This window comes from Nocardia sp. A7, from assembly GCF_046549215.1.
Classification (GTDB): Bacteria; Actinomycetota; Actinomycetes; order Mycobacteriales; family Mycobacteriaceae; genus Nocardia.
In genome coordinates, this window is the sequence record NZ_JAJPWE010000004.1 from 512,918 (window position 1) to 570,588 (window position 57,671).

The 57,671-nt window shown below is 63.0% G+C and carries 50 protein-coding genes, 2 pseudogenes and 1 other annotated feature (2 of these 53 running past the window's edge); of the genes and pseudogenes, 18 read left to right on the forward strand and 34 right to left on the reverse strand.

Translation table 11 applies throughout. From position 1 onward, the window contains the following. The 3 genes in view from ACLJPD_RS24335 to ACLJPD_RS24345 are tightly spaced (each overlapping or abutting the next) and all read right to left on the reverse strand, a layout consistent with a single transcriptional unit that may run on beyond the window. On the reverse strand, positions 1 to 592 hold the 5' end (the start) of the coding sequence (locus tag ACLJPD_RS24335; RefSeq protein ID WP_410875092.1) for a hypothetical protein. 1,454 nt of this gene lie to the left of the window's left edge; 592 of the gene's 2,046 nt are visible here — the first part of the coding sequence; its start codon is at positions 590 to 592; its stop codon lies off the left edge, out of view. Beyond that, on the reverse strand, positions 579 to 1,208 hold the full coding sequence (locus ACLJPD_RS24340) for a hypothetical protein (protein ID WP_410875093.1): 630 nt from the start codon (positions 1,206 to 1,208) through the stop codon (positions 579 to 581). The genes ACLJPD_RS24335 and ACLJPD_RS24340 overlap by 14 nt, the downstream gene beginning before the upstream one ends. Beyond that, positions 1,205 to 2,215 carry a hypothetical protein gene (locus ACLJPD_RS24345; protein WP_410875094.1) on the reverse strand — a complete coding sequence of 337 codons (1,011 nt, stop codon included), beginning with the start codon at positions 2,213 to 2,215 and terminating at the stop codon, positions 1,205 to 1,207. The genes ACLJPD_RS24340 and ACLJPD_RS24345 overlap by 4 nt, the downstream gene beginning before the upstream one ends. A 406-nt stretch (positions 2,216 to 2,621) precedes the next feature. Between ACLJPD_RS24345 and ACLJPD_RS24350 the strand changes: the two genes are divergently transcribed. The 3 genes and pseudogenes from ACLJPD_RS24350 to ACLJPD_RS24360 all read left to right on the forward strand — a co-directional run bounded on the left by ACLJPD_RS24350 (position 2,622) and on the right by ACLJPD_RS24360 (position 4,628). After that, positions 2,622 to 3,239, forward strand: coding sequence for a hypothetical protein (locus ACLJPD_RS24350; RefSeq protein ID WP_410875095.1), 618 nt, complete (start codon positions 2,622 to 2,624; stop codon positions 3,237 to 3,239). A gap of 229 nt (positions 3,240 to 3,468) precedes the next feature. Continuing rightward, a pseudogene (locus ACLJPD_RS24355) lies at positions 3,469 to 3,639 on the forward strand (transposase); the annotation flags it as partial. Then, positions 3,585 to 4,628, forward strand: coding sequence for an IS3 family transposase (locus tag ACLJPD_RS24360; protein WP_410875096.1), 1,044 nt, complete (start codon positions 3,585 to 3,587; stop codon positions 4,626 to 4,628). The pseudogene ACLJPD_RS24355 and the gene ACLJPD_RS24360, both read left to right, overlap by 55 nt. 1,616 nt (positions 4,629 to 6,244) lie before the next feature. Here ACLJPD_RS24360 and ACLJPD_RS24365 read toward each other — a convergent pair. From ACLJPD_RS24365 to cas7u, 6 genes are all read right to left on the reverse strand, one after another. Beyond that, the gene (locus ACLJPD_RS24365; protein ID WP_410875097.1) at positions 6,245 to 7,261 is read right to left on the reverse strand and encodes an HNH endonuclease; all 1,017 of its coding nucleotides are present in this window, start codon (positions 7,259 to 7,261) and stop codon (positions 6,245 to 6,247) included. A 310-nt stretch (positions 7,262 to 7,571) separates the two neighbouring features. Next, entirely contained in the window at positions 7,572 to 8,093 is a 522-nt protein-coding gene (locus tag ACLJPD_RS24370) for a hypothetical protein (RefSeq protein ID WP_410875098.1), read from the reverse strand. A gap of 7,029 nt (positions 8,094 to 15,122) precedes the next feature. Next, the gene (locus ACLJPD_RS24375; protein WP_410875099.1) at positions 15,123 to 16,157 is read right to left on the reverse strand and encodes a hypothetical protein; all 1,035 of its coding nucleotides are present in this window, start codon (positions 16,155 to 16,157) and stop codon (positions 15,123 to 15,125) included. Beyond that, the gene (gene cas3u, locus ACLJPD_RS24380) at positions 16,157 to 18,967 is read right to left on the reverse strand and encodes a type I-U CRISPR-associated helicase/endonuclease Cas3 (protein ID WP_410875100.1); all 2,811 of its coding nucleotides are present in this window, start codon (positions 18,965 to 18,967) and stop codon (positions 16,157 to 16,159) included. The genes ACLJPD_RS24375 and cas3u overlap by 1 nt, the downstream gene beginning before the upstream one ends. Continuing rightward, the gene (gene csb2, locus ACLJPD_RS24385; RefSeq protein WP_410875101.1) at positions 18,960 to 20,510 is read right to left on the reverse strand and encodes a type I-U CRISPR-associated protein Csb2; all 1,551 of its coding nucleotides are present in this window, start codon (positions 20,508 to 20,510) and stop codon (positions 18,960 to 18,962) included. The genes cas3u and csb2 overlap by 8 nt, the downstream gene beginning before the upstream one ends. Continuing rightward, on the reverse strand, positions 20,507 to 21,697 hold the full coding sequence (gene cas7u / locus ACLJPD_RS24390) for a type I-U CRISPR-associated RAMP protein Csb1/Cas7u (protein WP_410875102.1): 1,191 nt from the start codon (positions 21,695 to 21,697) through the stop codon (positions 20,507 to 20,509). Before cas7u ends, csb2 begins: the two co-directional genes overlap by 4 nt. Positions 21,698 to 22,265: 568 nt before the next feature. Between cas7u and rmuC the strand changes: the two genes are divergently transcribed. Further along, a complete protein-coding gene (rmuC, locus tag ACLJPD_RS24395; RefSeq protein WP_410875432.1) occupies positions 22,266 to 22,667 on the forward strand; it encodes a DNA recombination protein RmuC in 402 nt (133 codons plus the stop codon). A 429-nt stretch (positions 22,668 to 23,096) separates the two neighbouring features. Here rmuC and ACLJPD_RS24400 read toward each other — a convergent pair whose 3' ends face one another. Then, the gene (locus ACLJPD_RS24400; RefSeq protein WP_410875103.1) at positions 23,097 to 24,221 is read right to left on the reverse strand and encodes an LPO_1073/Vpar_1526 family protein; all 1,125 of its coding nucleotides are present in this window, start codon (positions 24,219 to 24,221) and stop codon (positions 23,097 to 23,099) included. Next, positions 24,218 to 24,508 carry a hypothetical protein gene (locus tag ACLJPD_RS24405; protein WP_410875104.1) on the reverse strand — a complete coding sequence of 97 codons (291 nt, stop codon included), beginning with the start codon at positions 24,506 to 24,508 and terminating at the stop codon, positions 24,218 to 24,220. Before ACLJPD_RS24405 ends, ACLJPD_RS24400 begins: the two co-directional genes overlap by 4 nt. A 137-nt stretch (positions 24,509 to 24,645) precedes the next feature. Here ACLJPD_RS24405 and ACLJPD_RS24410 point away from each other — a divergent pair, with 137 nt between their 5' ends. Further along, on the forward strand, positions 24,646 to 24,951 hold the full coding sequence (locus ACLJPD_RS24410; protein WP_410875105.1) for a hypothetical protein: 306 nt from the start codon (positions 24,646 to 24,648) through the stop codon (positions 24,949 to 24,951). A gap of 220 nt (positions 24,952 to 25,171) precedes the next feature. Here ACLJPD_RS24410 and ACLJPD_RS24415 read toward each other — a convergent pair whose 3' ends face one another. Then, complete coding sequence (locus ACLJPD_RS24415; protein WP_410875106.1) at positions 25,172 to 25,675, reverse strand: hypothetical protein; 504 nt, start codon at positions 25,673 to 25,675, stop codon at positions 25,172 to 25,174. A 14-nt stretch (positions 25,676 to 25,689) separates the two neighbouring features. On the opposite strand from ACLJPD_RS24415, the gene ACLJPD_RS24420 reads away from it, so the two are divergent. Together ACLJPD_RS24420 and ACLJPD_RS24425 are read left to right on the forward strand one after the other, a co-directional pair. Further along, a complete protein-coding gene (locus tag ACLJPD_RS24420) occupies positions 25,690 to 26,061 on the forward strand; it encodes a hypothetical protein (RefSeq protein ID WP_410875107.1) in 372 nt (123 codons plus the stop codon). Between the two features lie 18 nt (positions 26,062 to 26,079). Continuing rightward, a protein-coding gene (locus tag ACLJPD_RS24425) for an IS3 family transposase (protein WP_410875108.1) occupies positions 26,080 to 27,323 on the forward strand; the annotation gives its coding sequence in 2 pieces (ribosomal slippage) (positions 26,080 to 26,374 and positions 26,374 to 27,323; 1,245 coding nt in all). After that, positions 26,367 to 26,495: a sequence feature (AL1L pseudoknot), on the forward strand. It overlaps the preceding gene by 129 nt. Here ACLJPD_RS24425 and ACLJPD_RS24430 read toward each other — a convergent pair. Continuing rightward, entirely contained in the window at positions 27,290 to 31,153 is a 3,864-nt protein-coding gene (locus ACLJPD_RS24430) for an NACHT domain-containing protein (protein ID WP_410875109.1), read from the reverse strand. The two genes, ACLJPD_RS24425 and ACLJPD_RS24430, sit on opposite strands and share 34 nt — an antisense overlap. Before the next feature lie 143 nt (positions 31,154 to 31,296). Here ACLJPD_RS24430 and ACLJPD_RS24435 point away from each other — a divergent pair. From ACLJPD_RS24435 to ACLJPD_RS24445, 3 genes and pseudogenes are all read left to right on the forward strand, one after another. Continuing rightward, a pseudogene (locus ACLJPD_RS24435) lies at positions 31,297 to 32,015 on the forward strand (IS3 family transposase); the annotation flags it as partial. Between the two features lie 84 nt (positions 32,016 to 32,099). Next, entirely contained in the window at positions 32,100 to 33,809 is a 1,710-nt protein-coding gene (locus ACLJPD_RS24440; protein ID WP_410875110.1) for a DUF262 domain-containing protein, read from the forward strand. Continuing rightward, on the forward strand, positions 33,806 to 36,049 hold the full coding sequence (locus tag ACLJPD_RS24445; protein WP_410875111.1) for a DUF262 domain-containing protein: 2,244 nt from the start codon (positions 33,806 to 33,808) through the stop codon (positions 36,047 to 36,049). The genes ACLJPD_RS24440 and ACLJPD_RS24445 overlap by 4 nt, the downstream gene beginning before the upstream one ends. Before the next feature lie 488 nt (positions 36,050 to 36,537). On the opposite strand, the gene ACLJPD_RS24450 is transcribed toward ACLJPD_RS24445, so the two are convergent. Beyond that, the gene (locus ACLJPD_RS24450) at positions 36,538 to 37,005 is read right to left on the reverse strand and encodes a hypothetical protein (RefSeq protein ID WP_410875112.1); all 468 of its coding nucleotides are present in this window, start codon (positions 37,003 to 37,005) and stop codon (positions 36,538 to 36,540) included. Between the two features lie 846 nt (positions 37,006 to 37,851). Here ACLJPD_RS24450 and ACLJPD_RS24455 point away from each other — a divergent pair. From ACLJPD_RS24455 to ACLJPD_RS24465, 3 genes are all read left to right on the forward strand, one after another. Further along, positions 37,852 to 38,739 carry an exodeoxyribonuclease III gene (locus ACLJPD_RS24455; protein WP_410875113.1) on the forward strand — a complete coding sequence of 296 codons (888 nt, stop codon included), beginning with the start codon at positions 37,852 to 37,854 and terminating at the stop codon, positions 38,737 to 38,739. 175 nt (positions 38,740 to 38,914) lie between these two features. Continuing rightward, positions 38,915 to 39,352, forward strand: a complete 438-nt coding sequence (locus ACLJPD_RS24460) for a hypothetical protein (RefSeq protein WP_410875114.1) — start codon at positions 38,915 to 38,917, stop codon at positions 39,350 to 39,352. Between the two features lie 509 nt (positions 39,353 to 39,861). Next, on the forward strand, positions 39,862 to 40,278 hold the full coding sequence (locus ACLJPD_RS24465; protein ID WP_410875115.1) for a hypothetical protein: 417 nt from the start codon (positions 39,862 to 39,864) through the stop codon (positions 40,276 to 40,278). Between the two features lie 62 nt (positions 40,279 to 40,340). Here the strand turns inward: ACLJPD_RS24465 and ACLJPD_RS24470 are convergent, their stop codons facing one another. Further along, entirely contained in the window at positions 40,341 to 40,823 is a 483-nt protein-coding gene (locus ACLJPD_RS24470) for an NUDIX domain-containing protein (RefSeq protein ID WP_410875116.1), read from the reverse strand. 45 nt (positions 40,824 to 40,868) lie between these two features. On the opposite strand from ACLJPD_RS24470, the gene ACLJPD_RS24475 reads away from it, so the two are divergent. After that, positions 40,869 to 41,051, forward strand: coding sequence for a hypothetical protein (locus ACLJPD_RS24475; protein WP_410875117.1), 183 nt, complete (start codon positions 40,869 to 40,871; stop codon positions 41,049 to 41,051). A 96-nt stretch (positions 41,052 to 41,147) separates the two neighbouring features. Then, positions 41,148 to 42,656, forward strand: a complete 1,509-nt coding sequence (locus ACLJPD_RS24480; RefSeq protein ID WP_410875118.1) for a carboxylesterase/lipase family protein — start codon at positions 41,148 to 41,150, stop codon at positions 42,654 to 42,656. Positions 42,657 to 42,803: 147 nt separating this feature from the next. On the opposite strand, the gene ACLJPD_RS24485 is transcribed toward ACLJPD_RS24480, so the two are convergent. Together ACLJPD_RS24485 and ACLJPD_RS24490 are read right to left on the reverse strand one after the other, a co-directional pair. Further along, the gene (locus ACLJPD_RS24485; RefSeq protein ID WP_410875119.1) at positions 42,804 to 43,427 is read right to left on the reverse strand and encodes a hypothetical protein; all 624 of its coding nucleotides are present in this window, start codon (positions 43,425 to 43,427) and stop codon (positions 42,804 to 42,806) included. 171 nt (positions 43,428 to 43,598) lie between these two features. Continuing rightward, a complete protein-coding gene (locus tag ACLJPD_RS24490) occupies positions 43,599 to 43,724 on the reverse strand; it encodes a hypothetical protein (RefSeq protein ID WP_410875120.1) in 126 nt (41 codons plus the stop codon). A gap of 124 nt (positions 43,725 to 43,848) precedes the next feature. Between ACLJPD_RS24490 and ACLJPD_RS24495 the strand changes: the two genes are divergently transcribed. Next, positions 43,849 to 44,775 carry a DnaB-like helicase C-terminal domain-containing protein gene (locus ACLJPD_RS24495; RefSeq protein ID WP_410875121.1) on the forward strand — a complete coding sequence of 309 codons (927 nt, stop codon included), beginning with the start codon at positions 43,849 to 43,851 and terminating at the stop codon, positions 44,773 to 44,775. Positions 44,776 to 44,812: 37 nt separating this feature from the next. Here the strand turns inward: ACLJPD_RS24495 and ACLJPD_RS24500 are convergent, their stop codons facing one another. The 17 genes from ACLJPD_RS24500 to ACLJPD_RS24580 all read right to left on the reverse strand — a co-directional run bounded on the left by ACLJPD_RS24500 (position 44,813) and on the right by ACLJPD_RS24580 (position 56,079). Continuing rightward, complete coding sequence (locus ACLJPD_RS24500) at positions 44,813 to 46,045, reverse strand: competence protein CoiA family protein (RefSeq protein WP_410875122.1); 1,233 nt, start codon at positions 46,043 to 46,045, stop codon at positions 44,813 to 44,815. A 349-nt stretch (positions 46,046 to 46,394) separates the two neighbouring features. Next, a complete protein-coding gene (locus ACLJPD_RS24505) occupies positions 46,395 to 47,342 on the reverse strand; it encodes a GIY-YIG nuclease family protein (protein ID WP_410875123.1) in 948 nt (315 codons plus the stop codon). A gap of 154 nt (positions 47,343 to 47,496) precedes the next feature. Beyond that, complete coding sequence (locus ACLJPD_RS24510; RefSeq protein WP_410875124.1) at positions 47,497 to 47,781, reverse strand: hypothetical protein; 285 nt, start codon at positions 47,779 to 47,781, stop codon at positions 47,497 to 47,499. Continuing rightward, positions 47,778 to 48,239 (reverse strand): hypothetical protein, encoded by a 462-nt coding sequence (locus tag ACLJPD_RS24515; protein WP_410875125.1) that lies wholly within the window; start codon positions 48,237 to 48,239, stop codon positions 47,778 to 47,780. The genes ACLJPD_RS24510 and ACLJPD_RS24515 overlap by 4 nt, the downstream gene beginning before the upstream one ends. A 39-nt stretch (positions 48,240 to 48,278) precedes the next feature. Further along, positions 48,279 to 48,506, reverse strand: coding sequence for a hypothetical protein (locus ACLJPD_RS24520; RefSeq protein ID WP_410875126.1), 228 nt, complete (start codon positions 48,504 to 48,506; stop codon positions 48,279 to 48,281). A 666-nt stretch (positions 48,507 to 49,172) separates the two neighbouring features. Then, the gene (locus ACLJPD_RS24525; protein WP_410875127.1) at positions 49,173 to 49,634 is read right to left on the reverse strand and encodes a hypothetical protein; all 462 of its coding nucleotides are present in this window, start codon (positions 49,632 to 49,634) and stop codon (positions 49,173 to 49,175) included. Continuing rightward, positions 49,631 to 50,128, reverse strand: coding sequence for a hypothetical protein (locus ACLJPD_RS24530; protein WP_410875128.1), 498 nt, complete (start codon positions 50,126 to 50,128; stop codon positions 49,631 to 49,633). Before ACLJPD_RS24530 ends, ACLJPD_RS24525 begins: the two co-directional genes overlap by 4 nt. Further along, a complete protein-coding gene (locus ACLJPD_RS24535) occupies positions 50,128 to 50,385 on the reverse strand; it encodes a hypothetical protein (RefSeq protein ID WP_410875129.1) in 258 nt (85 codons plus the stop codon). The genes ACLJPD_RS24530 and ACLJPD_RS24535 overlap by 1 nt, the downstream gene beginning before the upstream one ends. Beyond that, complete coding sequence (locus ACLJPD_RS24540) at positions 50,382 to 51,002, reverse strand: hypothetical protein (protein ID WP_410875130.1); 621 nt, start codon at positions 51,000 to 51,002, stop codon at positions 50,382 to 50,384. Before ACLJPD_RS24540 ends, ACLJPD_RS24535 begins: the two co-directional genes overlap by 4 nt. Next, entirely contained in the window at positions 50,999 to 51,196 is a 198-nt protein-coding gene (locus ACLJPD_RS24545) for a hypothetical protein (protein WP_410875131.1), read from the reverse strand. The genes ACLJPD_RS24540 and ACLJPD_RS24545 overlap by 4 nt, the downstream gene beginning before the upstream one ends. Positions 51,197 to 51,245: 49 nt before the next feature. Beyond that, a complete protein-coding gene (locus tag ACLJPD_RS24550; protein ID WP_410875132.1) occupies positions 51,246 to 51,434 on the reverse strand; it encodes a hypothetical protein in 189 nt (62 codons plus the stop codon). 190 nt (positions 51,435 to 51,624) lie between these two features. Further along, positions 51,625 to 52,488, reverse strand: a complete 864-nt coding sequence (locus tag ACLJPD_RS24555) for a phosphotransferase enzyme family protein (protein ID WP_410875133.1) — start codon at positions 52,486 to 52,488, stop codon at positions 51,625 to 51,627. A 19-nt stretch (positions 52,489 to 52,507) separates the two neighbouring features. Beyond that, positions 52,508 to 53,887, reverse strand: coding sequence for a UDP-N-acetylmuramoyl-tripeptide--D-alanyl-D-alanine ligase (locus tag ACLJPD_RS24560; RefSeq protein WP_410875134.1), 1,380 nt, complete (start codon positions 53,885 to 53,887; stop codon positions 52,508 to 52,510). Positions 53,888 to 54,008: 121 nt separating this feature from the next. Beyond that, positions 54,009 to 54,818 (reverse strand): SAM-dependent methyltransferase, encoded by an 810-nt coding sequence (locus tag ACLJPD_RS24565; protein WP_410875135.1) that lies wholly within the window; start codon positions 54,816 to 54,818, stop codon positions 54,009 to 54,011. A 396-nt stretch (positions 54,819 to 55,214) separates the two neighbouring features. Further along, positions 55,215 to 55,691 (reverse strand): DNA-directed RNA polymerase subunit beta, encoded by a 477-nt coding sequence (locus ACLJPD_RS24570; RefSeq protein ID WP_410875136.1) that lies wholly within the window; start codon positions 55,689 to 55,691, stop codon positions 55,215 to 55,217. After that, positions 55,688 to 55,855 (reverse strand): hypothetical protein, encoded by a 168-nt coding sequence (locus tag ACLJPD_RS24575; RefSeq protein ID WP_410875137.1) that lies wholly within the window; start codon positions 55,853 to 55,855, stop codon positions 55,688 to 55,690. The genes ACLJPD_RS24570 and ACLJPD_RS24575 overlap by 4 nt, the downstream gene beginning before the upstream one ends. Then, positions 55,852 to 56,079: a helix-turn-helix domain-containing protein gene (locus ACLJPD_RS24580; protein ID WP_410875138.1), complete on the reverse strand. Its 228-nt coding sequence runs from the start codon at positions 56,077 to 56,079 to the stop codon at positions 55,852 to 55,854. Before ACLJPD_RS24580 ends, ACLJPD_RS24575 begins: the two co-directional genes overlap by 4 nt. A 373-nt stretch (positions 56,080 to 56,452) precedes the next feature. On the opposite strand from ACLJPD_RS24580, the gene ACLJPD_RS24585 reads away from it, so the two are divergent. Then, complete coding sequence (locus ACLJPD_RS24585) at positions 56,453 to 57,562, forward strand: hypothetical protein (protein ID WP_410875139.1); 1,110 nt, start codon at positions 56,453 to 56,455, stop codon at positions 57,560 to 57,562. A 23-nt stretch (positions 57,563 to 57,585) separates the two neighbouring features. Then, positions 57,586 to 57,671 carry the 5' end (the start) of an inositol monophosphatase family protein gene (locus ACLJPD_RS24590; protein ID WP_410875140.1) on the forward strand. Its footprint extends 841 nt past the window's final position, so the window shows 86 of its 927 coding nt (coding positions 1–86); it begins with the start codon at positions 57,586 to 57,588; its stop codon lies off the right edge, out of view.

The window sequence follows — 57,671 nt, forward strand, 5'->3', positions numbered from 1 at the left end:
TCTGGCGCACAACGAAGTTCGAGTGCTCGAAAAGTAGGTTCTTGCTGTCCAACCGCTCGTTCGGCAGCCACATGACGCGAAACAAGTCACGGATGCTAAGCATCTGGGTGGTCGACTCTGATTTCTTTGGGGACGTCGGAAGTTCAATGTTGTCCAAACCACATGCTGCCAAGATAAATTGGGACAACCCGCGCGGATCCGAGGTGGGTTCGATTGGTAGACGCTGTTCGGACGAATTGTGGAGGCGATCGAATGGAGCTTGCCAGACCGACACAAATTTCGCCGCAGGGCCAGTGGCAGCTCGCTCGATGGTTGCCGGAGTGCCCGCGAGGTTCGCTTCCAAGAGTGCCGAGCGCACAGCTACGAGCACTTCGGGATGTTGCGGATGTTCGTTGTCCCCCAAGCAGTACCGGACAAAATCTATGACGGATGTCTTTCCCGTCTGACTCGGTCCCGCAATGACCGACAGCGGACGCCACGAGTCGCGGTCATCGTTTCGAAAGTCGACGTGATAGGAGCGGCTAGTCGCAGCGAGGCCACCGAGCCGCAGTTCGGCCAGCCGGATACCTCGATTTGGATCACTGGCGGCCATGGCTTCTTCCTCGATTCTGTGCTGTACGCGGTGTGGCCTCTGCGACGTCATCGAAAAGATCGATCAACAACCACGACCTGCCCAACCAGCCTTCTGCGTGCAGGGTCAACTGCCGGTCTGACAGTCGTTTCAATCGACGCAGCACCACTCCCGCAGCCTCTCGATACGCTTCCGCATAGATAGAAGTCAGTCCGGCGGCCAAATCGCTACCCGATTCGGTCAGTCGGTAACCCTGCGAATCGATGCGAACCAGCCCATACGCAACTAGTCGGGCGAGGTCGTGCTGGAGTCTTCGACGCCGGCTGACAAATCGTTGACCTGTCGACACGTATGACAGCTGACGGTCACTAAATCCGGCTAACCGCAAAGCGAGTCGGTCAGAAGCGTCACGATCGTCCTCGCCTGCAGTTACAACAAACGGATTCGCTGAGAAGAAGTCGTAGAACCCCAGTCGATCAATAGTACTGACAGGTGCCCGTTCGGCCTGGGCCGTCTCAAGTAGCAATGTCAGTTGTGCAAGGCGGAACACCTGCGAGTCTTCGGGCCCGCCAGGTACCGCCGCGGACAGCCGATGCGAGCCATCCTGAAGATACATATCTCGCGTGGGTTTGGTCACGATCCGCCTCCGTCCACCGTCCCGGCCAAGAGTTCGCTGGCGACCTCACTCGCGGCTCGTCCTCGGTGAGACCCTGCGATGTCTCGCCAATGCCGCACCCATCCGGCGCGCGAGTCTTCCACGAGACGATGCACAATGCCCTTTCGATGCGCTGGCCTGAGCCGGAGCTCCTCCGGATCGTCGCATCCTGCTGCGGCCAGCAGCACGTCTTCAACTAGCCGGGGCAGGCGGCCATTTGCGTCGGCATCGGAAATACGGGCGTTGTACTCTGTCTCCCATAACGCATGTACCTCAAGGTGTAGCTCTCTTAATGCAGCAATACCAGCTAGGTTGCCTCCTGATGCCAAGTCCCGAGCCAATGCCTCAGCTGCAAAGAACAACCCTCGTGCTGCATCCGTTTCAAGCATGCCAGCTTCCTCTAGCTGACGGACGAAAAGCGCGTCGTTGAATCCGCTGACGTCATCGGGCGTCAAAACTGAGAGGGATGCAGGTGACGTCACTCCATCGACAAAGTACCGCTTGTAGAGGATTTCAGCGTCAGGTTGCATGAGCTGCCGACGTAGTTCTAATCCATTCCACAAGGTAATTTTCACCTTGTTTTCACGGCGCTGGCGAGCCACCCAACCGTCCCACCATTTTTGTTCGGCGGGCGAAAGAATGCAAGGGACGCAAAGTGTCCAGGCGTCTAGGTCGAACCCTTCAGCCCTGGCTTTCTGATTCACCTGCTTAAATGAATCTCGAACTTGCTGGCGTTGATCTTCACCGGTCCAGGAGAGAAAGAACTTCGACTGCCAGACCACGACCGACTGGTCAAGGCGACCGACGTAGGTATCGATGCCCCAGTCTCCTCCGCCGGGCCCACTCACTTCGTTGGCCGCTAGGTAACGAAGCGCGATCAGGTCGGTCACTAGGGTCTGGAAGACCACACGAGCACCTGCCACCGTTCCGGCATTGAACTCAAGTCGACGGAACAACACGTCTGACGTCGGAATCACAGACACCACCACCCCACGTGCATGGCGTAACCATATTCGACGAGGGCGGGATTCGGGCGACTTCTGATGCAGCGCGGCCGGGACGCCCACAGGCGCTTCATCCAACATCAACCGGTTGCAGCACCGCCGGTTTCGCCTGATTTCTGTCCGGTAGCAGCCCATGTTCTCTAGAGAACATGGGCTGCTCAGTCAGATTGTGCGGATCTCGTCCGACGCCAGGCAGCGGGCTTGAAATCCACCTGACCGATGTTCCTGAACGCTCCGACGGATGGCCCCAGCACTGGACGGGCTTCTGCGCCCCGCTGTGCTCGATGCGCCACTCCCGAGGCCTGGTAATGCACATCTGCTGCACCCGACGATCTGTCGGCAGGTGCTACCCGCGCTCTTCCGATTCCACCGACCAGAACGGAACCCAACCATGAGCACCACGCAATCACCCGTCATCACACCGGTCGGTCGGTTACGTCGGCCACCGTTGGACCGTCAAGCCGGTGTGGTCACGACTGTCACCGCGGTGTTGGCCGGAGAACAACAGGTCATGCTCGATGTCGTTGGGGCCGGTGATAGTGAGGCGCGGATCGTGGTCCGCTGGGGTCGAGTAGCGATGACTTTCACTGCGGCCGAGCAGGTTCAGCGGATGTTGGGGTTGTTCGGGTTGGCGCGTCAGGCGATGGTTGGTGTGGTCGAGCGGGTGCGGATGCCGGTGGTGGAGGAGCCGATCTCCGATGTCGCGGTCTTGGCCGCGATCACCTGGACGCACACACCGATCGGGGCTGCGTCGGTGGAGCGGATGTACCACGAGGGGATGCGGCGCACGATCAGCTTCGTCGCGTTGACCATTGGGCCGGTGACGTTCCACATCCTCGATCGTTCTGGTCTCGATAGTGCGATCAAGGCGCTCGTGCGCGCGCATCAGCTATCGGTGACCGTGTACGCAGACGGCCATCGCTTTGCCGACGACCCCAATACCGCGGCGTGGGAACGCAACAATCGGCGAAACCTGAAACCCCTCGGGAACGGCTGGTCGCACCAATGACGGCTCTATCCGACCGCCGATCGAGTCAGCGCTAGCTGGATTCCAGTGCGGTCGATGGCCGACGAGCGCCCGCGGTTGCACAGACCAGGGTCCATGCTCGAAGGGAACCGATGACGGACGCCGATACACCTTGACCTGCCCCACCCTTCGGGTTCCACTTTGACCTGCCCCACCCTTCGGGTTCCACTTCCGGTGGCTAACTGACAGCCTGTACGAAAGGCTGAACACCGTGCCCCGTCCCTATCCTGCCGAGTTCCGTGCCCGCGCGATCGCTCTGGTCCGTGCAGGCAAGCAAGCCAAGCAGACCGCCGTCGAGCTAGGCATTCATCCAGTGACGCTGTCGAAATGGGTCCGCCAAGACGAGATCGATTGCGGCGTGCGTCCAGGCACGTCCTCGACCGAGTCCGTGCAACTGCGGACCGCGCGACGGCGGATCGCCGAACTCGAAAGCGAGTTGGCGATCATCCGCCAGGCCGCGAAGTTCCTCGGCGAGGACAAGCCGCTCCCAAAAGGATCTACCCGGTAGTCGACGCTCTCGTCGTTGCCGGGGCACCCGTGGACCGATGCTGCCGAATTCTGGGAATCACTCGCCAGAACTACTACAAGCACAAACGGACCCCGACCACGCCCACCCAGCTGCGGCGCCAGTGGCTGACCGGGCTGATCCGCGAAGTCCACGTGGCATCACGCGGCACCTACGGATACCGCAGGATCCACGCCGAACTCACCCTCGCCATGAACGTGACCGTCTGCACGCGAACGGTGTCGGTCCTCATGACGTTGGCCGGCATCTACGGGCTGCCCGGACCAGCGCGGGTCAAGCGCCTTCGCGGTGTCGTAACAGCCCACGATCTGGTCAACCGCAAGTTCCACCGACTGGCGCCAAATGAGTTGTGGGTCACCGACATAACGCAACACAGAACGCGAGAAGGGTGGGTCTACTGCGCTGCCGTTCTCGACGCATTCAGCCGTCGGATCGTGGGTTGGTCGATCGATTCCAAGCAGGACGCGACCTTGGTCGTGAACGCCTTGGACATGGCCATCCGCAACCGACGTCCCGACACAGGCGGAATCGTGCATGCCGACCACGGGACCCAGCTCACCTCATGGGTTTTCGGGGAGAAAATCCGTTCCGCGGGGCTGCTGCCTTCGTTCGGCACCGTCGGAGATCGGCTCGATAACGCGATGATGGAAAGCTTCTGGGGCTCCATGCAGATCGAGCTGCTCAACCGAAAGAAGTGGAAGACCCGGATCGAGCTCGCCAACGCGATCTTCGACTACATCGAGATCTTCCACAACCGCCAACGCCGCCACTCCGCGCTCGGGTATTCCACGCCGATCGAGTACGAACTATCCTTCGGCAACGACCCCATCCGCGCTGTCAGTTAGCCACCGCGACTGGAACCTAACTGGTGGGGCAGGTCAGGTTGTCACCTAGCCCTGCAGCAGCCCCTACTTCTTATCTGCCGCCAACACGGGCATGGATCGGGTTCCGAGCGTCTCTGAGCGTGACAAGGCTTGATAGGTCATGAAGTCGGCACAGCGTTTCCGCAGGTTCCCGACTCTTCCCAGGATTTCCCTGTTTCCGCAGGTAGATGACTATCTGGTGGCCCCGAAGCTACCCACCGCTTCCCGGAATCTCCTGTGCAAACCCGTCTGAAAATCGTAGAAAAATCGTAGAAACACCGGCGATGGAAGCTGGTAGCCCGTTGGCCGGGATGGGAGATTGTTGATCGTCGGCACAGTTGAGATTCTGCCTTGACGCCCCGACATTGTCGTTGGCTGGATCGTCAGGGTCCCGAGCCACGACGGTCTAGGCTAATAACGTGAGTACATGAGTAACTCCATGTACTCACGCGGGGCTAGCGTGCGACGGATGTCGTTGTCAACGTTGGCAGCGTCGGGCGTTGTTGGTTCAGTAAGCCGCTGAACAGTGGATACGCCGGAGATATGGCTGGGTTGCCGTTGTGACATCGGTTACTTGCGTTGAGGCGTGTGAGTGGCGTTGGTTGACGTCAGCCATTAAATGACGGGTTTGATGACAAGCCACGACGGTTAGCCAGCAAACCATGCCGCACCTGAGTAATTGGGTGGTGTGCGGTTTCCAAGCGTCCTAGATTGCCCGGCGGAGCCGCAGGCTCAATGCGACAGAACCCCACGATGCGATCGAGATCACGTCGCAGATCCGCGCTTTCGGCGAGGCCAATCGAAGATGGGAACGCAGATGACCTGGGAATATGTTCGGGCTGATTGGTGGTCGAAGCCGACTTCGCCCTAGGTTGAGGGAGCGGGTGTTCATTGTCGGAGGCTGCTTGAACCCCAAACCCGCTGATCGGGAGTGAGCCATTCTCCGTGTTCCCGAGGGTGCCTGCACGTGCCTTCTGTCAGCGTTTTTTCCGTAGCGGCGCTGCCCGGACGTTCCTGATCGTTCTTCAGGATTCCCGGATTAAGCGCCAGCATATCCGCCTGCATAGAGAGAAAAACTACCTCTCGATGATGTGATACGTATCACTCCCCGAGAGGCGGGCAACCCTATGGCAACCATGAGTGCTGCTCCAGCTCCTCCATCCGACGACGGGCGCGCTAGGGTGACGCTGATGTGCAACGTCGGGGCGCGTGTCTCAATCGGCCGATCGCGACTGGTGGTCGGCACGATGAAGAGGGGGTATCGCCGTCGACACGGTGCATTCAAACCACGATCGTTTACCCTGCGCCGCGCCGACCTAATCCACGCCCCATCGACATCGACTAGGGTGCGCGTCCAGCCGCGCCAACCGAGGCGCTGGCCCCTCGTTGATTTGCAAATGCAACGCCATTGGGGACCAGGCGACGTCCTCAAGCTGCGGGCCACTGCACAGACCCGTCAGTTCCCCCGTCTGGTCGGCCCGAACTCGACGACGTGGGCACAGTTGGATAGCTCGGGCTGAGCTAACTATTGCTGAGGTGGCGTTTTGGATTTCCTATTGATCCGGTTCGTTCACTCAAACATAGATGGCGCTGTAGTCTTAGCCGTCGTCCGTCCCGAATGTCGCCCTGAACCAGCTGCCCGTTTGGTCGAAACCCTCGATCTCGTAGTTATCGTATGAGATCGAAATTGTGCAGTCGCTGGATTCAAGTTCTCGGTCCTTCGCGGGGTTCCACCACACAGCGAAAAGCACCGTGCCGTCGCAACGAGCATCTACGTCAGCACGCTGTATGTGACTCTCATCCACGCTCGTAGCCTTGATCGGAGCCGACACGTCTATTTCATAGTTGCCACGGAAACGGAATTCGAACAGCGTTCCTTGCCTGTCCAGGACGACCGAGTCGATCCCAACGTCGATCCTTCCTCGCAGATCGCTGCGTTGCGGTGCATCGATCTCCATGTACTCGTGCAGGGTTTCCATCATCTGCTCAACAAGTTGGTCTTCGAGGTCCCGCATCGGGTCATCCAGCACTAAATCCAGCCTTGCGCCAGCCACATCTTCGAGCACCTGAATGGCCCGTCTTGCGACGTTGTCGAGCAATATGTGAACACGGCAGCAGATCTCCCGGTACTCGAACGCTAGCTCCCTATGGATCACGTAGCCTTCGGCCGCCGCTGGATCCATGAGAGCCAGCTTCTGTATGAGTGATGGCCCGTGGCGGTCGAGTGCCTTCCTTGCTGCTGGATCTCGAATGTTTGCCTCCAATGCGACGAGAAGTGACCTGCTGACTTTTCCTGCCGTAGCAAAGGATTCGACGCTACGCACAATTCGAGCGCGACGCTCTTGGGCCAGATGGAGGTAGGTGGCGAAGATGCCAGTGCGCGTTAGGTCGATGTCGCGCTTTCTGGTATTGCAGGGTCCGCAGATTGGTGCCAGGTTGTAAGGGTCGTGCACGTCGTAGCTGGCACCTTCAGGAGAGGCTAATTGCGTTGCGAGTTCGTTCAACTGCTCTAGGCTGGCGGTCTTGGGCAGAATGTGGTCGACCTCGATGTCGTTGTAGTCCTTTGGCTGGGTACAGAGATAGCACTTCGAACCCCAAGCTTCGTAGATGGCCATACGGAGAACTGAGTTGTCACTGTCTGGCTGGTATCTGGCCATGCGCATGGGGAGACAGTACGTTTCGCACCTTTCGCTCGTCTTCTGGCTGGTCCTGGCGGAGTGTGCAGTGGTACGCGTTTCACCTACGTCGCCGGCAGTAGCAGCCGACATGTGTCGATAAGGCCCGCAGGCCAACGGCGACGCGCGTCAACCATCCCGACCGCCATCGAGTGCTGTGGTCGCTCGCTACCTTCGTCATGCGCCGCGTCGACCGGCTCCGCGCCGACGACATCGACTAGTCCCCTCGTCGGACCTCCGATCGAGGTGGCTAGTGCTGCCCGGCAACGCGCACTGGCAATGCTCTTGGGCGCCAGGCGACGCCATGAAGGGAGGACGTAACCCGGAAACCCACCCGCTTGCCCGCGATGGGAGGGTCGAATGCAACCCACACGACCTCCGAATCGCCTTCGGTCATCACCCGGCTGATCTCGATCCGGTTGGCCGTCGCACTAGCGTCGCGCGTGACATCGAACCGAACGCCAGGCGAGTCGCTAAGCTCGACGACAAGGTGATCAAGGCGGCCTGCGCGTAACCGTATCCGCATCCCCCAGGCGAGGTCGCCCGCCTGGTCGAAGCTTGGTTCATCCCAATCCGGGGCCAACTCCTCATGCCGGCGGTCAGCATCGATCGATGCCATCTGCTTGGCCGCCGTTGCTGAAGCTTCCGCCGATGATGCCTGCTTGCGAGCAAATATCGCGCTCGCCAATGCGATTCCTGCACTGGCGACGGCGACGACAACCCCACCCGCTTCAATCCCGTTTGCGGCAACCCAACCAGCAACCGACGTCATCCCATGACGGTACCGACGTTGGGGGCTCAGCGTCGCCGACAAGCCAACGAGCGCTGACACGAACTGGGCTCTAAAAGATCTTGAGCTGCCGCGGCCTCTCAACGTCCCCAGCAAACGTTGCTCCCGCGTCGATCACCGCCCAGCCCACCACTATCGAGTGATCGAATTCGGGTTGGAGGTTCCGTTCCGCCGAACTGGATATGCCTTTCGCCTGAATGAAGTGCAGCGCCCGAAGACACTGCGGGTGGTCATGGGGTTGCCTTCGGTTGAGGTTGAGTGCAGCGCCCGAAGGTGCTGGGGGCAAGGTAGGCGGCCGTGTGGCGGCAGTCGAACAGGCCTCAATGAAGTGCAGCGCCGAAGGTGCTGCGGGCTGACCGAGGTGACCCGATGACCGGAGCCCTACGAGCCTCAATGAAGTGCAGCGCCCGAAGGTGCTGCGGGTGTTGTGACGGCGGTGCATTCGGGTGATCACCCGGTGCCTCAATGAAGTGCAGCGCCCGAAGGTGCTGCAGGTGGCAGACGATCCGCCCATCGACGACGGCCAGTTCGTCACGCCTCAATGGAGTGCAGCGCCCGAAGGTGCTGCGGGAGGGTCCAGAAACAATACCTGCTGACCAGCACGAACGTGAACTCCTGCGAGCGCTCCGTCCGACACGCTCATGAACTACGTGGCTATGAGCGCGAAAACTGACACCACCTGAGCGCGAACTCGAACACCACTTCGCGATCTTGGTCTGCCGATCGTCAGCGCGAATTTCGACACCACGCAGACCGGAGGAAGGGCCGTTGCGTTGCGGGTCGCCGAGCTGCCGAATCGCCCCTGCACGCGGAGGTCGCCCAGATCGGCAGCGATTGGCGGCCTGCCGCCGCCGGACGGCGAGCGCGCCGGACGAGCAGAGCTAGGGCAGCGGTGTCGAAATTCGCGCTGACAGACATCGAGGCGTCGGCGGTGGTGTCGGGATTCGCGCTCTCGTGGTGTTTACTTTGGCGCTCATAACCATCCATCCCCCCAGCCTCAATGAAGTGCAGGGCTCAGGCGCTGCGGGTGCCCCTGCTCGAGACCGTGATCCATTAACGCGACGAGCTTCAAGGAAGTGGAGCGTCCGAAGTCGCTGAGGGGGCCTGCGCTGGTGTGTCCATCGAGGCCGCCGTTATGGCCTCAATGAAGTGCAGCGACTGAGGCGCTGCGGGTGGGTAACCGCCACCGCGACCGAGCAGTCCGGCGAGCCTCAATGAAGTGCAGCGCCCCAAGGCACTGCGGGACGGGCCATCGAGCACAGGGCCGCGGTAGCGTCCTGGGTGCCTCGATGAAGTGCAGCACCTCAAGGCGCTGCGGGGCCGAGCAGCAGCGGCCGGATCACCTCGCGGCCGGGGCCTCGATGAAGTGCAGCGCCTGAAGGCGATGCGAGCCATCGCCAGCTCCACGACGCGGCGGGTCATCTCTGGGCCTCAATGAAGTGCAGCATCCGAACGTGCTGCTAGCGGCGGGTCAGCGGGGTGCCCTTGGATACAAGCGCGCCTTAATGAAGTGCGGCGCCCGAAGGCACTGCGGGTCGACGACGCCTTGTATCGCCACTCGTCGAGTACGCCTCAATGAAGTGCAGCGACTGAAGGCGCTGCGGGCGGAGCCGACGCAAAGCTGCCGAACCTGGACTACTAGCCTCAACGAAGTCCAGCGCCTGAAGGCGATGCGAGCGTACAACGCGCTGACCACACCGGACCCCGAGACGCTGCCTCGATGAAGTGCAGCACCCGAAGGGCTGCGGGACTGTTCTGGTGGTCGACACCCCGAAGTTGGCGGTCGGCGGTTTCGGGGTGCCGCCGTACGCGGCTGGCTGGCCTCAACGAAGTGCAGCGCCGGACGGCTCTGTGGGCGTGCACCAAGATTCAGGGCCTGACCTTGGCGGGCGCGCCTAAAATGAAGTGCAGCGCCTGAAGGCGCTGCGGGACCGCTGCGGTAGCGACAACACACTCGGTTTCCCAGCCTCAATGAAGTGCAGCGTCTTCAGGCGCTGCGGGCCTCGACCGGCACTGGGTTCTTGATCGCCATGTCGCCTCAATGAATGCGGCGCCCGAAGGCGACGCGGGTTCCGTCACCTGCCAATGTGATCGGAGTCGGCACTCTTCCTCAATGAAGAGCAGCGACAGAAGGCGCTGCGGGCGGATGTGCTCATGACGGGCTGCCTTCGGGAAGTAGGCCTCATGAAGTGCAGCGCCCGAAGCGCTGCGGGCCGCAAAGTACGGCGTCCCGACCGCGGTGATCGCGCCGCCGCCTCAAATGAAATGCAGCTCCCGAAGGCGCTGCGGGTCGTGTCCATCGGTGGTGCCGAGCTGGCGGACCTTGTTGCCTCAATGAAGTGCAGCGTCCGAAGGCGCTGCGGGAGTGTCGACAACCGCGCCAAGGATTCCGTCACGAAGCGTGCCTCAATGAAGTGCAGCGTCCGAAGGCGCTGCGGGTGCACCACGCCCGCCTGGACCTGTTCGTCGAGAAGCCTCAATGAAGTGCGGCGCCCGAAGTCGCTGCAGGTGCTGAGCGGCGCGGACGGTGCCGAGGCTGTCACGCTGCCTCAACGAACTGCAGCGCCCGACGGCGCTGTGGGCCGAGATCATTGCCTCGATCAGGTACGAAAACCAGCCTCAATGAAGTGCAGCGCTTGAAGGCGCTGCGGGGGTGCTGTTCGGGCCGACCGAGTCCCTGATCGGGATGCCTCAATGAAGTGCGGCGCCCGAATACGCTGCGGGACTGTTCTTGTGGTCGACACCCCGAAGTCGGCGGTCGGCGGCTTCGGGATGCCGCCGTACGCGGCTGGCTGGCCTCAATAAAGTGCAGCGCCTGAAGGCGCTGCGGGTCTGGGGTGCGGACTGGGACCGTGCCGATGACATGCAGCCTCAATGAAGTGCAGCGCCCGAAGGCGCTGCGGGCGGTGTGCTGTTCGATCTATTCCAGGACAGCAGCCCAGTCGCCTCAAAGAAGTGCAGCGCCCGAAGGTGCTGCACGGATCGCCCCACAGGGACACGAGCGCGAGCCCACCGGTGCCTCAAAGCACCCGAAGGCGCTGCAGGCGCAGCGGGCGCCGAGTGCACCTCATGGCCGACAAGGCGCCTCAATGAAGTGCGTGTGCCCGAAGGCGCTGCGGGCCGCGATGGCCAGTTCCCGATCGGCGAGCATCCGCACACCTCAATGAAGTGCAGTGCCCAAAGGCGCTGCGGGTGGAGCCGTCAGGAGGTCTCGGTGTGCCGCGTCAGGCCTCAATGAAAGTGCAGCGCCTGAAGGCGATGCGAGACCGTGTCGACGAGGGACTGGACGTGCCCGTGCGCGAGGCCTCAATGAAGTGCAGCGCCCGAAGGCGCTGCGGGGCGGCCCTCGTCGTCGTAGCCCACGACCGCGACGTAGTGGCCTCAATGAAGTGCAGCACCCGAAAGCGCTGCGGGGTTGACCGACGCCCCAGCAGTGACCTGACAGACGAGCCGCAGTGAAGTGCGGCGCCCGAAGGTGCTGCGGGTCCGGGTGAAGGCAGGATTCCACGTCAGCTTGCCTCATGAAGTGCGGCGCCCGAAGCGCTGCCGGCCCGTGGCTGGCGGGCAACACCCGCGCGGCGCGATGTGGTCACCCTAATGAAGTGCAGCGCCCGAAGGCGCGGCGGGCGCGGCGGCCGTGGTCAGCCGCTCCATGTCAGGGTCGCCTCAATGAAGTGCGGCGCCCAAAGGCGCTGCGGGGACAACACGATCGACTACGAGACCACCGACCTCGATCAGCCTCAATAATGTGCAGCGCCCGAAGGTGCTGCGGGTCTCCACCCATTCGATCGACACCTCGCGGCCGAGCAGGCCTCAATGAAGTGCAGCGCCCGAAAGCGCTGCGGGGTTGACCGACGCCCCAGCAGTGACCTGACAGACGAGCCGCAATGAAGTGCAGGCCCGAAGGCGCTGCGGGCGATACCAGACGAAATCCTTGCCGTCCGAGTAGTGGACGCCTCAATGAAGTGCGGCGCCTGAAGCGCTGCGGGCCGCAAGTACGGCGTCCCGACCGCGGTGATCGCGCCGCCGCCTCAATGAAGTGCAGGCCCCGAAGGCGCTGCGGGTCGTGTGGGAATGATCTGCGTTGCAGGTGACCCGTTCTGGCCCCAATGAAGTGCAGCGTCGACAACCGCGGCATGGATTCCGTCACGAAGTGTGCCTCAATGAAGTGCAGCGCCCGAAGGCGCTGCTGGCGCACCGCACGATCCCCACCAGGGTGCCGGTGTTGTCGCCTCAATGAAATGCAGCATCCGAAGGCGCTGCTGGAGGGTCCGGAAACACTACCTGCTGACCAGCACGAACGTGAACCCCTGCGAGCGCTCCGTCCGACATGCTCATGAACTACGTGTTGGACCATCATCCAGGGGCAAGGTATGACGTTGACCAGCGGCTTCGTACCGCGAGGGCTCGCCGGGTTTTGCGGTGTGGGCTAGCTCTCGCATAGGCTCGGGTCGTACAACTCCGAGCCAGATCCCGTGCTCTCGCGCGCACAGCCGATTACTCGTTAGCGGCCCGCATCGAAGTGCAGCGCCCGAAGTCGCTGCGGGCTTCTCAAGTCCTGGTCGGACTCGGGCACCCCCAGCCGGCCTCAATGAAGTGCGGCGCCCGAGGACGCTGCGGGGTGGACGAGGGCCGCTACATCGGCGTGCAGGTCCGCAAGCCTCTATGAAGTGCGGCGCCGAATGCGCTGCGGGTTCGGGCATCGGCACCACATCACCAGGTCGACCGAGGCCTCTATGAAGTGCGGCGCCCGACGGCGCTGCGGGTGACTTTAACGTGAAGGCGCGGTCCGCGCCATCTTGGAAGCTTCTATGAAGTGCGGCGCCCGAAGGCGCTGCGGGCCAGCCGACCATCAGCGCCTCGATGTCGATCAGGTGGCCTCAATGAAGTGCAGCGCTCGAAGGCGCTGCGGGGATCGTCGCGGTGTGCGCACTGACCGGCCGCCGCCCGCCCCAATGAAGAAGCGCCCGAAGGCGCTGCGGGTGATGATGTGCAAGGAGTGCTCCTCGGGCTAGGTGGCGCCTCAATGAAGTGCAGTGTCTGAAGGCGATGCGGGCTTGGCGGGGTCCTTCAGAGCTTCCGGGAGGAGCTTGCCTCAATGAAGTGCAGTGCCTGAAGGCGATGCGGGAGGGTCCCGAAATAGTACCCACTGACCAGCCCGAATGTGAACCCGTGCGAGCGCTCCGTCCGACACGCTCATGAACTACGTGTCAGACCATCTACTAGGGGGAACGGTAAGACGATGACCAGCGGATTCGTGCCCCGAGGGCTCGCCGGATTTTGGGGTGTGGGTTAGTACTCGCGGAGGCTCAAGGTCAGATAACTACGGCGCCAGATTCCGTACTCGCACGCGCATGGTGCTGCGGGGGTAGCCGGGGGATGTGCAGGAAGTTGCGGCCTCAATGATGTGTAGTGCCCGAAGGTGCGGCGGGGGAGATCGCGCACCAGATCGGCCTGCCGCGCAAGCTGCCTCAATGAAGTGTAGCGCCCGAAGGCGCTGCGGGCTGGCCAGTAGTTCGACTCCGGCGCTGGTCTCGGCCAGGCCTCAATGAAGTGCAGCGTCCGAAGGCGCTGCTGGGTTGCGCATCCTGGTAGTCCAGCCGGGGCACCGTTGCCTCAATGAAGTGCACCGCCCGAAGGCGCTGCGGGGGCCCGCGCTGGTGTGTCCGTCGAGGCCGCCGTTGTGGCCTCAATGTAGTGCAGCGCATGAAGGCGCTGCGGGGAAGAAAACGTGCAGGACCGGGATGTTGAGGTCGTCGCCTCAATGAAGTGCGGCGCCTGAAGGCGCTGCGGGCGCAGCTACTACCTCCACGACAGCGGGAAGTCGATGACACCTCAATGAAAGGCAGCGCCGGAAGCCGCTGCGGGTCGCCGACGGTCATACCTAGCGCGAGGGCTAGTCGGAAACCTCAATGAAGTGCAGAGCCTGAAGGCGTTGCGGGCCATAGCCCCTCGTTGCGGGGTCGCGTCCGCCCACATGCCGCCCCAATGAAGTGCAGCGCCCGTAGGCGCTAGCGAGTTCCAGCCGAACCCGCCGTGAGGCAGCCAGCCGCCGCGGTCGCCTCAATGAAGTGCAGCGCTTGAAGGCGCTGCGGGATGACATTGGCGAGGTGGCGGTACCACGCACCGGTGGGGCCTCAATGAAGTGCAGCGCCTGAAGGCGCTGCGGGAACAGGGCACCGTCGCCGCCAACCAAACCGCGCAGATACCTCAATGAAGTGCCGCGCCCGAAGGTGCTATGGGTGGATTGCCGATCTCGGCCATGGACGTCGACCTGGGGGAGCCTCAATGAAGTACAGCGTCCCCGAACGCGCTGCGGGCACAGCCGACGCGATCCACCACGTCGCCCAGCTCTCGCCTCTATGAAGTGCACCGCTGGAAGGCGCTGCGGGAGGGTCAGGAAAGATTACTTGCTGACCAGCACGAACGTGAACTCCTGCCAGCGCTCCGTCCAACACGCTCATGAACTACGTGTTGGACCATCATCCAGGGGCAAGGTATGACGTTGACCAGCGGATTCGTACCGCGAGGGCTCGCCGGGTTTTGCGGTGTGGGCTAGCTCTCACGGAGGCTCAGGGTCAGATGACTCCGAGCTAGATCCCGTGCTCACTCGCACAGCGGACTACTCGGTAGCGCTCCGCATCGAAAGTGCAGCGCCCGAAGGCCCTGCGGGCCAGGCGGGCTGGGCCGGGACACCGGCAGGTGAAAGCTTTGGTGCCTCAATGAAGTGCAGCGCTTGGAAGCGATGCGGGAGGTCGAGCAGCGCCGCGTAGGCGAACCGTATGTCGCCTCGATGAAGTGCAGCGCCCGAAGGCACTGCGGTGTCACCGAACGCAGCTCGGGAGTGATCTCCGAGGTGCCGCCTCAATGAAGTGCAGCGCCCGAAGGCGCAGCGCCCGAAGGCGCTGCGGGCAATGCACAAGCTACGGCACATGTTCGCGACCCGCGCGCCTCCTAATGGCCGACATGGCGACGCACGATGGCGCTGCAGGCCGACATACGGTCGGGTACTCATGTGGTGGCCGCCTGCAGTGGAATCGGTTCCCCGTTCAGTGCGCGCCGTTCGGGTGCGTTATCGCTGCCGAATCTGCCGACCGGGAATCGCACGATCCCCCGAACACCTCTTGCCCGCAACCAGTCTGATGCCGCCGAGCGTTTGACACCATCGGTATCTAGGTCGCTGATACCGGCGACGGCAGCGTCCCTCAGTTGCGCGGACGCGAGAATGGTTCGTACGCGAGGCACCCGCCACCGGCCTTCCCAGACTGGGACATAGAACCATTCGCGGCGTGGCTTGCTCACGGTGAGGTGGCCGCTGGTCACCGCGTTGCCCGTCAATCGCGGTGCGATCGGGAATTGGCCTATGCCCCAGAGCGCGCACCACACCAGGGCGTTGTCGATCGCTCCGGGGGTCGTCATCCCGGTTGCAGAGACGCTGTCGGGGTTCCCGCCGAGTTCATCGATTGCTGATTCGCCGGTGAGCCCTGCGGCCAACAAGCCCGCTTTCCGTGTCGGGAGTTTCTCGCTCAATGGGCGCAGTCGGTTACCCACGAATTCCGACCCGCGGTTGCGGGGTTGCATTTCCAACCTGCTTGCACCCGCGTCCTGGAGCAGGACGCCCTTGAAGTCGCGGTGCCAGTAGCTCGGCTCGCCCAGCGCCGCTAGGTAGCGCAGATCGTCCCAAGCGTGAGATGTGGTGAGCGAGTCCAGGGTCTTCTCACGATCGATTTGGTGCGCTCGCCACGCCTCGGTCGACTTGAAGGGGGTCAATCGGGGACTCATTGTGGCGCGCTTTTCCGGCCCACTTCTCTTATCGACCCACAACCCGCGTTCCGTCAAACACTCGCGGACAGCGCTTTCAACGATTTCTGGAGAGAGGCCTGCGGCTTCGATGCACGGCTTGCCCGATTCCCACCGCAGTGTCACCCCGTCAATCTGGGTGTGCAGGATGTCGCCGAGGCCATAGAAGGCCATGTGGTGGACGAGTATTCGCTGGTCTGCCCCGCTCATACGGAATTTTCCCGGTTTTCCCTCAAGATTGGGCATCAGTGTCCTTCCGCTGACACGCAGCCGTCCGCAGCGCGCAGAACCGCTTCCAGATACGCACACACCCAGACGCCATAGCGACGTTCGGTGCGTTCGATGAGGTCGTCCCAACCGCCCTCATCGAAAAGCATGTTGGCGATTTCGGTTGTGCGCTCGTCAGCGTCGACACCGACGAGTTCGGTTGCGCTGTGGGGAAAGGACGTGCGCCCGTGCCCGTGCGTCGTGCCGATCAGTCGAGCTGTTAGCGCGCGCGATGACGCGATCGCGTCCCACGCGTCGACGACGGAGCGTTGTTCATGCCGCCAGCCTGGCGGTAGCCCGCTTCGGTCGCGTGTCCTGCGCACTCCTTGAGGAGTCGAGTTCGTACCACTTTTGGCCAATAGGACACCCGGTTTCGCACCCAGGCGGATTTGGAAACGCGGATCTTGCTTGCCGTCATCGTGATGCAGCGCGGCTTCACCGAGCGCGCTGACCACGTCTGCGGGCAATCCAAGGGCAGTCGCGAGCGCGCCGACGCGGCGAGCGACATCTTCTTGATGAGCGTTCAATGTGACCGGGTGTGCGTTTGCTGTCCATTCCTGACGCGTGTCCTCGTCATCGACCGCGCGGCGCCCGTCCACCACGAGCACTCGGGTCGCGATATCGCTTGCGTCGCGTTGGATGATCACGTCAGTCATGCGCGGATAATCACGAAGCAGTTTCGCCGCTGGCAGAGCCATCGGGCTCCGGTCGAGGTCGCTTTCCAACCATTCCGCTACCAGCAGTTTGCCCGCACCGTCCCTCTCGTCGCGGGCAAGCTCGGCCAGGGTGTCTAGCCGATCCCGCAATTCCGCGTGCTCAGGCAGAAGTTTCGGGCTCGCAGTCAGCTCAATCCGGTGGATGACCTCGCCAGAGCGCAGTTCACGTTCTAATTCCGCGGGCGCTTCGAGGACGTCGTTGCCCGGGTGAGCGTGCATGTCGAGGGTCACGACGGGTGGCCACTTGCGATTTCCTGGTGCGGTGAACAGCGGGGCGTCGGTATCGACGACGATAAAGTCGCCAGGCCGGATGACAGGTGTTGTCTCCGTCCCCTCGCCTCGCCGCCATTCGAGTGCCTCGACGTCTTTACCCCGCACACGGAGGGTTCGCTGGGCGATTTCGGGGTGCGTTTTGTGTAGCCGCGATAAGGCGGTGCGGGCCGTCTTGATCGGAACGGGGAAGGTTTCATGCCGGCGGGGGCCGACCGCCCGGAGGAAATCGAGTGCGTCGGCGGGATCTTCGGGCAGCGCCCGCACGGCGATGCCGACTCCGAAATCGGGGTCGAGATCATCGCTGAGCCACAGTTCCAGCGAGGGATCGGCCGCGAGCTGCTCACTTGAGCGCGCCCAATGCCAGGCTTGCCCAAGTTCTGGCCGTTGCAACAGCATTCGCCGCGAGGCGGCCGTCGGTGGCCGGTTGGCTTCCTCGCGCAACGCCCACGGCGCGAGGCCCTCGGTCGTGAGCGCGCGGGCAGTGAGCCAATTCCATGCGTGGAGTAGGTCTTCACCGGCGTATGGGCCTGATCTTGTCTTCGCGTCGGGCGGTGTCTCGGGCCCGATCACGATGACCGGGCCGGACTCGCGCAGACCTCGCCGATTCACCCGACCAGCTCGCTGAGCCGTCGCTGAGCCGGTCGCTAGCTCGGTGACGATTCCACTGAAATCCAGGTCAGCGCCCACCTCCAGTGACTGCGTCGAGACGATGACATCCACCTCAGGACAGCCTTCCGGGGTGAAGATGCCTGGAAAGTCGTTCGCGAGTCGCTCAAGGTCGATGGTGCGGAGCTGGCCGCAGATCAACACCACACACAGTTCGCGGCCGTCGACCTTGTGCTTGCGCAGACGGTCAGCAACATCTACGGCCATCGTCACGGTGTTGACGAAGACTCCGACGGTCGCATCGGCAAGTAGCCCCTCGGTCTGGTCGACGATGGTCGTCGCGGTCTCGGCCGGTTTTCGCGGCCATCCCGCAACGGCCACCAGCTGGACTGGTTTCGGTCGAGTCAGCTTGGCCTTGAGTATCGGCGATTTCTCGATGTCGGTGTCGTCGACTTCGACTCGGCGACCCGAGGTGCTGTCTGGGGTCGCGGTGGTCTCCACGACTCGCAGCGGGCGCGGCCCTTGCCACGTCTGCTCCGCCACAGCGGCGAGTTCGCTGACCCGTCGTGCTGTGTGGAGCAGTTGTCGGCTCAGATGCGCCTCGTCGGTCACCGCCACGGAATCGATCGCGAGCAGTCCCGCCGCGCGGGCCCACGAGCGCGGCGAGGAACCATACCCACGGAACAACAGTCGACTGCCCCACATTTCCGGCGTCGCACACAGCACAGCGGGCGCGTTCGGGTAATCCACCCAACGCTGTGAACTCGGCAGACCGCCACGAATCCGGCCCACCAACAGCGGCGACTCACCCGCACGTGCAGTCCCGTCCCGATCGCGGAGCTGCCAAAGCAACTCCGCGACAGCCGACAGCACCGGAGTTTCCGGCGCGACAAGACGCGCCGCGACCTCGCGTGCGTGCGCGTGCTGGTCATCGACGAGCGCGCGCCGGTCGACAATCATCGCCAGCCGTCGCGGGGGTAATGGCGTCCCCTGCGCGATAGCCACCGCCAGTGCGAAGACATGGATATCGATCACCGACGTCTTGCCAGCACCTGTCGGTGCGGCCAGCGTGTCGGGCCAGTCCCCGGCCACGACGTCGCCAAGCAGGCGAGCCTGCCAGGCGAACGGTTCGCGGCCTGAATACAGTTCGCCGAAGAATGCGCCGAAATCATCGACGCTGAGCGCGTTAGTCACCGAACCCGCCACTGAATGTCTCCCCCTCCGCGTAGTCCTCGGGCACGAGCAGCCCACCACCTAAGTGCCGGCTCTGCCCGAGGGCGATCAGAGTCGTCGGCGGGCACAGGTCGCCGAGCGCTAGCACCGCACGGTAGGGCCGCACAACAGCGTTCCGATTCATTTTGTGGACGTAGTTGTGCACTCTGCTGTCGGCAAGGGACTCGGCCGAAAGCACCACCGCGCCAGCGGCATTGGCGGCGTCAACGAGCATGCTCGCCCGCGCCGCACCGGTGCCGGAGACCGCGCCGATCTGACGGGTGCCTTGCCAGATATAGCCCAGCGACAGCAACACCGCATGCGTGAAACTCCAACCGCGATATCCGCGCGTGTCGGGGACAGCGGCCGGATCGGTCCGCCACAGCCGAATGGTGCCCGATTCCGGCTCCCGCCAAATCTGATCTCCACCAATGACATCCACAGGGCCGCACACCTCGATCGGCAATCCGCCCTTACCTGCCAGACGCAGAATTCGCAGCCTACTCACCGCCCGTCGCACCGCGACAATGTCTGCCGGGCGCGCGCCCGAGGGAATCATCACCGCGAGCGAGGAACGTCCGCCATTGTTGAACGCGGTCGGGGCCTGACCATCGATGATCTGGAGCGCGACCCGGTTCGACGGCTGTGACGCGTCGTCGGCGTAGTCGCCGGTGAGGATCGGCGGCGAGTCACGGTCAAGGATCTTGATCAACGCGCGATGGGCCGCGACCGCGACCCGCACACGGTCCTTATCCGCGACGCGTCGAGAAAGCGGGACAACCAGCACCTCAGGCCACGGCACATCCGCAGCACGCCGCCGAATTGCCCGATAGCGACCAGCCCGGACATTGCCGGTGGGGAGGGGCCGACTGGTCGAGCGCTCGTCGGTGCCAGCTTTGTCGCTGTCGACCTTGCCGGTGCGCTCGACGAGGTGAGCGGCAGCGAGTTCGTCCAGGCGGCCGGGTGTCGGGATATCGACATCATGACCGGGATCAAGCGCGAACAGGTCAGCGTCCGGGTCGAGTTCATGCGTCGCGGCGGGCGCCTTCTGGGTGATATCCAACAACACTGGTGAGTCCGCCGTGCCGAGGTGAGACACGTCGGAGCAGAGTTCACGCAACGCGCTCGCGACGTGATGGGGCGGAGCCTGCGACCAGGACCAGACGAACTCGCCGTCGACCGCGACGACACCGTCTTGCTTGCCGATCTTGCGGATCGCTTTGCGCCCCGCGACTTTCCCGATGGTGCCGTCGTTCCGATAGGCGATGGCGGTGCCCGTCGTGATGTGAATGGGCGGGATCGACACACTGGTCGGCGGATTATTCTCCAGCCACCGCAGGGCTTGGGCGTCGGTTTCGCATGGCCCCCAACCCGACTCGCCCACCGTAGCGCGAGGACCGAATCCCGCGGCCGCCAACAACGCTGAGTACAGGCGGGCCACCGACGGCATGCGATCGACCGTCCCGTCGGGTCGACTGCCCCGGTATGTCCGCAAGGGGTAGCTCGCGGTAATGGAGAACGTCATGCGGCTGGCCCGTCGCTCTCGCCCGCCCCCTGCACGATGGCCGGATCGCCGTCGATCCGCAGTACGACGCCATTCCACACAACGTCAGCGGTCTTCTCCGCGTGTGCCAGCGCATCGGCGAGCAACTGGTCAGCGGCATCGACCGTCAGCGGCTCGTACTCCACGGTCGACCCGCCGCGGCCATTGATGACCACTTCTTGTTCCCCTGCCTCCACGAGATCACAGTTCGCGCGCAGATTCAGTTCGGCGTCGGAGCGGGCGAGCCCGTTCAACGCCAGCGCAGCAAGCAGCGCCCGACAAGCCGCGTCGCCGTCGGCACCCGCCCCGAACCTGATCTGGCGGAGAGCGGCGAAGCTGAGCACGTGACTGCGGATGATGCGACGGCACGCAACGCCTGCGAGCGCCCCGAGGTTCGGGGCGATCGCGCCCAGCCCGGCTGCGGACGCCTTCTTTGCCTTCTCGTCGGTTGTTGCACCGCCCAGCCCTTCGCGCTGGCGCTCCATGAGGGCCTTCAACGCTGCGGCGCTCAGCTCAATCTTCGCGCCCAGCGGATCGATTCGGCCTCCGCCCTTCATGACCTCTTCCCCGACCTTGTTCGGCGGGGCGCAGAATCCGATGATCTCGCCGGTCACGATGCTGCGCCACTTGCCTTGCTGCGCCTTGCGATGCGAGTCCCACGAGCCGAAGACGATGCTGATCGGGCTCGCGTCGAACAGTGCTCGAGCGTCACTGGGAGACGAATCGCGCAGCGCGCGATAGAAGTCCAGCTGGGTGGTGGGCGTTCCGTCGACGTACCCCGCTCGGAAGTGGGCATCGAACCCGCGGTGCGGCATTTCGACGTCAGACAGTTCGATCAGTTTGCCCGCGCGGTCGTAGCTCACCAGCAAACGCGGCATCCGTGAGAGCGTCTCGTCGCCGTCGTGGATCGCTTTGACCAGTTCGGCTTCAAACCGATTGAGCTGGCTCTGTTTTGAATCGATCAGGACCACGTCGGCCAACTCGCCGTCGTCGTAGCGCTTTTCATAGGCGTAGGTCCCGTAGTCGCTCTTCGACGCGAACTTCGCGGGGGCCACAGCAGCATGTTGCCCGGCCGCTGGCCGCAAATCGGTGTTTGAGGTGAGACAGCCTGCGCCCCCGGCTGATACGGCCTCGATCAGATCGGCAAGCTCGATCGTTTTCCTTGTCACGTCCCCTGCTTTCGATAGTTGTCACCCTGCGCTGGCGTCGGCTCGGCGGCCTTCATAGAGGTGACTCCGTCAGCGCCTGGAACACAAAGGCGCCCGATCTCTCGCCGAGCCTCACGGGCGTGCTGCACACTGTGCACCACGGCACCGACAAGTTCGGCCGAGCAAGCCAAGGGCCTCGGCGAATGCAGGACTTGCGGGCGTCCGGGTCAAGCCCAGTTGCCGACACTGGATGCTCCACCGTCTTGCCACGCGAGAGCTCCGACGTTCGTAGAATTGCGGCGAGTCCTCGCGAGGTGTTTTACCTGGTGAAGGCACTAGGAGGCGTGGTTTGTTTCCCCGCACCCAGAGGTTTTGGCGTGTCGGTAACCGAGCGCTCGCCAGCGCTCGCGTTTCTGCTGGTAGGAAGAGGTAGATTAGGCACCCTGCCGCAGCTCGTTCGTGAGCTGCACTTCATTGAGGCGCTTCGCCACGGGTTTCCGGTTCCGCCCACACTCGCATGCCGCAGCGTGTTCGCGAGCTGCACTTCATTGAGGCGACACGATCCACCTGAATCTCACAGAGGGCCCCGCTGGCCGAAAACGCCAAGGTCACCGCCGCGATGTGCACGGAGATGACCAAACGCCTGCGCGATGTGGCTGGACACCTGAACAAGGTCGGTACCAAGCTCAACGAGACGGGGGACGCATTCGATGCCACAGTCGGATCCATGGAGCGCCGAGTTCTGGTTCAGGCCCGCAAGATCGACGAGCTTCAGGGTGTAGACGCCGACAAACCGATCCCTGAACTCACCGAGGTCGCCCGCACAAGCCCGAACTCTCGCAATCCCCGCGGCAGCGGTCATCAACGACAGTTCGACAGCGGCCTGACGAGGTCGTCGACGGGTGGGGCGTGGGGGCGGTCTCTCACGCTCTGCTCGTTGCCTGTCGGCACAGGTTCGCAGGCAGGTACGTGGCAGCGGCGAGTACCTTGACACGATCATCGAAGGCTTAGGTTCTACGGTCCGTTCTGGCTGGAACCTGCGTGCACCTACAGGGATTCGAACCCTGACTGTGCGGGTGTTGGTTCGGAGCTTATCGGTGTTCACGTTCGATCCGGCAGGTCACGGCGGTCGGTCTACCGGCGGTGATGCTAAGTCATGATGCACGTTCGGTCTCGGGCGGTCATGGACAATCACTGCGCATGTTTGGTGTAAATTTGGGGTGGTTCAAATCCGCTGCCGCCATTGCGGTCTGGTTATTGCACGTGACGACACCGCGTGCAATCGCGTGGCTAGGGACGGTGCCGGTCGGGAACTAGACCATCGGCCTGTGCCGCCGGTAATCCTCCTGAACCGAGGCTGCGGTCCGAAAGAATATTCAATCGGTCATGAAGGCGCGGGGTGATGTCGCTGGGATCCACTTCAATCGGGTTCTGGTATGTACCATTGGAGGGGCGGGATATTGTCGCAATATTGTTTCCAGACGGCCCGTCCAACGACAATGCCAACAGAGCTTAGTTCGAATTGATTCACTCCTAGTTTCTGGAAGATTTCTATTAGATATTCAAACGCGCGATAATTGAACATTTGTTGATCTTTGTATAATGGCCTCATCTGAAAGAAGCTGTAGACTTCGTTTCTCTGAAACTTGTTCTGGTCGAGCAAGTCGTGAAGTAGGTGGATATTCTCTCGAATTCTTCTTTGTGGTCGCTTCAGGTTATCCAAGTCTGAATGAGTAACCGCGGCAAGTCTGAGCTTTTCGGGGTCGCCTTCGGTGCGAATAAAGGGTGGCCTGTCGATTTCTGAATGCAGAATAGGATCTAGTTCGTCAAGCGTAAAATCGTGACTGAAGATGCCCGGATAAATCTTCGGGTACCGTTCAAGAACATCAAAATCGGTGCCACCAGTGCGTCCTACTCCAACGTACTCCATATGCTGCAGATCCATCTGCGTCAACGGCAGTGGTGACGGATATCTGCGTCTATGTAGGTACGTGTCATTTATTGGAAAAAGGGCGAGTAGATGTTTTTGGAGCCCTTTCCGGAATGCTGCTTGGTCGCGCCACTGAAAAAATGTCGTGTAGCGAAGCATGACAACAACGGCAAGTAACTTGTAGTGGATGCTGGTCAATTTAGAAGAAGCGCCGATTGCCTCTGCGAGGGCTATCGCTCGCATCGTATTGGCTTTCTCTTGCGAGCGCTCTACCAAAACTTCCACAAGCAGGCTACCGAGATCTGAATCTCCTCTGGATGCGTATTCTGCCTGCGCGGTATATATGGCTCTTTGCATTGACGGGTCGGCTGCTGAGGATATATGAGCGGGGGCCTCGGATTGCATTCTTCGAAGGTAGGAATCAACTAATTCTTCTGCTCGGCTGACGGCGATCTGCATAGCTTCTTCGCCGAATCTAATGAAATTTTGACGGAATATGGTCATCGCAAGATCCGCCACTTCAGCGGCGGTCATGCCGTGGTTATGGACTTCAATCGAACCGCCAGCCTGATATTGTTGTGAGTTGGCACCCGCCAGTTGATCCTGATCCTTCATTGCGATTGACTGTCGCCCATGCCACCATTGATCTTAACGTCGCGCTTCGCCTGGATCTGTCTTGAGTGTTCTCCTGCTTTTTGAGTCTGACTGCCCGAAGTGCCAACCAGCCGTCGTGTTCCGTTTGAAGTTTTCCAAGGAAACATAAGTATCACAGCAATTACAGCGATGATGCCAACTGCAACAAAGGCCCACCCCGGCCAGCTGTTCCTCAGCGGCACGAGGCCGACGAATAAACTTGCCACGCCCAGGAGCGCCGCGCCGATCCAGTACAGGTACTTACTCATCTTGGTCTCCAACCTCGTGCGATCTCTGGTCTCATCTTGGTCTCCAACCTCGTGCGATCTCTGGTCGATCGTCTCACGTTCAGGTGGTCGTATAGGGGGAGATTCGGGCTACGGGGCTGTCAGGAATCCATGCGCGTATGTTCAGTCAAATCCGGCGACGGCGCCAACGCCACCACTTCGGCGGCCTGGTCCTCGCTGCCCACACTCCCGACGGGCGCCTGCGCTGTATCGGCGGGGTCAGGACCGGTTTCACCGCGGCATCGCGGCGGAGCATCCGCACCGCGCTGGACCAGGTCCGCCGCGAAACAAGCCCGCTCGATGACCCGCCGGCCGCGGTCGCGCGGACCGCGTGGTGGGTCGAGCCGGTGTTCGTAGCCGATATCGAGTACCCGCGAGAAAACCTGCACTCAACACCAAATGCGAAGTCTACGATCGGTCGATGACGAGCAAGCGTCGTTCCCAGAAGGCCCAGCGTGCCACACCTCCTAGACCAACCCTCGCCCGCGAGCTCTTCACGGAGTTGAACGCAACCTTCTACCAGGACGATCCCAGCGAGTACCTACTCGCCAAGATCGAAGCGCTTGCCCCCGAGTCCGCCCTTGCTCCTGCCTACGCGGCCGAGCGGCGCATCGGTGTCACCCGCTGGGCGGCAGGCCGGTGCCCTCACAGCTCGCCCGCGAGCGCTACGTCCGGACCGAATGCATTCTGGTCCTCCACCACGTTTGTGAGACGTTGCTCCGCTTGTACTTCGCGCACACAGAGCAGCCTGACTGTCCGTGGCTTGGCATGGCGGCGTCGGTGAGCTTCGCCGAGTTCAAGAAGAAGGTGTCCGCAGGGCGTGACAATGGATTCGACCACGACGCTGTCGCGCTTGTCTTCCTCGGTGGGATCAACCCACGCGAGGCGGTGCTTCGCGTGGATGACGCCGAGTTCGGAGACGCGGTGCGGGCGTTCCAGGCACTCTTGGCAATCGCGGCACAGACGGTGCTGTCGGAGTCGGTCCTCTAGAATGCCGCCAAGCATGGACTGACCATCGTCCAGAGCGAGGACAGCACCCGGTTCGGGATCCGTGCGCCCGCCGGTGAAAGCGCCGAGGTTCACTCCGGGCCACAGTTCGCCTACCTGCACAAACCTCAGTGTCCCGGCGCCGATCCACAGCCGATCCACAACCGGAATGGCACATGTCGCTCACCGGGCCCCTTCCTGATCGGGATATCGGAATATCGGTTCTGATCCAGCGGGCCGTATCTTCGTTGTGGGGCGTCGCGAGACGCCGGTACCTGGGGGTCTCGGACGAGGTCTTCCTCATCTCGACTGCTGCGGTGGACGACGCGGCATTCGGCGCCGTCGTGGCGGCGGGCCAGCAGGTGCGCACCTATACCCTTGAACTGCCGAAGAAGGACAGCAACGGCGAATTCCTTGAGACCGCCCAGGTAATCCATAAACAGCAGATACCAGGGGAGGGCGCGTGGAAGCCCGGTGCGTCGGCGAACGGTCCCACGTGGCGACGCGTCGCTCTGAACCGTCACGGGTTGGGGGCCGCTTCTTCCTAGTGGAAGATGGTCACCATCATGCCGAAGCGTTATCCCCCCGAGGTTCGTGAGAAGGCCGTTCGGTTGGTCTTGGAGCGCCTCGATGAGTTCGAATCCCCGTATGCCGCCGCCAGGGCGATCGGCCCGTTGGTCGATGTGCACTATGAGACGTTGCGGGTGTGGGTGAAGAAGGCAATGACCGAGGGGTCTCGGCCAGGCAAGGAGTCGGCCGGCGGACTGGCTGCGGCCGAGCGTGAGGAGCTGGCCAAGCTCCGCAAGGAAGTGCGCGATCTCAAGCAGGCCAACGAGATTCTGAAGTTGGCGTCGGCTTTTTTCGCGCGGGAACTCGACCCGCGACACCGTTGATCATCGGTTTCATCGACGAATACCGTCAGGCCTATGGCGTCGAGTCGATCTGTGGTGCGCTCTCGGCGCACGGAATCCAGTTCGCGCCAAGGACTTACCGCAAAGCACGCCGCCGGCCTCCATCTGCCCGCGATATCACCGATGCGTATGTGGAAAACGCCCTGCACGATCTAGTGGGCAGCCCGGAGCAAATGTATGGGCGCCGCAAGATGACCCGCTATCTGCGCCGCCGCGGCCACCAGGTGGCCTTCTGCACCGTCGATCGGATCATGCGCGACCTGGGCATGAACGGCGCCGTCCGTGGCCGCAGACATCGGACCACGATCCCGGACAAGGACGGGATCCGCGCCGGGGACAAGCTCAACAGAGATTTCACTGCCACCGCACCGAACCTGGTGTGGGTCGCCGATTTCACCTACGTCTCGACCTGGACCGGGTGGGCGTATGTGGCATTTGTCTTCGATGCCTACTCCCGCGCGATCGTCGGCTGGACTACCGCCGCCACGAAAACCACAGCGCTGGTATCCAAGGCACTGAACATGGCACTGTGGCGGCGTGATCACTACGGGCATCCCATCGAGCCCGGACTGATCCACCACAGCGATGCCGGATCGCAATACACATCAGTGATGTTCACACAATCGCTTGCACTGCAAGGACTCTCAGCGTCAATAGGTTCGGTTGGCGATGCCTATGACAATGCTCTGGCAGAATCGATCATCGGCCTGTTCAAAACCGAAGTCGTCAACCGACACGGCCCGTTCAAGACCCTGCCCGAGGTCGAGTTCGCGCTCATGGAATGGGTCGACTGGTACAACAACGCCCGCCTCCATTCCCGGCTGGACTACCTGACCCCTGCCGAACACGAGGCCGCGTACTACTCTCAACAACCACTACGCCGACCGGCGCTGGTCTGAATCAGAAGCCGGTCCCTTACCCGTGACGGTTCAGTCCCGGCACTCTCGCGTGAGGTGCCGGTTCCGCCGTACCAAGCGATGGGCTGGTACATATCGGTGGGTGCCGCCTTCTCAAGGCTGAGGCTGCGCGGCTCGGTTTTCCCATCAGCCCAATCCCAGGAGGGGCAGCCGGGGTGTGCAGCGAGTAACCGGCTGTGTACGTCGGCATTCTCCGACATCCAACGGCCGTCCCAATTCTTCCCTGCTGCCCATTCCCGGAGCGCATCTGTCTTGTCGACGGGCACCAAGTAGCCGCGGATCTGCATCCAAACGTTGAGGTTAGGAGCATTCAATGCCGCGATCTCCGGCGGAAGTACTTGCGTCCAGTTGCCGTGCCGAATCAGGGAAAGCCACTCGGCGCCGTCAGGTGCCGTCAGGGCGATGAGATCGAGAGGATCGGGCACGCCGTGGAGATCGTGGGGGTAGTCGTCCGCAACGTCGGTGGGGAACGTTGCGTGGACCGGCATGAACCAAGCGCGTTTTTCGTCGCTGGGGCCTTTGATGCCACCAGGCGTCAGAACGGTCGGATCGATGTCTCTGTAGACGAGTTGCTCAGCATACTCGTACGCGAACGGCTCGGTTTCATCGTTCCATCGTTCCCGGAGATTGTGGTTGTCGGCAATGCAGCCGAGGACCTCATAGAGGCCGATCCACTGATACTTCTTGCCGTATCGCTCGACCGGTCCATCGCGCCGGCCCCGCCGTCGTCCACTCTCAAGTTGCTTGAAATGTTCAGGAGTCCAGCCAAGGGTCACGGCGCGGGTGAAGATGGTTCGCTCTGCGAGTGAACGAAGCTCCTGATGGTCGGACTGGTCGAAGTGCTCCAAGGCGGGCTCGAGGATGTAACGGCCGAAGTCTCCGAGCACTCCGTTCAGGGAGTTCCAGATCGATGAGTACCTGTAATCGGGCGCCTCGGTCATTGATTCGATGGTCTCGACAGGCAGAGCATCCATGGGCCACTCTGCACCGTACGGAGGCAACCAATCCGGTCCACTCCAGCCGCGTTCACGTGCAGCCGCGGACGTACGCCGCAAGTAGTCACGGGTGAGGAGATGGGCGGGCCATCCGTCGGCGACCAGCTCGACGGCAGCATCTGCAATCTGACATACCACCGCGGGGTCAGATGAGCGAAGCGCAATGGCACATATGGCGGCGGCGAGCCGTTCGACGACGTACGGGTCATCGCAACCACGGAACTGCCTGACCGAGGCGGCGAACCCTGCCGGCCCGCGCTCACCAACGCTCACGAGTGCCTTGGTCGCGCGGTCACGAACACACCGGTCCGGGGTGCTCAGCATCCACCCCAAAATAAGCGTCGCCAAGCGGGTGACGTCAGATGGCAGAGGTGAGGTATCACGTGTGGCACTGCGTGGATGCCAGCCCCAGTCGAGCAGCATCCCGACCGCGTTCTCGCTCCCGTATTCGCCCGACCTGATGAGCCATTCCGACCAGGTCCCATCCCGCTCCGGCAATGGCTTTGACAACAGCAGCTCATGGGTCCACTCGGCGTTGACCGCGTGCCCCGGGACACACGCTGCCTGGATGAGCTTCTTCCAGACCCCATCCCTACACTCGTGCCCGAGGAGTTGCTCGACTATGCGAGTAGTCCGGTCGGTCGTATGCTGTGGCGCTCGCATCGCGAGGCTCTCTACGAAGGCGTCTATTACGTCGCCCCCAACACGATTCTCATCGTCCTTAAACAGATCGATGATCTCGATGCCAAGCTTCTCCGGCGCGATGAGTGCGAGTGCTCCTATAGTCCCAGCTTCCTCCCACCGATCATCTCCAAGCGAGGCATACCAGGCGGACACATCAGCGTCAGACTGCTCGGCCAACAGGAGCGCACGCAGAACGTCCCCGAGACGTTGATAGCTGAATACAACATGATTGTTGTACGTGTCCATCAGGACGCCCTCACGTAGGAGGCCGAGCAGGAGGCTCTTGGACCAGGTGCGACCGGGTAGCAGCGATTCAGTGATCTGTTGCGCATCGGTGCGCTCATACGGTCCAGGTCCCAGGGCCGCGAGTTCACCCACAGCCGCCTGCACAAGGTCTGTGGCCTCGTCGTAGTCGCAGCGCGTCGGAGCGGCAAGGCGCTTGTTGACTGCCTCCATGAACGCGTTGCACACGGTGGTCACGCCTGCGGTTCCAAGCGTAAAGCGAGTAACGCCCAGAGTGGTGAGCGCTTCGCAGGCGAGTTTGAGAAACAGCGGGTTGCCATACTCCGGGTTCAGAACCGGGAATGTCAGCCGTTCCAGGTTGTACTCACGTGTGTACCGGTCGATTGCCTCGCTGGTGGCCTCGGCGAATCCGTGATGTTCAACCGTAGGGAATCCGTCCGCGGCCCCGATGACCGGTTTGACGAACTCGGAGCGACAAGAGACGGCGAGCACGACATTAGGGTGCCGCGCGACTGCTCCGGCCAGGACTCGCAGCTCGTCGGCCCACCGTTCGGCGTTCGCGCCTTCGTTGACAGCGTCGAGCATCAACATGGCGAAGTGGCTGGACGCTTCACCGGCGGCGTCGAGCACGGAAAGGACGTCCTCAAGGTTTCCGTCGATCTGGACGAGCTCCCCGATCTGGGGGAGAAGCTTGTTCGAGTCGAAGTCCTGACCGAGCGCGACAAGTGTCGGCAGGCCCGCAGAGATTCGTCGGCTCGCGACGTCGCAGAACAGGTGTGTCTTCCCGACGCCAGCACGGCCGGTCATCAGAAGCCGACCAGCCCCGGCCGCTTCCGTCTCGGGGGACCTCAGCAGCGAGCGCACCTCCCACAACGCTTCGCCAGCCTTCTTCACCGTGCCATAGAGAGATCCAGCCAGATCGTGGTAGTACCGGCCGTCCTTTAGATGGCGCTCTCGGAGCAGCCCGTGAACCACGTCGAGGTGAGTCTCAACCGGACTGAGTTCGTCGCTGATGTCGGGCAGTGGACCTGTAGTTCTGACCGCGGCCAGGAACCCCTGTAGAGCGGCCTCAGTCTTGGCCAAGGCTGAGATGCAGTCCGCGATGCAGGCCTTGAACACGGCCTCGTCGCCTTTAGGTGCGTACCAGCCATCTCCTTGCGCTTTCCGGACGCCGGCTAACGCGGCCTGGACTTTCCGGACGTATCCGTCGGTGCGTCCAAGTCCCTCCAGGGCCTGGACGGGCTCGACCTCGACATGGATGTTGGGGCTGTATCGGCGGCCAGCCTTGGCAACAACGTCATCGAGCCGGTGCTGCAGGCTGTCCGGAGACAGGACCGAAGCGTTGAACCAGTACCGCGTCCGGCCTGCATGCTTGGGCTTCGTCAGCTCGCTGACGAGCTCATGTGCACCCAAGTAGATGAAGTCAACCTTCATACCGCGAGCAACTGCGAGGTCCTCCCACGCCTTTTTCTTCTCGGTCCACTTGGTGTAGGCAGATTTCCTCGGCTTCTCACCCAAGATGTCACCGGCAGGCAGGTCGTACGGCAGCGACACGTAGTACCGCTTCAGAGCCGGCTCACGGTCGAGGACCCGGATAACTGATTCCTGGACCTGAGCGATCTCGTCCTTGTCGAACTTGAACAGGTACTTGGCCTGCCAGGCCCACACATCCCCGTTCGGTAAGGTTCCCTTACCCTCGCGCCCACCGTCGGGATTACCGAACCGAGAGAAGACTGTGTCATCGGGCCACTCGACCAACCCGGCGATGCCTTCACGAATGAGGACCGACGACAGCTCCTCAAACGCGTCAGCTCGGGATGCTGGCGAGCCGTAGGGCCGTATCAAGTGAAAGTCCACGTCAGGCAACGCGACGTTCGCACTCGGTGTCATCTCTGAACTCCAGTCACTTTGGTAAACACCGTCCTCGACACAGAGCCTAAGTAGGGCGACACCGCAGCCTCGACACGGCACACCAACCAACGGGGCTGCCGCACGATCGGGTGACGGTGTCACCTACTGTGCAGCAGTCCCGGATTCCCGTCGCGGTGACGTGCCGGGTCCTGGGCATCGCGCGCCAACCGTATTACCGGTGGCTCGCCGACCCGATCACCACCGCCGACCTTGAGCAAGCATATCGGGCCAACGCCTTGTTCGATGCCCATCGCGACGATCCCGAGTTCGGGTACCGGTTCCTCGCCGACGAGGCTGCTGACGCGGGCCAGCCGATGGCGGCGCGGACCGCGTGGCGGATCTGCTCGGCCAACAAATGGTGGAGCAGTTTCGGCAAGAAGCGCGGAACCAAGGACCGTCGATCTGGTCCACCGGTCCATGACGACCTCGTCGAACGGAAGTTCACCGCTGAGTCGCCGAATCTGTTGTGGCTCACTAATATTTCCGAACATCGCACCAGTGAAGGAAGCTCCATCTTTGCGCGGTCAAGGACGTGTTCTCGAACCGGATCGTGGGCTACTCGATCGACTCGCGGATGAAAGCTGGCCTCGCCGTTGATGCGCTGGGGTCGGCGGTGGCCCGACGCCGCACCGCCGGCGAAGAGGTCGCTGGCTGTGTGGTTCACAGCGACCGCGGATCGCAATTTCGATCTCGAAAATTCTTCCGCGCCTTGGGGAATCACGCGATAGTCGGATCGATGGGCAGGGTCGGTGCGTGTGGCGACAATGCGGCGATGGAATCGTTCTTCGCGTTGTTGCAGCGCAACGTCCTCGACCGCCGGTCCTGGGCGACTCGTGACGAGACAGGCGCTCCAGAGGGACGGGCCTGTGATCGATTTGCGTACAACGTCATTGGGCACCGACCGCAGCCAGTAGATTGAGATTTCATGGTGGATGAGGCTGATGGTAACGCGCTGCTCGCAACCAAGGTTGTGGGCGACCTCGACGGTCACTTCTTCGTGCCCGACTACCAGCGTGGCTACCGTTGGGGCAGGCCGGAGGTGCAGCGTCTCCTGGATGACGTCGAGGCCGCAGGCACTGCGGACTACTTTCTACAGCCGGTTGTGGTCAAGCGGATTGAAGACGGCAAGTGGGAGCTGATCGATGGTCAACAGCGATTGACGACACTGTTCTTGATTATCCAATACATCCATCGCACCGTTCTCCGCGCGGGGCAACCTCGTTACGTTCTGGAGTATCAGACCCGGGCCGCCAGCCAAGTCTATCTCTGTGAGCTGGACTCGGACGACCACGAGAAGAATATCGACTTCTTTCATATATTCCAGGCCTACGAGTGCATTCGAGAGTGGTTCGAGGGGCGGTCCAACCCGTTCCAGGCCGCGATAGACTTCTTCACGGCGACATCGAAATCGCTGAAGATCATCTGGTACGAGGCGCCGGAGCAGATGGACTCGAAGGAGTTGTTCCGCCGCCTCAACGTCGGCCGGATTCCGCTGACCGACGCGGAACTGGTGAAAGCGCACCTGCTCTCACGTTTCCGCAGCACGGACGGTCCGGATCGCGCTCACCAGGTGGCCGCGCAGTGGGACGTCATCGAACGTGATCTGCGGAATCCGGAACTGTGGACATTCGCTACGACACGGTCCCCGCACGTGGCGACACATATTGATCTGCTGCTGGACACCATGGCTGACGCGATCGCCGAGCCAGCATGGGGCCCGCGGCCGCGATTCCATACTTTCGAGACGCTTCGCCCCGGAATCCAGAATTCTGCGAAGGAGGTGTGGGATGAGGTTCAGGACTTGCACTCGCTGCTGGTCGGCTGGTTCGAGGACCGAGATTTCTACCATTGGATCGGATACCTTGTCGCAATCGGCGAGCGGTTCGCCCGGATCGTTTCGTTGGCGAGCGGAAAGTCGAAGCCGGAGTTGGCCGCTGCGCTTGAAGCGCGAATTCGCCAACGGCTCGGACGATCCGAACAGCAGGTTGCAGACCTCACGTATTCGTCGGCCGAGAAGTGCACCGAAGTTCTCCTGCTCATGAATGTGGAATCGATCCGTAGACGAACTTCCTCGTCAGAGCGGTTCTCGTTCAACGAATACGCCTCGGGTTCGTGGTCGTTGGAGCACATCCACGCACAGAACGCCGAGCGGCTGAGAACTGTTGAGCAGTGGACCGAATGGCTCGGCCGACACCGCGACGCGCTCAGATCCGTAGCCATGAACGATCATCTGGACCGTGACGCACTCCTAGACGACATCGCCGCAGTGCTGGCCACGAGCGCTCTGACCGAGAGCAGCTTTCGCACGCTCGAACAACGGGTGATCCGAGCCTTCTCCGACGCTGATCCCGGCACTGACGACGACATGCATTCGATCTCTAACCTCGCCCTGCTCTCGAGCGGCGACAACAGCGCGCTGAGCAATTCGGTCTTCGAGGTCAAGAGGCGGGAGATCATCCGGCGAGACAAAGCCGGTTCCTACATTCCCGCATGCACCCGCGATGCATTTCTGAAGTACTACACCGAAACCGGTCCCCAGCAGCTCCACTTCTGGGGACCTCAGGATCGAGAGGGATACCTGAACGCGATGCTGAACCTTGTAGGACGCTTTCTCGTCCCGTCGGCGACACCATGAGCAGTTTCATCACCTCCTATGCTGCGCTTTTCATCGATACCGGCCACGACGGTACGACAGCGGTCAAGTGGGTCGAGATTCCCCTGATTCAGCGCGATTACGCACAAGGACGCGAAGATTCGGCCACCGCGGAGATACGGGCGGACTTCCTCGACGTACTCTGCGACGCTGTCACCGGGTTCGGTTCGGTCTCCCTCGACTTCGTATACGGCGACATTCGTGACGGGACGCTGCGACCGCTCGACGGGCAGCAGCGACTCACCACTCTGTTCCTGCTGCACTGGTATATAGCATTCCGCACCGAGAGCCTCACCGCTGATCTCGCCTGGACACGATTCAGATATGCCACCCGCCCGAGCGCCGAGTTGTTCTGCGAGAGAATCGTTGCGAACCCTCCGCCTAGTACCGTCACCAACCCCTCAGCCTGGATCATGGAACAATCGTGGTACTTGTACACGTGGCGGCACGATCCGACGATTCAGGCCATGCTGGTGATGATTCACGCGCTCGACGAACGCCTGCACGACATCGATTTTACTTCAGCCTGGGCACGTCTCGTTTCCGAGTCCGCCCCTGCGATCTGCTTCCACGTGCTCCCAATTCAGGAGATGGGTGCCGGTGATGAGCTATACATCAAGATGAATTCGCGAGGCAAGCCGCTGACCCCGTTCGAGAATTTCAAGGCAAGGTTCGAAAAGGCGCTCGAAGGCTCGCACCGTGCAGAGGAATTCGCAGACCGCGTCGACGGTGTGTGGTCCGACGTGCTGTGGCGCTATCGGGGAAGAGACGACATCGTGGACGAGAAGTTCGTCCGCTACTTCAGCTTTGTCACCGAGGTGACTGAGTGGCGCAATGGGAACCTCGGACACGGACGGCTAGAACCGCGAGCTGAACACGTTTTCGGCACCGCGGCACCGAACGCGCCCGACAACCTCGACTTCCTCTTCGGAGCCTTCGATGCCTGGGTCGCCACCGATCCTGAGGAAGTCTTCGCGGACCTGATTACTGTCACACCTGCGAAGGCCGACAGTGTCGTGCGGTTCTTCGGCACCAGGAGGGTCGACCACTTTCGCGAGTGCTGTAACACCTATGAGCTCGGATCCCAACGGAGCTTCAGTCTGTCCGAAACCCTGACGCTTTACGCGGTTCTGTTGCATCGCATCCATGCGTCCAAGGATTTCGCTCGCCGTCTCCGCGTCCTGCGCAACCTCCTCGAGGCATCGACAAACGAGGTGCGTGTCGAGAACATGCCCGCCCTCATCCGAGCGGTCACCTGCCTGGTCACAGTCGAATCCCTTACGGAGGCATTGCAGCACTTGTCGGCGTTCAACGAGGCGCAGATCGATGACGAGCGCGCCAAAGCCGCTTTCCTCGGAACGCATCCCGAGCTGTCCGAGGTCGTGTTCGGGTTGGAGGACCATCGACTCCTGCGCGGCTCGCTGGTCGCATTCGAGCTGGACGCAAAGCGGCTCGCAGACCGTGCCCATTGCTTCGAGGCGCTCATGGGTGACCGCCGCCTGTGGCCGGCGCTGACGGCTGCGCTGTTGGCCACGGGCGACTATTCCAGGACTCGCCAGTCGCGCTCATTTCGATTCGGCTCGCCTGAGGAGGATCGGTGGTGGCGTGAACTACTCACCGGCGCCAAACGATCAACCTTGCGGGGCATCGCAGAGGTCACGGCACGAGTGCTCGACACTCTCTCCGCCAGTGACGAGGGCCTTCCCGATGCCTTGAAACAAATCCGACGATCGTGGCTCAGCGAGCAGGACTCGTACGATTGGCGCTACTATCTCGTCAAATACGCCGTGATGCGGAATGGCAAGTCGGGCATCTACGTCGCCGAGGGCGGACGTATGGGCTTCAGTCTGTGCATGTTGGACAAGACCCAACTCAATAGCTGGTACCGAGACCCGTATCTCGACGCCGTACAGCGGACAGCCGATGTGCGCAACGCTCTTGAGAGCTTCTTGTACACAGGTTACGAGACCAACCCCCGGTGGATGCGACTGCGCATTAGCGGCATAAGAATACGATGCATCCGGGACGGATTCATGTTGGAGCCCCCCACCGACCCTAACCACCGAGAACTCTATCTCACCACGTGCGAGGACTTCGAAATTGGCCAGAACAATCTCCTTGTGATCCCGCAGATTACGCGTGACGGAGTGAAAGTTGACACCAAAGACCGAGTCGAACGTTGCTCGCAGCTGGTCCGCGCGCTAGTGGCCGCGGGTTTGTAGCAGCGGGTTGTTCGATCTTGGTTCGCCGGTTCATCCCCGAGACCCTCGTCGATGCGGGTTCCCGACGGCAAGACACCGCACGGTCAGTGTCCGTCAGTCGGCGCTGTAGCTGGTGTGCGGTGCCATGCGGTATGTATGCGTTCGTCGGAGATGTCGGCGCCGGAGTGCAACAGGTGGTCGGCACGTGCGTGGCAGGCGGCCATTCTCGGTCGACGACACCCCCGAGCGCCATTGGTGGCAATTGGTGCGCGCAGTACGACCGGCCAGGTTGTCTGTGTGGCCAGCTATCGATAGCCGCGATCAGTTCGCTTCTACGGCTATCGGTCTCGGCGGCTCTGGCGGGTTGTTCGCGGCGATCGTGGTGGAGTTCTGCCAGTGTGCGTGCCGAGCGGAGCATCGGGTGATCGTCGGGCGGCTCGCTGCGGCGGCGACGAACGTCGCCAGCAGTTCGTGCCAATCAGGCAGCCGCGTATGCGCCGGGCGCGTGCTCAGGCCGGAACAACGTCCGCACCTTCATATATCGACAGGTGGATGGCGGCCAGTACGCGCGAGCGCTGCGGTAGGCGCAGTCGTCCTGGTGTGGGTTCGCAGGACCAATGCCAGCCGAACTGATCGTCGGAGCGGGGCAGCATGACACGGGTTCCAGGCTGCGGAACAGTGATGCCCTGAAGTTCCAATTGGCGCTGAATTAGTTGGGGCACAGTGTGATACGGAATCGTCGGTGCAGTCAGGAAGGTGCAGTAGTGGTTGCGGGGGTCGACGATGGCGGGTGTGGCCTGTGGGAGATGGGCGAGCCGGGCGCGGACCTGTTCGCTCAGACCGCTGGGTACGACGATCGCTTCCACGATGTGTCCGGTGGTCAGATACAGCCGATCGGCGAACAGTTCTACGGGTAGCCCATAGCGCGCCCGGAGCAGATGGGCGGATTCATGAGGGGAACAACATGATTCGAACACAGGGACCTCCGGGCTGCGGGTGGAGTGCACTCGGCGACGAAGGCGCGCGGCATCGCGTGGTCGATGCACGGCCTGGAGACGAGCTCGGATCGGATACGCGACGCCGAGTAAGGGGGTGTGGATGTCTATTTGGCGGGCGCGGAAATCATTGTGCGCCTTGACCTTCGATGTTGTGGTGACGCGCAGATGGCGTTCCGATGTCCGACTGTAAACCTGTCGTGTCCGACTCGAGACACCTGTGGTGAGACGGCTCACCGTCGAGATGGTCGGCCTTGTCCGCCGTGTTCCCGGCAGCGCGGTCGCACGACCGGCTGCCCGACATCACTGACGCATCGCTACAAGCGGAGCGTCCGACGCACGGTGCATCCAGACGCGCGTCGCAGGTTCGTCCCCTCGGCAGGACACGCAAAACATGGGCAACTGTAGAACGCCTGGTCATCGCGGGTTCGTATTCGATCTGATACTCACGCACCGCCGGTTCGGGTCGGTTCCTGTACCCGTCTTCGACGTACCCACGGCGGGGCACGTCGAAGACGGGACGCGTAGCCTGGGGATCTGCTCTGGGCGACTGGTGATTGAAGCGAAACCTCAGCATGACATGCACGGCAGCATCGAAGGTGTCGGGTGGCGGGAGCAGGTCCTTGGTGCCGGGGACCTTGAACTCGGACCGCACGGGATATCCGGTCTGACTGCCAGTGCTTCGGCGTCGATAAACCGAGTGCCGTTGGGGGAGGCGAGAACACACGGTCCCCTCCATCGGCTTGCGCGACGACCTCCCCGGCCCCACCGAGGTCGCGTACCGGAGCTGCCCGAGCGGGTGACGGGGGACTCGGGCACAGTGTTGCCATGGGTTCGTCGGTCGCTGATTCTCTCACTGTCGCCACATTCAATGTGAACGGAATCCGCGCGGCACGTCGTCGTGGATTCGATCAGTGGTTGCGGGCGCGGTCGGTCGATGTGCTCGCGTTGCAGGAGTTGCGTTGTCCCGCATCTGATGTGGGCACCTTCCCGGGCTATTCGGCGGCGGTGGACGTGGGTTCCGTGGCCGGTCGTAACGGTGTGGCCGTACTGACGAGGGTTTCCGCCGCTGCCGTGCGGACGTGGGTGACCCACCCACCCAGGGCCCGCGGACTCAGTGAGTTCGCAGCACAGGGACGCTATATCGAGGTCGACCTGGCCGACCGACCGGTGACGGTTGCCTGTCTCTATCTCCCCAAGGGTGGTCTGCCCTCGCATCTCCAGCGCCCGGGATCTATGCGCGAACAGCCCGACGGTGGGGTCAAGTACGAACGCAAGCAGAGGTTCCTCGCGGCGTTCGCCCGCGAAGTGCACCGAAACCGGCTCGCTGCGCTGAGTGCGGGACGCGAGTTCGTCCTCACCGGCGATCTGAACATCGCGCACACCCGGCACGATGTGACCAACTGGCGTGCCGCCCGCACGATGGACGGCTTTTTGCCCGCCGACCGTGAGTGGTTCAGTTCGATTCTGGGCAAGCGCCGGCTCGTCGACGTGGCGCGACAGGTGCACGGCGATCGCCCGGGTCCACTCACCTGGTGGAGTTGGGCGGGGCAATCGTTCGCCAAGGATGTGGGTTGGCGAGTGGACCACCAACTCGCGACACCCGGCCTCGCCCGCCTCGCGAAGTCTGTCGTCGTCGACAAGGAACCGTCACCCGCCGAGCGCCTCTCCGATCATGCGCCCCTCGTAGTGACCTACTCGGCGATGCCCGACTGAGAAGTTCTGGTGCCCTCGGCGGGACACACAAACACGGGCAACTCTAAAACGCCTGGTCATCGTAGATTCTTATCCGAGGACCCGCTGGCACCGACACCGCGCCGCTCTCGCGTGCTCCACGAACTCGACCGGTTGCGCCGCGTCCTGGCCGACCACGACGACAAGGACAGCCCCGATGCCTGACCCCGAGGCCGAACGAGCGGCGATCAGCGCCGCGATGGGCCGCCTGCTCAACGGAACACCGCAGCGCTCGACCGGCGCGCTGTCGATGCTGCAACTAGCCAACGAGGCCGGGGTCAAGCGCTGGCTGTTGACCCACAAGCACACCGACCTCGCCGAGGAATTCCGGCGCCGAGCCCGCCACGCCGATGGCGTGCCGCCCGCGTTCTCCGGGATGGAACGTCGGCTGCGCGACCTCGAACAGGCCAACATCGCACTGCGCAAACAGAATTCACAGCTGTGTACCCAAGTCGGCACCTATGCCGGGGTCGTCCGCGAACTACACAACGCCCTGCGCCGACTCAATACTGACTCGACGCGAGTTCCACTCACGATGGTGTCGGCGGATCCCGCTCGGTCAAGGCTTCGCCGGGCACCACTGCGTGACCGGTAACTGGCCGTGCCCATTGGCCGTGACCAGGACAAACGACACCAGGCCGATCCACCCGCCATCGGCGCTGCGCGCCCAAGCCAATAGTTCTCCCGACACTGTGGTCATCAGATTCAGGCCACCGATCTTGACCCGCATCGGGATCTGATCGCGCCGGAAGGCCGCGCTGTGAGTGGGCATCGCCACCGAGATCGACGAGCACTTTGCGAGGTCGGTCGAAATCGCGCCGCATCGACGGCGTGAACTCTTCTTCCCAGCCTTCGAACATAGTTTCGATTGTAGGGCTACTCGATTGCCTCGCTGTAGCGGCCGCCGAACTATGGCTGACCACCATATCTGTCGCCTGATCAGTACATCTGTCGCCGAGATCGCGCGGTATGCGGCGGAAGGGATGTTCCTTGTCGGCGACCGAGCGGTGGTCTGCGTCACTGCGTCCGCGCGGTTCAGCTAGAGAGACCCCCAGAGCGCTAACTCCATCGCCAAAGTTCGCTGCGTTGGCTACCTTCACCTGCATGATCTATCCAGGCGGGGATTCGGCGGCGCGAGTGGCGCAGCTGGCGAACATCGCGCACAAAGACTGGATGCAGGACTGGCCTATTGAGGTATCCGATCCGGCACGGCTCGATGAATTCGTTTGTCTGCTGCTTGCGAACAAGGCCGACTGGGAGCTGAGCTTCTGGTTGCTGGATCTGGTCCTCGAGTCGGCCGAGGACGATCTGGTCATCCCGCCGACTCGTGACGATCTGCCGGAACGAACCGAGCAGTTGGTCGATGCTCTGGTTGCGGTGTGGGCAGCAACGCAAGCACCGGGAATCGCGCAGAGGCTCGAGTACTGGGCGTGCATGGAGGCATCCGCTCCCGATGAAATGTTCTTTGTGAGCCCGCTTGTACGGGAAGCACGTCGCCGGATCGGTCACAGCACTAGATGAAGCAGCGACGCCTTCCTTGAACGCTCAGCTCCGCGCGGTGTGCGGCAATGCAGGACGTTCAGTCACACAACGACAATGCCGTCCTCGAGATAGCCGACGCCACCTCCCCGACGGACTGAGCGCGCGGCAGCCACACGGCGAGCCAGCACCGCGGGCAGACGCTCAGAGGCCTCCGCCTCATCGCACCACGCCCAACTACGAAGCTCTTCTACCTGCAAGGCTATTGCCTCTGTCTGATCCGCTCCGAGCTGCCCACCGTCATAAAGGAACATCACCCCGTCGCTGGGATACAAACCCGGCGGAACCCAATCCACCACCAACAACCGACCCATCGACACAGTCAGGCCGAGCTCCTCATCGATCTCCCGAACTACCGCGTCCAGGGGCGACTCATTGGCTTCGACGACGCCTCCTGGTATCTCCCAGTAGTCCTTGTAGGTCGGCTCAACCAGCAACACGCGCTCGCGCTCATCGACGAACAACGCGCCTGCCCCCATCCGCTTACGCGGCAGTCTGGCAACGTCTTCGATCCGTTCAGACTCCATGAGGCACAACACTATCCAGCTCAACTACCGGACACCGTGCCCAGCATGGACCGCGCGCTGGCGCAGTTGCGTGCTCAGCAGTATCCGGTGCTCGATGCCGACGCCGCGCGGCTCTCGCCGTTCATCCGCACCCACATCGGCATCGACGGCCACTACAGCTTCCACCTGCCCGACTTCGATGGAACGCATCGGCCGCTGCGCGATCCGGACACTCCCGAAGACGACTGACCGGGCCGATATTGCGTCGCAGCCCGCGAATCACTCTGGGTAGCCCGCGGTTTCGGCTGATCATCACCGTCCGGTACCAACAGAAGCGAGCATCGCATGGACATCGAACCTGAAATCCGCACCGTGACCGGAGTTGTGCGCGGCAGATGGGAAGACCCTGTCGCGGTGTTCCGGGGCATCCGCTACGCCGAACCACCGGTCGGCGCGAGACGATTCGCCGCCCCAGTTCCTGCACAGCGGTGGGACGGCATCCGGGACACACGCCGGTTCGGTCCACCCGTTCCCCAACCCGGCAACACCGGTTCGGTGATGTCGTCGGTGTCCGGCAGCACCGACGACGGATCGGAGGACTGCTTGACCCTCAACGTGTGGTCACCCGACCTCGGTGCCGCGAAACTGCCGGTGATGGTGTGGATCCAGGGCGGCACCTATCTGGAGAACAACACCGCCAACCCGCACCTGGACGCCGCGACACTCGCCAGGGCGGGTGTAGTGGTGGTCAGCATGAACTATCGCGTCGGTGTCGACGGTTTCGCCCGCATCACCGGCGCCCCCGACAACCGCGGCATCCTCGACCAGATCGCCGCATTGGGCTGGGTCCAGGACAACATCGCCGCCTTCGGCGGCGACCCCTCCAACGTCACCGTCTTCGGCCAATCCGCCGGCGGGGCATCCATCGCCGCCCTGCTCGTCATGCCGAGCGCGGCTGGGCTGTTCCGACGCGCGATCAGCCAGTCCATGCCCGGCACCTACTTCACCCCACGGCTCGCCGCCGCGATCTCGGCCACGATCGCCGCCGATCTCGGCGTCCAAGCCACGATCGCCGACTTCAGCCAGCTGCCACCGCGTGCCCTGACCGACGCGACCACTGCGGTGATCGCGAAGATGCCCGAGTTCGTCGATATCTGGGGGCCGATGACGTTCACGCCCACCCCGTTCTCGCCCATCGTCGACGGCGAGGTCCTGCCGAGCGCACCGTGGAGCGCGGTCGCCGACGGCGCCGCGCGTGGGGTGGACCTGCTCATCGGACACACCCGAGACGAGTTCCGGCTCTACACCTCCCGGACCGGCAGCGAACCGACCCCAGCACACACGACCGCGGCATTCCACCACCTCGCACCGAACGCGGACGGTGACAGGCTCTACCGCACCGCCTACCCACACGCCACCCCCAGCCATCGACTCGAAGTACTCCACACCGACTGGCTGTTCCGGATGCCGAGCCTGCACCTGGCCGACGCCGCCCACGCCGGCGGTGGACCCGTGTGGCTTTACGATCTGGCCTGGAGCTTCAATTCCGAACAGGGCGCCTCGCACAGCCTGGACGTGCTGCTGCTGTTCGGCACCCTCAGCCCCGCCGAGGTCCGCGCCCACCGGGCTGCCCATCCGAACGCCGCGAGCGAAATCGACCAGGTCGGCCAGTACATGCGTGCCGACTGGGTGAACTTCGCTACCACCGGTAACCCAGGCTGGGCACCCTACGATCCGCGAGCACGAACCACGCGCGTCTACAACGCTGAACCGATCACCCAGCCCTACCCCGAAGAAGCTTCGCGGCGTACCTGGTCAGCCCACCGATTCGACACCCTGGACCTCACACACTGAACAACCAGCAAAGCAACAAATTCCGACCTGCGCGGTCATCCTCGCCGCCGGGCCGCCGGGTTGTTGCCAGCAAGGAAGCTGCGCAGCCGAATTCGGCGCTACGACCGCGACGATCCCCATGTTTAGGCGCAACCAGCTAGCCGCGCGTCAGTTCGACGATCCGCCGCGTGAGCTGTTCTGCCCAAAGAAGAAGCCTAGGATCAGTAGGAACCCGCTCGCCACGATCTCTGGGACATCGGTGTGGATGAACATCGCGACGATGAGTGAAATTGCCAGGAGGATCAGTAGTACAGCGCCGACCAACACGGCGGCTGGCTCGCGCTCCAGCATCGCCTTACGGACTTCCCAACGCTGCTTCATGATGTTGAGGCGTTTGATCTCACCGACGCCGATTTCGTCTTGTGCCTGAACCTTCGCGGCCAACTCCGCTTGCTGTTGTGAGATTCGCTCGACCATCTCGGACAGTTCTCGTCGAATGTCGGGATCAACGACCTTTTCCTCGACGGCGTCCTTGATTTCCTCCATCTGCTCCTGACGTTGGAGGGAGGCGATACGTCGCACCATCGAAGTCCGCAGCTGCTTCATGTAGCGAACTGCGTCCGAGACCGGGACATCCTCAAGGTGAGGTGCTGGGCGTGACAAACGCACGCCGGGACCAGAGCTGTCGAGCTCGCTGGCGAGGTCGCCGATGAGTTCGTCGAGCTTGGCGACCGAATCCTGCAGCAAGGCAACGGTGCTGGTATCCGAAAGTTCTGAAATCCCGGCATTCATCAACATCCTGTCGATGGATGCTCTGTATCTCGGTTCGATTGCTCGGAGTCGCTGAACGAATCTTCGTTCTTCGGGTTGCAGCAAGCTGCCTGCGCTCGAGCTGGATTCGTCGAATCCCTCAGAATTGCCTGACATCAGGTCCTCCCTAGCTGCGGTTGCCTGGTCGACAGCCTACGACGACTGCGGGCTGGTAGATCGGCTCGCGCAACCACCAGCCCACGTCGCCAGCACCAGCACCAGCACCAGCAGAATCGGCTTCGCCAGCCATATCAGGCCCGCCACAACGAGTTCGGCCACAGCAACCACCTCGTACTGGGATCGGTAGCCCCAGTGACGTCAAATTTGGGTCGTCGAGCGGGCCATCGGCCTCCCGTATCCAGCAACGACGACCTGTGTGCGATCGAGGGCGTATAACGAGGCGGTGACGAACCCCAATAACCCTGAGGCTCTGCGCTTCTTGGAAGACTGGCTGCAACCGGCCATAGAAGAGGCCGACACCATCGCTTCCCGCGGTGGCATCTCCCTCGGTATCCCCACCGGCTTCAACGAACTCGATGAACTTACCAACGGTCTACAAATGGGAACCCTGACGGTGGTGGGCGCTCATCCCGGGGTCGGCGCCAGCACTCTGGTGCTCGACATCGCACGGTCATGCGCCGTGAAGCACGGAATGGAGACGCTGTTCCTGACACTGGAAACCCAGCCGATGAGCGTGGTCAAGCGGCTGCTCAGCGCCGAAGCAAAGATCAGAATAGCCGACCTTCACTCAGGCAGGATGTCCGACGACGACTGGACCAAACTGGCCAGACGCATGTCGGAGATCTCAGAGGCGCCACTGATCGTGGATCGACCGACCGATCGCGACATCAGCGCCATTGTCGAGCTGATCACCGAGGTGGCCGAACGCAGCGAAACCGACGCAGCGCGCACCGGACTCCGTCTCGTCGTCATCGATTCGTTGCAACTGCTGACTGCCCGAACAGATCTGCCTTACGAGAACCGCGAGCGTGAGGTTTCCGAGGTGGTTCGCCGACTGAAGGCGCTGGCACACGATCTTGAGATCGCGGTCGTGGTGACAAGCCAACTGTCCTCCAACCCCGGCCCACGCCAACTGCCGCGTCTCCCCGCGCTGGCCGATCTGCGTGACTCGGGAACGATCGCGCATGTCGCCGACACAGTCGTGTTGCTTCATCGCCCTGATGCATGGGAACGAGACGATCCGCGCGGCGGCGAAGCCGACGTCATCGTCGCCAAACATCGCCAGGGCCCGACCGCGACGATCACCGTCGCACACCAGATGCACCTGAGCCGGTTTGTGGACATGGCCCGCGGGGCTGCTGCAGGGTAGCTGACAGTGTCACCTACCCTGCAGCAGCCCCGAGGCTCTAGAAGAGCGGAAGTTGGTCATGATCGTGATCGCTGTAGTACGAACTGCTTGTACGCGACGATCGTGGTCCTGTGGGTCGATCGGTGTGTTCGTCAGGGCTGCACGGCGAGACGTCGTCGAGCTTGGTGGTCGGTGACAGGATGAGCCCACAGGCGAGGCAGGGCACGGTCCGTCGTGCACGGGGGAGTTGAAGCCGCGGCGCGTCTCTGTACTCGAACGAATGTCCGGCAGCCATGAAAGCGTTTTGTAGTCGAAGCCATGCCGATTGAGATCGTGCTGCCGAATCCACTGGAGGCGGCGGTGACACCGATTGCGTCGGAGTAGAAGAGGTGTGGGGTGTGGACGCTGCGATCATTGGGAATGATGTCGGAGGCCGGGTTGGTTTCGGTTGAGGATGCTGCACGCGGGCCATACGTTCATGCTCATGTTGTAGCTCTAGTGCCAACGCCCGCTCCAACGCAACGGGATTCGAGATGCCGTGAGAGGTGAGGTCGAGTTCGTCGAGCGGAAGCACATGTGGCACGAGCTCGTCCCCGATGCAAGGTGGAAGGTGTCGGACGCGGTGGACAACGTCGTCCTCGGGTGCTGCCTGGCTGGGGGTAGATGTGTGTGGCTTGGCGACCATCAAGCTGAGGGATCTGCGGTCGGGATCCATCGTCCACAACTGTTGGGCGCCGTCCGCGGCGGCGAGCGCTGCCCAATGTGGCGGGAAGTCTGGGTGCCAAATCCACAGGTCGGTGATGCCGTTGTCGCGGTAGTCGTTGTGTCGCCGTAGCCATTCCTGATCGGTCAACGGGGAGGCCTGGACCTCCAGGGCGAGTTGTTGTCCGTCGTCGAACACGATGCGCACATCTGCGCGGCGTTGATGGTTGGGCAGCCATGCTTCGTTGCGAACATCGATGACGCGCGGTTGCTGCCGTGCCCACTCCGCGAGAACGGCCTTGCTGGTCAGGTGCCACACCGATTCCACGCTGTGCCGCCCGCTGGGCGGGCCCGACCCGGCGGGGTGAGCGAAGTGCGGTCGCCGGGATCCGCCGAGTCTGCTCCGGACGATGAGCGGCACCAGTTCGTTCTTTTCGGCGTAGCACAGCGCGCATACCAAGGTCTGATCTCCGCTGTAGCCCATGCTGCGAAGCTCAGGCACGCGCGGATCACGGGAGTTGTCAGGTGCGCGAACGTATGTCCCCTGTGTGACATCGAGCGCGACTGTAAGCAGTTGGGTGGAGCCCATGACGGAGAACCTCTTGTCGAACGGCGGAGGGTCTTCCGGCGGGCGCAGGAAGACCTGATGGGCTGCGCGGTTCGCAAGTGGTAATAAAGAAGGTTCTTTGGCTACGTCATGGGGGCTTTCATGCCCGGATGTCTTATGTCTTTAGCTCAGGATGTGTGATTTGACTTAGGTTCGCAGCTGACCATCGAGGCTAGAGCCTCGATGGTGGGAGTGTCAATGAGGGCAAGGGCAGGTGACTTACCTTGCATTGCAGCGCATTCCGTGTCCACCTTCATCTGTCCGATCTGCGGATGGTGGTGGCTGCGCATTGCATCCACCGGCGCAGCCATTCGACGTGCCTCCCGCTCGGCTAGCGTTGGCGACGTCGGCGTTTGGCCAACGGAGGCATCCAGTACTCGGGCGGCTGTGGAGCACTGCCATGAATGTCGGTGTCTTCAGGGCCTCGTGGCGCCCAGCAGTCGGGATAAGGCATGTCGGCGATCGCGGCCTGGCCGGATAGGAACAAGTCCGTGGGTGGCCGGTCGTAGGTGACGTGGTTCAGCAGCAGCGGGAAGTTTCCAGCGCTGGTGGGCAGCGATTTCAAGTCCCGGGTGCGGCTGATTACCTGGCAGTGATCTGTGAATTGGAACACCGCTGCTGGCTGAGCGGTTCCCAGCCAGACGATCCGATCCCCCGGCATGGCACGCTCTTTGCCGTTGATCAGCGCGTTGGGGAATGTCGCCGCCCGGTCGAGGTAGGGCACCGGGTCGGTCCAGCTGTTGTCCGGATCGTCGTCACCTAAGCTGAGGACATGGGCGCCGTCGTCGGTGCCCATCAGCTCGAGGCTGTCGCCATCGGAGTGAGCCTGCCAGTAATCGGCGATCTCGGGGCGGTTGTACAGCACGGCCCGAAAGTCTGGATAGTGCACATGCAAGAACAACTGACCTGCTTCAGTCGCCAGCGCAATTCGATCACCTGCGCCTACCATGTGCTCGTGTCCTGAACTCGCCCAGCGGGCCTGGCCGGCTACTTCACTCGCCGCTGCCCGAACGGCGTCGACGGCCTGATCAACGGGAACTTCGAAGAACTCTCGACGAGGTAGCCGTTGCGCCGCCAGGAGGCTGTGTGCGGTGTCTTCGACGTCTTTCGGGTGAGATGTCGTCAGGCCGAACTCAACGTCGAACGCTACGGGGACGCCGGTGGTGAACAGCTCTCGGGCGCGGTCTCCGATCAGCCGGTCCGTCTTGCCGATCTTGACCAGCCCCGGCATCCTTGAATTGGTTAGTACGTACACGAAACCGGTTGTGAGACTAGCCATCCTGATCCCCCACTCGTGTTATCGACCCTCCGGGCTCGGATGTTAGTTGATCGCATTGTGTGTGGTGGACCGACTTCTGGTCTACGGTCAATGCTCGCAGTCGGAGTGCATCGGCGGGCTGTACGTAGTCGTCTGCAAGAGAGCGATCAACTGGTCAGTCCTCGCTCTGGTTGCGCAGATTTCGCAGCGCGATGGTCAGCTCGGTAAGGCGATCTGTCACCTCCTGGAGGACTTGCGCGTACCCCGCGGCGGACTCTGCCCCGATCCCGACCGCTTTCATGGCTTCCTTTACCCGCACGTCGAACTTTGCGTTCCGCTTGTACGGCTGGCCGAGTTCGACCAGCACGGCCTTCGCCGTCGCCTCGATCAGGTTCTTCGCCTTGCCGATGACCGCGCTGGGATCGCCGCTACTGTCCGAGGCATGTTGGCGCAGGATCACTCTCGGCGCCAACCCCGCCGAATCAGCCGCTCGACCCCATCAGTGACCATGGGTAGGCCAGGTGCTCCGGGGTCTTCGAAGATCGACCAGTTGACGTGAATATCCAATTCAATGCACGCATAGTGAATCCCGTTGTCGGAGCACTCCTCGTAGGTGCGGCGCACGGCCCGCAAGACGATCGGACTCCAGGTGCCGCCGAACGGCATATCCGTACACGCACCATCTGGCCTGCGACGCAGCGGCACCTCGAGCCCCAGGATTTTGTTGTCCAGGTCGTCGAGCACCAGCGGATCCGCACCCGACGGCACCACCTCGGCCGGGAGCCGCACCCGGGTGTGGTGAATAGCGAGCACAGACCATCCGGGCCATTGGTTGCCGGTCAGCTCGCACGGCTCCGCGAGCAGCGTGTCGACCAGGTCGAGCATCATGGTTTCGTCCAGTCCGACATCGTGGCGCACTGTCACGTCCTCCGCGGATTCCGCGGGTCCGACGTTGATCTACGCGCCGAACGATTCGTCCATGATGCGTTTGTCGACCACGAATTCCAGCGGCTCGACAAGGCCTTCGCAGAAATCGACGACGGCGGACACCGCGTGCCGTGCGAGTAGGCGCTCCCGCTCGACCGGAGTCTGTCCGGGCACGGCTGCCCACGCGAAGTCCCGGACCAGCCCAGTAACGAACCCGTCGGTGTAGATGTAGTGCTCGGCCTGCCCGCGATCTCTCACCGCACGAGTGCGCCCGACGGCTCCGGCATCCGCCCGAACTCGACGGATCAACACCTTGACCGGTGAACATCGCCAGCTCACCCAAGCACACCAGCACGCCCGCGCCGCCGCACGCGCAGCCAACGATCTCAAATCCGATACATGGGGGAAACCCATGCGAAAAGCCATGTTTGCTGTTGCGACCGCCGCCATCGGCGCTGCCGTCATGCTCGTTTCTGCGGGTCCGGCTCAGGCGGACAACTCCATCATTTGTGTGAAAGGCGGAGGGCACGTCGTCCTCCGGACGACCTTCTATCCAAGGGTCACCAGCGGGGTGTGTCAGGGTGGCAAGTACGACGGCCAGGTTCTGTGGAGGCATTACACTTACTAGGCCAGTCATCGGAGGGACCGGGGGCGCCAACCAGCTGGTAGCCGTCCCAGCATGACTTTCTCTCGGTACGACCGGCTGGACCTCGGTCTTGAGGTGGCCTGTGGGGTTTCGAGGGTGCGGCTGCGCCGAGGGCGACCTGCCCCTCGGCGGTGACCGGTCGGTCGGTAACGACGCTAGATCCACTGTGCGGCAGCAGGTATGGATTCCTCCCATGCTGCGAAGTAGTCAAGGGCTGCCTCGGCGTCGATCAGGTCGGGGTGATCACCGCCACCGACGTAGCCGCCCGGCCGCGGTACTCATCGGGGTCGGGTCCCGGGTGCGCCGGTGGTGAGCAGGGCGGTGGGGGTGTCGCTGATCTGCACGGCGTCGGTTAGTCCGAGGGCCCGGGCGACCGCAGCGAGGACGGCGCGGACGTGGGCGTCACCGAGTTCGGCGCAGACCACCAAGCGGAGGTCGACCGGGATACCGCCGCCAAGGCTGACGGCCAAGTCCAGCAATCGGTGCTGGGCGCCGTCGAGCGGGCCGAGGTCGGCGGCGCTCAGCGCCCTCCAGTCCACGCGGGCGATGAGGTGGTGCCTGTCGTCGCTGTCGGTGACCAGGCGGGTGGTGATGTGGGTGCGGAGGCCGCGACGGTCGAGCAGCCCGGCAGAATCGAGCAGCTCGACCGCGGCACGCTGATGTCGGCCCTCGGCGAGGTCAGCGCCGGTGATGAGCCATGCGCGAAGCTTGTCGGTGGAGGCGGTGATGGGATCGGTCATGAGGTGAGCTCTCCTGGGCTGGTGGACGTGAACCGGTACGTGAAGCGGTGGTCGCAGCGGGACGGGCTGGCGGCGATCGCAAGATCGGCGCCGACACCGGTGGCGCGGGCGAGGGCGGTAGCTACGATCTGGGCATGCTCGGGGCCCAGGTTGACCAGTACATCGTGTGGGTCGATCAGGTTGTCGGTGGCGAGGCCTACCGCCAAGCGCAGCAGGCGCCCGGTCGCCCCGTCGGGGTCGGCGACGGTGGGCTCGCTGCGCAGTGCCGTCCAGTTCACCTTCGCGTACCACCATGGCCATCCCCCGGTGCTGAGGAAATCGATATCGGTGTGCTCGCGCACCGCGGGGTGCTCGAGCAGGCCCGCAGTATCGAGCAGATGCAGGGCCGCACGCTCGCACCGGTGTGACCGGTCATCGGTCGGCCAGCCTCGAAACAGCAGATCGCGCCGCTGCTCGGGGCTGTTTTGGGCCGGTGATGGCGTGGCGCAGCGCATCAGAGATCCTCGGTGAGCATGGTCCGGGTCTGCTGGAACCACGCGCGGGTGGCCGGGTAGCGGTGTCCGTCGCCGGCGTTGATGCGGCGGGCTCGGCGGCGGTCGCGATCGCGTGCGGCCGAGGAGGTCGGCAGCTCGTAACCAGGAACCTGCCCCGGATCCAGGCCGATTGTCGCACTGTGAAGTTCGGAGAACTGGGACTGCGGCGACCACGGCGCGATGTCGCGCGGGTCGTCGGGCTTGGGTGCATCGGTCACTGTCGCCACCCTGAGATTGGTGTCTGATCTGCGGTGTCGTCGAGCGGAGTGAGGTAGATCGAGCGGGCCATCAGCAAGCGGTGGCATTCCGGCCCCCAGGAGGGGCGGGCGCTGACGAGCGGCAGCCACTGGTCGGCGATGCGTCGCCAACTGTCGGGTCCGTGAGTCTCATCGGCGTACCGGCTGACGATGCGGGCCAGTGATTCGGCGACCGGCACACCACGTTCCGGCGCAGTCCAGGCGCGCAGCACGGTCGCGATCTGCTCGCGGGCGCCGAGGTCGACCCGCGACGGTTTCGGTCCGGTGTTTGGTCGAGGCGGGTCGGCGGGGTGCGGCCGGCGGTTGAGCCATGCCCCAGTGTGCCGCAGCCACATCAGCGCTCGGGGATCCCAGACGTTAGGGTCATCGGCGCCGGTGAGGGTGCGTTCGGCGTAGTCGAAGTCCCAGGGGCGATGGCGATGGCAGGCTTCGTAGTGGACTTCGTCGACTGCGGATGCCAGTGTGCCCACTGCGCGTCGTCCGATCGACTCGATTGCCGCACAGAGGGCCTCGGCTTCGCTGGGTAGATAACCCGGCGTGGCCGCGCGCGCAGCATCGTGGGTCGTGGATGCGGTCATGCGGGGTCTCCGATGCGGCGTGCGGCGAGGTCTGCGGCGAGGGTGCCACGGATCGGCGCGAGCTGGGTCAGGGCGTAGTCGAGGAAGCCCAGCGCGCGCTGTCCGGCGGGCATGCGGGCCTCATCGCGGCGGTCGTCCGGGGTGCGGGCGGCCCACTGGCCCAACGGGATTCTGAGGAAGTCGAGGAAGTGCACGATCAGCTCACACTCGCGGCGATCGCGCGCCGGTCGCGGTACTTGTCCTTCACCGCCGTGGTGCGACAGGCCACGCGCTCTCGGCCGCTCGCTCGGGAGCTGCGGCGCCATCGGCGGCAAGGAAGACCGGGAACTGGTTGGCGGCGACGGGGTTCGGGTGCGCCTTCGTGGTGTCAGCGTGATGTTCGGCGCTGAACAGCGGCACCGATGCGGGCTGGTCCGGGTAGGAGTCGGTCACGGTCGTTCCCCCTGAACGGTTGGCTGAGCTGCGGTTTCGATGAGCGTAGCGGTGGCCACCGACAGTTTCTCCGGTTGCCACACCATTCGGACGCGAAAACCATGTGTGAGCAGGGGATTTCGTGGGAACGCGCCCGATTATCGCGCGAACTTTCGCTCCGACGTTCCCGACTCCGGCGCTGTCGACTCCTTCAGGGTGCGGTCCATCCCCATGGTCGCTGGCCTCGTTGCCCGCGCAAGCAGCCCAGCCGATAGTCAGCTTGGCGGCGGGCGTGGTCGGAGACCGCAGCGTGGCGTAGCGCGAACAGGCACAGCTCGAAGGATCGGATGTCGCGGATCACCGGGTAGCCCTTCCAGTCGGTGACGTCGGAGCCGTAAGCGTTGGCAAACCGTTCCCATCGGTCTGGTGGGTCCGAGAGGGTGTCGGATTGGAAGGCGACGGTGGCTTGGTCCCATTGTGGTGGTCCGATGCAGCAGCGTTCCAGGTCGACGACGTGTCCACCGGTGGCGGCGGCCATGGTGTTGGCTGGGGACGGGTCGCCGTGGATGACACACCACGGGCTCGGCCATTCCAGCGCGTTCCACCGTGTCGCGAGGTCTGCGGCATAGCGTCGCAGCCACGCCTTTTCCGTGTTGTCGGTGAGGCATTGGTCAATGCGCTCGGTGAAGTCGGGCAGGGTGAACCGGGGCAGCCCGAGGTGGTTGGGCACGCGCAGCGTGTGCAGCCGTGCGAGCATCGCCCCGGTTTCGGCAGCATCGGCTGGACCACCCGATCCGAGATCCTCCCAGAAGGTGACAGGCCGCCCGGCCACCACGACCGGGTCGGGCACCAGCGGTTCGGGTGCGCGAACGTGGTGGGAACGCAGCCAGTCGGCTGCGCGCAGCTCCCGGACGGCAGTGGCCAGTTCCCCGCGCTGGTGTACTCGGATGATGGTGGCGGTGTCGGTGCGTAGCATGGCGTTGTCGCGCAACCGGATCGGGTCGATCCGGGTAGCGCGGACCTGGGCCTGGGCGCATGCCGCTCGGGCCAGTGCCACGATGTCGTTGCTTCTCATGATGTTTCGCATCCGCTGGTCAATGACCGACGGCGAGTGCTGCGGCGGTCTCGAACAGGCCGGCGGAGTTGGCGCCCTTGATCAGAACGACGTCACGGCCGCGCAAGCCTTCGGTGATCACGGCCAGCACTTGGTCTTTGGTTTCGATGTGGGTGACCTGCGCGGAGCCCGCGTCGCGGGCGGCGGTGGCCATGAGTCCGGCGTGGTGGCCGCCAACGGTGATCAGGGTGCCGATGCCCAGGTCTGCGACCTGACGTCCGATCTTTGCGTGCAATTCCGGTGCGGTGTCGCCGAGTTCACGCATCTCTCCGAGGACCGCGATGGTGGGTCGGACTGTGGCGGCGATCGTGGCCAGCGACCGCAGTGCGGCTTCAACGCTATCCGGCGAGGCGTTGAACGCGTCATTGATCACGGTGATCCCGTCGGGGTGTTCGGTGACTTCCATCCGGCTGCCCGAGACCAGAACTGTACCGTTGAGACCTGCAGCGACAGTGACAAATTCGACACCGGCGGACAACGCTAGTGCGGCCGCGGCGAGTGCGTTGGTCAGATGATGCTCACCGGCCACGCCGAGCGTGACCGGTGCAGAATCGTCACCGTGGCGCAGGGTGAACTGCGCGCGAGCGCTGGCGTCGAGGTTGATGTCGGTGGCACGCACATCGGCATCTGTCCCGGTGCCGAATCGCAAGACCTGCGCGCGAGTGTGGTCGGCCATGGCGGCCACCAGCGCGTCATCGGCGTTGAGGACAGCGATACCTGTGGCGTCGAGAGCTTCGATGAGTTCGCGTTTGGCGACCGCGATCGCCTCGCGGCTGCCGAATTCGCCGATGTGGGCCGAGCCGATGCCCAGGACCGCGCCGATCTGCGGGCGGGCGATGGCGGCGAGGTGGCTGATGTGGCCGCGCCCGCGCGCACCCATCTCCAATACGAGGAAGTCGGTGTCGGCCTCGACTCGCAGCACGGTGTGTGGGAACCCGATCTCGTTGTTGAACGAACGTTGGGTGGCCACGACGCTGCCGTGGCGGGCCAGGATCTGGGTGAGTAGATCCTTGGTGGAGGTTTTGCCCGCCGACCCGGTGATGGCGAGGACACTGCCGGTGTAGCGGGTTGCGACGGCGTGGGCCAGATCGCTCATCGCGGTCACCACGTCGTCAACGATGATCGCTGGGCAACCGGTGGGGCGTGATGCCAGGACTGCGACCGCGCCCTGTTCTATTGCGGCGGTGGCGAAGTCGTGGCCATCGACCCGGTTGCCGCCCAGCGCGGCGAACAGTCCACCGGTCTCGACGTGGCGGGAGTCGAATGCGGTCGGTGCGGTAACGGTGACTTGGTCGTTGGAGACGGCGTCGAGCCGACCGCTGACCGCGTGGGCGATCTCGGCGAGGGTCATGGGAATCATGTGTTCCAACCTTTCGATATCACAGTGGTGCCGGGACTTTGGGACTGCCTTGCGGACGGCGAGATCGGCTGTGCGCCACGATCATGCTCGCCACCGGACCGGCCTGATCGCTGGGATTGGCTCAAGTCCTGCACAGTCGGCCGATCGCGGCGTAAGCGCTCAGGTCCCACGCGGTGGGGTGTTGCGGTTCGGTGGCGTGGTCGTAGCGGTCGGAGCCGAGGAATTCGGGTCGCCACCGGTGCGGGGCGATCAGTCCGGGCGTGTGCAGGCGGTAGTTGGTGAGCATCGCGGCGATGTCGCCGTGCGTCCGCGGGTGGTAAGTGATCCCGGCCGCGCGCAGGGTCTGCGCGGCGGAGTTGACTTGGTGGCCGTGGATGTCGGCGGTGATGTGGGTGAGCGCCAGCCATATACCGATTGGTAGGTGGGTCAAACCCGCAATCATCGACGCGGCGTCGTCGATGAGTTCGGCAGTGCCGGACAGCAATAGCGCGATGGGTTCGGTGGTGTCGAGGGTGGTGGTGATCGCGTCGAAGACGGCGGTGGTGTCGGTGAGGTCGATTTCGGCGGTGTGGGTGGTGTGTCCGGTCATCAGGGCGCGGGCGTGGGTGGCTGCGATCGGGTCGTTGTCGATGTAGAGGGTGCGGGCAGTATTGGTGCGTTCGGCGGCGACGTCGTGGATGTTCGGTGTGTGCGGGAAGCCGCACCCGAGTTCTACGAACTGGGTGACCTGGTGGTCGATGAGGTATCCGACCGCGCGTAGGGCGAACCGACGTGATTCGGTGAACGCAGGGGCGATCTTGTTCCGGGTCAGTTTCTCAGCGATTGCACGGTCGGCGGTGTAGCAGTCTTTGCCGCCGAGGAGCGCGGTATGGATGCGTGCGCTGTTGGGCCGGGACTGATCCAGGACGGTGGCGCGGTCGGGATCGCTCACGTGTCGTCGCTTTCTGTACTGGTGGGCGGTTCTGGATGGACGAAAGTTGGTGTGGCCCCCGAGCTCGCCGGAAATCGAGTCCGGGGCCGCCTTCGCGCTGCCTGGCCGGCGTGAGGTGTCTCAAGGTCTCACCGTGGCGCGCCTAAGGCATTCGGGTGGTCGTGTAGAGGCCGGTCGCGTGTCAGGGCTGGAGGTAAAGCCGCTCGTTTGGCAGGCGCGGCAGTCCGGCACAGTGGCCCGGGTAGACGGCGACGGTGCCGGGTCGGCGGGCGGCAACATCGCAGACGAACACCAGCGCTGCTGTCAAACAAGCAGCGAAATCTATTCGCACACTGTGGAACTGAACCGTGATATGGATGCCGGGCTCATCAGGGAGCGGTGACCGGCCTCCGTTGTTCATCGCCGTGCCTGCCTCAAGCTCGATAGCGTGCATTCGATCACCACGGCCCCCGACGGTCGGAACACGCTGGTAGCTGGAGACACCCACGTCCGGATCATCAGCGGGTCCGGCACCGGCGACGGCAACGCGATATCGCCGTCGCGGATCACCACCACCCGCGCCTCCCATAACCGTGCGACTTCGGTGGGGTCGCCGATCGGCCGGATATCGGACCTGATCAAAAATGTCCACATGTGCGCGCGCGGGTGACCGATGATCGACAACGGCGCAACCCCGCGCACGTCGAGGCGCATTTTGACCTGGTGGCCCAATGCGGCCGGCATCATCACCGCCCCGATCGAACCGGCCCTCATGGTGATTCGTCCGGTGTGTGGGTCGATCACGGTGGGCAGGCGACACACGTGCCGGTAGAAGCCGCAGCGCGATGAAGGGGTTTCGGTGAACGCCGAAGTAGGTGGGCTGGTCTGTGTCATCGGGACTCCTCGTGCAACCCGGGAGCAGGAACGCGTGGCTCGCTGGCTTCGGCCGCGGGTGTGGTGGGTGCGCCCATGAGCCAACCGGCCTCACGCATCGCTTCGAGCGCTCGGCGCAGTTCCCGCAATGACGGATCGGGCTCGGCGGGGACGGAGCTTCTCATCGCGAACTCTGCCGTTCGAGGGGACACTGCCTGACCGTTACCCGCCACTGGGCATGCCGGTTCCGAAAGGCGTCACCGTTGCGGCGCAACGAGTTCAAGGCACGCGCTACACGCCACCGCGACATGTTCAGATTGCGGGCGATCGTGTCGGCAGTCAGCAGACCCCCGGGGACGAGGACATCGAGCACCCGTTGCTCAACATCTGTCAGGTTCTCCGAGATCATCGACCCCCCTTTGTCGTACGCAGCGGCAACGTCCCGAGTTGTGCTGGTGCATGGGCCGTCGGGCGGTCGACAGCATGCCGACTCTTGTCGGTAGCTGATGAGTGCGCGAAGACCGTCATAGCTGCTGGCTCCTATGGGGGCGGTGGTTGCTGCTGTTCACCCTCCCAGTCGGTCAGCGGTCCTCACACCTGCTGCGCGGTACGAGTTCCGACGGATTCTTGGGTAGCTTGACCTGCGCAGATGGTGTGAAGCGAAGAAGTTGCCCATTGTGATGGGTAACCTTTCTGGCAACTACTGCTCCTGGGGCGAAGGGCTGCCGGTCATGGGAACGTCGTCAAGGTCATCAGGTGCGGACGCACGCACGAGCCACCAGATGAGTCCGCAGGCGCGCGGTCGTGAGCTGGCCGCACAGGGTAAGAAGCTGTGGACCGAGTTGGGGTCGGTAAAAGGTGCGGCCATTGAGCTGATGGCTCAGTACCCGGATGTGCCGAGTTTGCAGGCGTACCGCTATGCGGCGGGCCTATCCCAAGACCAGGCGGCAGCGCGCTATAACGACGTGACGGGAAACCAGACCAGCCTTGGCGGCACATCGGTCAACGCCTGGGAGTCGTGGGCGCGCCGCAGGGGCCAGGGTTCTCCGCCTCCGATGTCCGGTTTGCTCATCTTGTGCGCGGCCTACGGAAGGGGGCCGCTGGGGGTGGCAGAGGAGAGCATCAGCCCAACGGAGCTTATCGCCGAAGCCTACGAGCGACTGCCTATCGAAGATCAGCTAGCGCTGAAAAGCTTTACAGAAGACAAGGTTTCAAGCGATGAACCAACATCGGCGCTAGAGCATGGTGCGACCAGGAGCCAGGTTCCCGCGCCACAACCCCGGAGGGGTCAAGTCGGACCGACGTTCATCTTGACGGTTCCAACTGTCGAATACGGGAACCCTGAGGTAGATGTGTTCACGCTGCCTAATCCTGAGCCAGGGCGATTGATCGATCTGACGTGGGATACTTTCGGGTATGGGGTGGAGCGGCTATCTCAGCAGATCAAAAACCTGGGCAAACGCCTAGATGTAGACATATGCTTCGGGGTGAATGAGGCCGGTTTGGTTATGGCCACCTTTCTTGCTTCATCCCGATTTTCCCGATGCCGAATCGGGTACCTGCGGTGTAACAAGGTGCGCGACGGCATAGACCTGGACAGTGCATCTTTCTACCCGGAAGCCAACGACGCTCCTACGATCGTAATCTGTGATTTCGAGGTCAAGCACGCTGACGTAATCGGCTACCTCGCCAGGCAACTGCGCGACCGCTACCCCAAGGCTGAGCTGTACTTCGTGGTCTTCGGTGCAATGACCAAAGATCGGCAATTGGACGTCGATAGCTTCGATGATCTCACCGGCGCAAAGATTATGCGTGCGGCAGGATTTGAAGCAATTTTCATTGCCGCAACGATGGGACCTCCCGGCATTGAACCTCCATTGGAGTTGCGCTAGATTCGAGCAAAGGTGACCTTCGCATGAGTGATCAGAACACGACTGAGCTGGCGCGGCGCATTACCGACATGGTGACAACCATGATGGCCGAGATACGGCCCCGCTTGGT

Bases quoted from the DNA above. Each gene is read 5' to 3' on its own strand.
- ACLJPD_RS24530 (WP_410875128.1), bottom strand. From the start codon at position 50,128: ATGCGCTGCGCCACGCCATCACCGGCCCAAAACAGCCCCGAGCAGCGG.
- ACLJPD_RS24360 (WP_410875096.1), top strand. From the start codon at position 3,585: ATGGGTCCGCCAAGACGAGATCGATTGCGGCGTGCGTCCAGGCACGTC.
- ACLJPD_RS24470 (WP_410875116.1), bottom strand. From the start codon at position 40,823: ATGGAGTCTGAACGGATCGAAGACGTTGCCAGACTGCCGCGTAAGCGG.
- ACLJPD_RS24400 (WP_410875103.1), bottom strand. From the start codon at position 24,221: ATGAAGGATCAGGATCAACTGGCGGGTGCCAACTCACAACAATATCAG.
- ACLJPD_RS24555 (WP_410875133.1), bottom strand. From the start codon at position 52,488: ATGAGAAGCAACGACATCGTGGCACTGGCCCGAGCGGCATGCGCCCAG.
- csb2 (WP_410875101.1), bottom strand. From the start codon at position 20,510: ATGACGTTCTCCATTACCGCGAGCTACCCCTTGCGGACATACCGGGGC.
- ACLJPD_RS24420 (WP_410875107.1), top strand. From the start codon at position 25,690: ATGTCGCTCACCGGGCCCCTTCCTGATCGGGATATCGGAATATCGGTT.
- ACLJPD_RS24485 (WP_410875119.1), bottom strand. From the start codon at position 43,427: ATGAATGCCGGGATTTCAGAACTTTCGGATACCAGCACCGTTGCCTTG.
- ACLJPD_RS24560 (WP_410875134.1), bottom strand. From the start codon at position 53,887: ATGATTCCCATGACCCTCGCCGAGATCGCCCACGCGGTCAGCGGTCGG.
- ACLJPD_RS24350 (WP_410875095.1), top strand. From the start codon at position 2,622: ATGAGCACCACGCAATCACCCGTCATCACACCGGTCGGTCGGTTACGT.
- ACLJPD_RS24540 (WP_410875130.1), bottom strand. From the start codon at position 51,002: ATGACCGCATCCACGACCCACGATGCTGCGCGCGCGGCCACGCCGGGT.
- ACLJPD_RS24405 (WP_410875104.1), bottom strand. From the start codon at position 24,508: ATGAGTAAGTACCTGTACTGGATCGGCGCGGCGCTCCTGGGCGTGGCA.
- ACLJPD_RS24500 (WP_410875122.1), bottom strand. From the start codon at position 46,045: ATGGGCTCCACCCAACTGCTTACAGTCGCGCTCGATGTCACACAGGGG.
- ACLJPD_RS24525 (WP_410875127.1), bottom strand. From the start codon at position 49,634: ATGACCGATCCCATCACCGCCTCCACCGACAAGCTTCGCGCATGGCTC.
- ACLJPD_RS24375 (WP_410875099.1), bottom strand. From the start codon at position 16,157: ATGCCCAATCTTGAGGGAAAACCGGGAAAATTCCGTATGAGCGGGGCA.
- ACLJPD_RS24365 (WP_410875097.1), bottom strand. From the start codon at position 7,261: ATGGCCATCTACGAAGCTTGGGGTTCGAAGTGCTATCTCTGTACCCAG.
- ACLJPD_RS24475 (WP_410875117.1), top strand. From the start codon at position 40,869: ATGGACCGCGCGCTGGCGCAGTTGCGTGCTCAGCAGTATCCGGTGCTC.
- ACLJPD_RS24410 (WP_410875105.1), top strand. From the start codon at position 24,646: ATGTTCAGTCAAATCCGGCGACGGCGCCAACGCCACCACTTCGGCGGC.
- ACLJPD_RS24370 (WP_410875098.1), bottom strand. From the start codon at position 8,093: ATGACGTCGGTTGCTGGTTGGGTTGCCGCAAACGGGATTGAAGCGGGT.
- ACLJPD_RS24570 (WP_410875136.1), bottom strand. From the start codon at position 55,691: ATGACACAGACCAGCCCACCTACTTCGGCGTTCACCGAAACCCCTTCA.
- ACLJPD_RS24455 (WP_410875113.1), top strand. From the start codon at position 37,852: ATGGGTTCGTCGGTCGCTGATTCTCTCACTGTCGCCACATTCAATGTG.
- ACLJPD_RS24575 (WP_410875137.1), bottom strand. From the start codon at position 55,855: ATGAGAAGCTCCGTCCCCGCCGAGCCCGATCCGTCATTGCGGGAACTG.
- ACLJPD_RS24580 (WP_410875138.1), bottom strand. From the start codon at position 56,079: ATGATCTCGGAGAACCTGACAGATGTTGAGCAACGGGTGCTCGATGTC.
- ACLJPD_RS24445 (WP_410875111.1), top strand. From the start codon at position 33,806: ATGAGCAGTTTCATCACCTCCTATGCTGCGCTTTTCATCGATACCGGC.
- ACLJPD_RS24505 (WP_410875123.1), bottom strand. From the start codon at position 47,342: ATGGCTAGTCTCACAACCGGTTTCGTGTACGTACTAACCAATTCAAGG.
- ACLJPD_RS24585 (WP_410875139.1), top strand. From the start codon at position 56,453: ATGAGTCCGCAGGCGCGCGGTCGTGAGCTGGCCGCACAGGGTAAGAAG.
- ACLJPD_RS24480 (WP_410875118.1), top strand. From the start codon at position 41,148: ATGGACATCGAACCTGAAATCCGCACCGTGACCGGAGTTGTGCGCGGC.
- ACLJPD_RS24430 (WP_410875109.1), bottom strand. From the start codon at position 31,153: ATGACACCGAGTGCGAACGTCGCGTTGCCTGACGTGGACTTTCACTTG.
- ACLJPD_RS24440 (WP_410875110.1), top strand. From the start codon at position 32,100: ATGGTGGATGAGGCTGATGGTAACGCGCTGCTCGCAACCAAGGTTGTG.
- ACLJPD_RS24460 (WP_410875114.1), top strand. From the start codon at position 38,915: ATGCCTGACCCCGAGGCCGAACGAGCGGCGATCAGCGCCGCGATGGGC.
- ACLJPD_RS24465 (WP_410875115.1), top strand. From the start codon at position 39,862: ATGATCTATCCAGGCGGGGATTCGGCGGCGCGAGTGGCGCAGCTGGCG.